General features: G+C 66.9%; 56 protein-coding genes, 1 pseudogene and 1 riboswitch (2 of these 58 only partly in view). Of the genes and pseudogenes, 31 read left to right on the plus strand and 26 right to left on the minus strand.

The genetic code is table 11. The annotated features are described in order from the left end of the window. A protein-coding gene (locus SOM18_RS12980; protein ID WP_320481806.1) for a M23 family metallopeptidase crosses the window boundary here: on the minus strand, positions 1 to 1,077 show its 5' portion. 453 nt of this gene lie to the left of the window's left edge; only the first 1,077 of its 1,530 coding nucleotides appear in the window; its start codon is at positions 1,075 to 1,077; its stop codon lies off the left edge, out of view. Positions 1,078 to 1,319: 242 nt separating this feature from the next. On the opposite strand from SOM18_RS12980, the gene SOM18_RS12985 reads away from it, so the two are divergent. The 6 genes from SOM18_RS12985 to SOM18_RS13010 all read left to right on the plus strand — a co-directional run bounded on the left by SOM18_RS12985 (position 1,320) and on the right by SOM18_RS13010 (position 7,060). After that, positions 1,320 to 3,812, plus strand: a complete 2,493-nt coding sequence (locus SOM18_RS12985; protein ID WP_320481807.1) for a helicase-related protein — start codon at positions 1,320 to 1,322, stop codon at positions 3,810 to 3,812. After that, positions 3,805 to 4,128: an RNA-binding S4 domain-containing protein gene (locus SOM18_RS12990; RefSeq protein WP_042466606.1), complete on the plus strand. Its 324-nt coding sequence runs from the start codon at positions 3,805 to 3,807 to the stop codon at positions 4,126 to 4,128. The genes SOM18_RS12985 and SOM18_RS12990 overlap by 8 nt, the downstream gene beginning before the upstream one ends. Positions 4,129 to 4,342: 214 nt before the next feature. After that, the gene (gene fdxA / locus SOM18_RS12995) at positions 4,343 to 4,684 is read left to right on the plus strand and encodes a ferredoxin FdxA (protein WP_031393648.1); all 342 of its coding nucleotides are present in this window, start codon (positions 4,343 to 4,345) and stop codon (positions 4,682 to 4,684) included. Between the two features lie 218 nt (positions 4,685 to 4,902). After that, entirely contained in the window at positions 4,903 to 5,436 is a 534-nt protein-coding gene (locus SOM18_RS13000) for a CarD family transcriptional regulator (protein WP_031393647.1), read from the plus strand. Positions 5,437 to 5,583: 147 nt separating this feature from the next. Then, positions 5,584 to 6,315 carry a head GIN domain-containing protein gene (locus SOM18_RS13005; RefSeq protein WP_031439684.1) on the plus strand — a complete coding sequence of 244 codons (732 nt, stop codon included), beginning with the start codon at positions 5,584 to 5,586 and terminating at the stop codon, positions 6,313 to 6,315. A 52-nt stretch (positions 6,316 to 6,367) separates the two neighbouring features. Continuing rightward, on the plus strand, positions 6,368 to 7,060 hold the full coding sequence (locus tag SOM18_RS13010; RefSeq protein WP_320481808.1) for a GIN domain-containing protein: 693 nt from the start codon (positions 6,368 to 6,370) through the stop codon (positions 7,058 to 7,060). Between the two features lie 9 nt (positions 7,061 to 7,069). On the opposite strand, the gene SOM18_RS13015 is transcribed toward SOM18_RS13010, so the two are convergent. Continuing rightward, positions 7,070 to 7,486: a DUF1489 family protein gene (locus SOM18_RS13015; protein WP_031440993.1), complete on the minus strand. Its 417-nt coding sequence runs from the start codon at positions 7,484 to 7,486 to the stop codon at positions 7,070 to 7,072. A gap of 43 nt (positions 7,487 to 7,529) precedes the next feature. Beyond that, on the minus strand, positions 7,530 to 8,939 hold the full coding sequence (gene mgtE, locus SOM18_RS13020; protein WP_031440994.1) for a magnesium transporter: 1,410 nt from the start codon (positions 8,937 to 8,939) through the stop codon (positions 7,530 to 7,532). Positions 8,940 to 9,047: 108 nt separating this feature from the next. On the opposite strand from mgtE, the gene SOM18_RS13025 reads away from it, so the two are divergent. Further along, positions 9,048 to 9,503 (plus strand): peptidylprolyl isomerase, encoded by a 456-nt coding sequence (locus SOM18_RS13025; protein WP_031440995.1) that lies wholly within the window; start codon positions 9,048 to 9,050, stop codon positions 9,501 to 9,503. 182 nt (positions 9,504 to 9,685) lie between these two features. Here SOM18_RS13025 and SOM18_RS13030 read toward each other — a convergent pair whose 3' ends face one another. Then, positions 9,686 to 10,570 carry a LysR substrate-binding domain-containing protein gene (locus tag SOM18_RS13030; protein ID WP_320481809.1) on the minus strand — a complete coding sequence of 295 codons (885 nt, stop codon included), beginning with the start codon at positions 10,568 to 10,570 and terminating at the stop codon, positions 9,686 to 9,688. A gap of 277 nt (positions 10,571 to 10,847) precedes the next feature. Here SOM18_RS13030 and SOM18_RS13035 point away from each other — a divergent pair, with 277 nt between their 5' ends. Beyond that, positions 10,848 to 13,121 carry a CDC48 family AAA ATPase gene (locus SOM18_RS13035; RefSeq protein ID WP_320481810.1) on the plus strand — a complete coding sequence of 758 codons (2,274 nt, stop codon included), beginning with the start codon at positions 10,848 to 10,850 and terminating at the stop codon, positions 13,119 to 13,121. Between the two features lie 305 nt (positions 13,122 to 13,426). Then, the gene (locus SOM18_RS13040; protein WP_152555491.1) at positions 13,427 to 13,711 is read left to right on the plus strand and encodes a hypothetical protein; all 285 of its coding nucleotides are present in this window, start codon (positions 13,427 to 13,429) and stop codon (positions 13,709 to 13,711) included. A 26-nt stretch (positions 13,712 to 13,737) separates the two neighbouring features. On the opposite strand, the gene SOM18_RS13045 is transcribed toward SOM18_RS13040, so the two are convergent. Then, positions 13,738 to 15,060, minus strand: coding sequence for an MFS transporter (locus SOM18_RS13045; protein WP_320481811.1), 1,323 nt, complete (start codon positions 15,058 to 15,060; stop codon positions 13,738 to 13,740). Further along, entirely contained in the window at positions 15,057 to 15,380 is a 324-nt protein-coding gene (locus SOM18_RS13050) for an antibiotic biosynthesis monooxygenase (RefSeq protein WP_031441002.1), read from the minus strand. Before SOM18_RS13050 ends, SOM18_RS13045 begins: the two co-directional genes overlap by 4 nt. Before the next feature lie 181 nt (positions 15,381 to 15,561). Here SOM18_RS13050 and SOM18_RS13055 point away from each other — a divergent pair, with 181 nt between their 5' ends. Then, the gene (locus SOM18_RS13055; protein WP_031441003.1) at positions 15,562 to 16,176 is read left to right on the plus strand and encodes a class I SAM-dependent methyltransferase; all 615 of its coding nucleotides are present in this window, start codon (positions 15,562 to 15,564) and stop codon (positions 16,174 to 16,176) included. Here SOM18_RS13055 and SOM18_RS13060 read toward each other — a convergent pair. Beyond that, the gene (locus tag SOM18_RS13060; RefSeq protein WP_414712117.1) at positions 16,155 to 16,742 is read right to left on the minus strand and encodes a septal ring lytic transglycosylase RlpA family protein; all 588 of its coding nucleotides are present in this window, start codon (positions 16,740 to 16,742) and stop codon (positions 16,155 to 16,157) included. The genes SOM18_RS13055 and SOM18_RS13060 overlap by 22 nt on opposite strands. Before the next feature lie 120 nt (positions 16,743 to 16,862). Here SOM18_RS13060 and SOM18_RS13065 point away from each other — a divergent pair, with 120 nt between their 5' ends. Further along, entirely contained in the window at positions 16,863 to 18,872 is a 2,010-nt protein-coding gene (locus SOM18_RS13065) for a putative bifunctional diguanylate cyclase/phosphodiesterase (RefSeq protein WP_042466416.1), read from the plus strand. Between the two features lie 20 nt (positions 18,873 to 18,892). Here SOM18_RS13065 and SOM18_RS13070 read toward each other — a convergent pair whose 3' ends face one another. Continuing rightward, a complete protein-coding gene (locus SOM18_RS13070; RefSeq protein ID WP_042466417.1) occupies positions 18,893 to 19,819 on the minus strand; it encodes a crotonase/enoyl-CoA hydratase family protein in 927 nt (308 codons plus the stop codon). A 211-nt stretch (positions 19,820 to 20,030) separates the two neighbouring features. On the opposite strand from SOM18_RS13070, the gene SOM18_RS13075 reads away from it, so the two are divergent. Next, positions 20,031 to 21,428 (plus strand): hypothetical protein, encoded by a 1,398-nt coding sequence (locus SOM18_RS13075; protein WP_042466419.1) that lies wholly within the window; start codon positions 20,031 to 20,033, stop codon positions 21,426 to 21,428. 15 nt (positions 21,429 to 21,443) lie between these two features. Here the strand turns inward: SOM18_RS13075 and SOM18_RS13080 are convergent, their stop codons facing one another. From SOM18_RS13080 to SOM18_RS13090, 3 genes are all read right to left on the minus strand, one after another. Continuing rightward, complete coding sequence (locus SOM18_RS13080) at positions 21,444 to 22,466, minus strand: lactonase family protein (RefSeq protein ID WP_052380812.1); 1,023 nt, start codon at positions 22,464 to 22,466, stop codon at positions 21,444 to 21,446. Positions 22,467 to 22,539: 73 nt separating this feature from the next. Then, positions 22,540 to 22,812 (minus strand): CsbD family protein, encoded by a 273-nt coding sequence (locus SOM18_RS13085; protein ID WP_031439287.1) that lies wholly within the window; start codon positions 22,810 to 22,812, stop codon positions 22,540 to 22,542. Between the two features lie 119 nt (positions 22,813 to 22,931). After that, entirely contained in the window at positions 22,932 to 25,148 is a 2,217-nt protein-coding gene (locus tag SOM18_RS13090; protein WP_052380813.1) for a TonB-dependent siderophore receptor, read from the minus strand. Between the two features lie 141 nt (positions 25,149 to 25,289). On the opposite strand from SOM18_RS13090, the gene SOM18_RS13095 reads away from it, so the two are divergent. From SOM18_RS13095 to SOM18_RS13110, 4 genes are all read left to right on the plus strand, one after another. Further along, positions 25,290 to 25,847 carry a pyridoxamine 5'-phosphate oxidase family protein gene (locus tag SOM18_RS13095; RefSeq protein ID WP_031439289.1) on the plus strand — a complete coding sequence of 186 codons (558 nt, stop codon included), beginning with the start codon at positions 25,290 to 25,292 and terminating at the stop codon, positions 25,845 to 25,847. Then, positions 25,844 to 26,044, plus strand: coding sequence for a DUF2007 domain-containing protein (locus SOM18_RS13100; protein WP_031439290.1), 201 nt, complete (start codon positions 25,844 to 25,846; stop codon positions 26,042 to 26,044). The genes SOM18_RS13095 and SOM18_RS13100 overlap by 4 nt, the downstream gene beginning before the upstream one ends. A gap of 172 nt (positions 26,045 to 26,216) precedes the next feature. After that, complete coding sequence (locus SOM18_RS13105; RefSeq protein ID WP_031439291.1) at positions 26,217 to 26,555, plus strand: P-II family nitrogen regulator; 339 nt, start codon at positions 26,217 to 26,219, stop codon at positions 26,553 to 26,555. A gap of 27 nt (positions 26,556 to 26,582) precedes the next feature. After that, positions 26,583 to 27,935 carry an ammonium transporter gene (locus SOM18_RS13110; RefSeq protein ID WP_031394700.1) on the plus strand — a complete coding sequence of 451 codons (1,353 nt, stop codon included), beginning with the start codon at positions 26,583 to 26,585 and terminating at the stop codon, positions 27,933 to 27,935. 126 nt (positions 27,936 to 28,061) lie between these two features. Here the strand turns inward: SOM18_RS13110 and SOM18_RS13115 are convergent, their stop codons facing one another. Genes SOM18_RS13115 through recQ form a run of 3 tightly spaced genes read right to left on the minus strand, consistent with a single transcriptional unit; the run spans position 28,062 to position 30,666 of the window. Next, positions 28,062 to 28,475, minus strand: a complete 414-nt coding sequence (locus SOM18_RS13115) for a hypothetical protein (RefSeq protein WP_031439292.1) — start codon at positions 28,473 to 28,475, stop codon at positions 28,062 to 28,064. Continuing rightward, complete coding sequence (locus SOM18_RS13120; protein ID WP_031439293.1) at positions 28,472 to 28,900, minus strand: TIGR01244 family sulfur transferase; 429 nt, start codon at positions 28,898 to 28,900, stop codon at positions 28,472 to 28,474. The genes SOM18_RS13115 and SOM18_RS13120 overlap by 4 nt, the downstream gene beginning before the upstream one ends. Further along, on the minus strand, positions 28,897 to 30,666 hold the full coding sequence (recQ, locus tag SOM18_RS13125; protein WP_031439294.1) for a DNA helicase RecQ: 1,770 nt from the start codon (positions 30,664 to 30,666) through the stop codon (positions 28,897 to 28,899). The genes SOM18_RS13120 and recQ overlap by 4 nt, the downstream gene beginning before the upstream one ends. Positions 30,667 to 30,866: 200 nt before the next feature. Here recQ and SOM18_RS13130 point away from each other — a divergent pair, with 200 nt between their 5' ends. Then, positions 30,867 to 31,940, plus strand: a complete 1,074-nt coding sequence (locus tag SOM18_RS13130) for a type I restriction endonuclease (protein WP_031439295.1) — start codon at positions 30,867 to 30,869, stop codon at positions 31,938 to 31,940. Between the two features lie 216 nt (positions 31,941 to 32,156). Here the strand turns inward: SOM18_RS13130 and SOM18_RS13135 are convergent, their stop codons facing one another. Further along, on the minus strand, positions 32,157 to 33,986 hold the full coding sequence (locus SOM18_RS13135) for an ABCB family ABC transporter ATP-binding protein/permease (protein WP_031439296.1): 1,830 nt from the start codon (positions 33,984 to 33,986) through the stop codon (positions 32,157 to 32,159). Positions 33,987 to 34,029: 43 nt separating this feature from the next. On the opposite strand from SOM18_RS13135, the gene SOM18_RS13140 reads away from it, so the two are divergent. After that, a complete protein-coding gene (locus tag SOM18_RS13140) occupies positions 34,030 to 34,338 on the plus strand; it encodes a hypothetical protein (protein ID WP_235188266.1) in 309 nt (102 codons plus the stop codon). A 145-nt stretch (positions 34,339 to 34,483) separates the two neighbouring features. Here the strand turns inward: SOM18_RS13140 and SOM18_RS13145 are convergent, their stop codons facing one another. From SOM18_RS13145 to crtY, 4 genes are all read right to left on the minus strand, one after another. Then, on the minus strand, positions 34,484 to 35,431 hold the full coding sequence (locus SOM18_RS13145) for a phytoene/squalene synthase family protein (protein WP_031439298.1): 948 nt from the start codon (positions 35,429 to 35,431) through the stop codon (positions 34,484 to 34,486). Positions 35,432 to 35,579: 148 nt separating this feature from the next. Continuing rightward, positions 35,580 to 36,161, minus strand: coding sequence for a TIGR00730 family Rossman fold protein (locus SOM18_RS13150; RefSeq protein ID WP_031394045.1), 582 nt, complete (start codon positions 36,159 to 36,161; stop codon positions 35,580 to 35,582). A 192-nt stretch (positions 36,162 to 36,353) separates the two neighbouring features. Further along, positions 36,354 to 37,832 carry a phytoene desaturase gene (locus SOM18_RS13155; protein ID WP_031394044.1) on the minus strand — a complete coding sequence of 493 codons (1,479 nt, stop codon included), beginning with the start codon at positions 37,830 to 37,832 and terminating at the stop codon, positions 36,354 to 36,356. Further along, the gene (gene crtY, locus SOM18_RS13160) at positions 37,829 to 38,995 is read right to left on the minus strand and encodes a lycopene beta-cyclase CrtY (RefSeq protein ID WP_031439299.1); all 1,167 of its coding nucleotides are present in this window, start codon (positions 38,993 to 38,995) and stop codon (positions 37,829 to 37,831) included. The genes SOM18_RS13155 and crtY overlap by 4 nt, the downstream gene beginning before the upstream one ends. A gap of 235 nt (positions 38,996 to 39,230) precedes the next feature. Between crtY and SOM18_RS13165 the strand changes: the two genes are divergently transcribed. Beyond that, positions 39,231 to 39,824, plus strand: a complete 594-nt coding sequence (locus SOM18_RS13165) for a GNAT family N-acetyltransferase (RefSeq protein WP_081874090.1) — start codon at positions 39,231 to 39,233, stop codon at positions 39,822 to 39,824. Positions 39,825 to 39,996: 172 nt separating this feature from the next. Here SOM18_RS13165 and SOM18_RS13170 read toward each other — a convergent pair whose 3' ends face one another. Further along, positions 39,997 to 40,416, minus strand: coding sequence for a hypothetical protein (locus SOM18_RS13170; protein WP_052380814.1), 420 nt, complete (start codon positions 40,414 to 40,416; stop codon positions 39,997 to 39,999). 418 nt (positions 40,417 to 40,834) lie between these two features. Here SOM18_RS13170 and SOM18_RS13175 point away from each other — a divergent pair. The 4 genes and pseudogenes from SOM18_RS13175 to thiC form a co-directional block, all read left to right on the plus strand. Further along, positions 40,835 to 41,193: pseudogene (locus tag SOM18_RS13175) on the plus strand (sterol desaturase family protein); the annotation flags it as partial. Next, entirely contained in the window at positions 41,099 to 41,548 is a 450-nt protein-coding gene (locus SOM18_RS13180) for a DUF2141 domain-containing protein (protein WP_235188267.1), read from the plus strand. The pseudogene SOM18_RS13175 and the gene SOM18_RS13180, both read left to right, overlap by 95 nt. 69 nt (positions 41,549 to 41,617) lie before the next feature. Continuing rightward, entirely contained in the window at positions 41,618 to 42,481 is an 864-nt protein-coding gene (locus SOM18_RS13185; RefSeq protein WP_042466424.1) for a MipA/OmpV family protein, read from the plus strand. Positions 42,482 to 42,570: 89 nt separating this feature from the next. Further along, positions 42,571 to 42,678, plus strand: a riboswitch (TPP riboswitch). Between the two features lie 39 nt (positions 42,679 to 42,717). After that, positions 42,718 to 44,640 (plus strand): phosphomethylpyrimidine synthase ThiC, encoded by a 1,923-nt coding sequence (gene thiC, locus SOM18_RS13190; protein WP_031439302.1) that lies wholly within the window; start codon positions 42,718 to 42,720, stop codon positions 44,638 to 44,640. Between the two features lie 55 nt (positions 44,641 to 44,695). Here thiC and SOM18_RS13195 read toward each other — a convergent pair whose 3' ends face one another. Further along, positions 44,696 to 45,001 (minus strand): alkylphosphonate utilization protein, encoded by a 306-nt coding sequence (locus SOM18_RS13195; RefSeq protein ID WP_031439303.1) that lies wholly within the window; start codon positions 44,999 to 45,001, stop codon positions 44,696 to 44,698. Positions 45,002 to 45,026: 25 nt separating this feature from the next. Then, a complete protein-coding gene (locus SOM18_RS13200) occupies positions 45,027 to 45,152 on the minus strand; it encodes a hypothetical protein (protein WP_260171387.1) in 126 nt (41 codons plus the stop codon). A gap of 168 nt (positions 45,153 to 45,320) precedes the next feature. Between SOM18_RS13200 and SOM18_RS13205 the strand changes: the two genes are divergently transcribed. Both SOM18_RS13205 and SOM18_RS13210 read left to right on the plus strand, forming a co-directional pair. Beyond that, positions 45,321 to 45,869 (plus strand): hypothetical protein, encoded by a 549-nt coding sequence (locus tag SOM18_RS13205; protein WP_042466426.1) that lies wholly within the window; start codon positions 45,321 to 45,323, stop codon positions 45,867 to 45,869. After that, on the plus strand, positions 45,862 to 46,500 hold the full coding sequence (locus SOM18_RS13210; protein ID WP_031439305.1) for a YbhB/YbcL family Raf kinase inhibitor-like protein: 639 nt from the start codon (positions 45,862 to 45,864) through the stop codon (positions 46,498 to 46,500). Before SOM18_RS13205 ends, SOM18_RS13210 begins: the two co-directional genes overlap by 8 nt. Before the next feature lie 43 nt (positions 46,501 to 46,543). Here SOM18_RS13210 and SOM18_RS13215 read toward each other — a convergent pair whose 3' ends face one another. The 3 genes from SOM18_RS13215 to SOM18_RS13225 form a co-directional block, all read right to left on the minus strand. Further along, the gene (locus SOM18_RS13215) at positions 46,544 to 46,672 is read right to left on the minus strand and encodes a hypothetical protein (protein ID WP_268745752.1); all 129 of its coding nucleotides are present in this window, start codon (positions 46,670 to 46,672) and stop codon (positions 46,544 to 46,546) included. A gap of 335 nt (positions 46,673 to 47,007) precedes the next feature. Further along, positions 47,008 to 48,045 (minus strand): GGDEF domain-containing protein, encoded by a 1,038-nt coding sequence (locus SOM18_RS13220; RefSeq protein ID WP_031439306.1) that lies wholly within the window; start codon positions 48,043 to 48,045, stop codon positions 47,008 to 47,010. Between the two features lie 68 nt (positions 48,046 to 48,113). Next, complete coding sequence (locus SOM18_RS13225; RefSeq protein WP_031439307.1) at positions 48,114 to 48,644, minus strand: peroxiredoxin; 531 nt, start codon at positions 48,642 to 48,644, stop codon at positions 48,114 to 48,116. A 91-nt stretch (positions 48,645 to 48,735) separates the two neighbouring features. Between SOM18_RS13225 and SOM18_RS13230 the strand changes: the two genes are divergently transcribed. Beyond that, a complete protein-coding gene (locus tag SOM18_RS13230; protein WP_031439308.1) occupies positions 48,736 to 49,566 on the plus strand; it encodes an inositol monophosphatase family protein in 831 nt (276 codons plus the stop codon). Positions 49,567 to 49,756: 190 nt separating this feature from the next. Here SOM18_RS13230 and SOM18_RS13235 read toward each other — a convergent pair whose 3' ends face one another. Then, positions 49,757 to 51,880: an AsmA family protein gene (locus SOM18_RS13235; protein WP_031439309.1), complete on the minus strand. Its 2,124-nt coding sequence runs from the start codon at positions 51,878 to 51,880 to the stop codon at positions 49,757 to 49,759. A 199-nt stretch (positions 51,881 to 52,079) separates the two neighbouring features. Between SOM18_RS13235 and rpmI the strand changes: the two genes are divergently transcribed. The 5 genes from rpmI to pheT form a co-directional block, all read left to right on the plus strand. Continuing rightward, entirely contained in the window at positions 52,080 to 52,283 is a 204-nt protein-coding gene (gene rpmI / locus SOM18_RS13240) for a 50S ribosomal protein L35 (protein ID WP_031395289.1), read from the plus strand. Between the two features lie 19 nt (positions 52,284 to 52,302). Then, positions 52,303 to 52,668, plus strand: coding sequence for a 50S ribosomal protein L20 (rplT, locus tag SOM18_RS13245; RefSeq protein ID WP_031395288.1), 366 nt, complete (start codon positions 52,303 to 52,305; stop codon positions 52,666 to 52,668). A gap of 244 nt (positions 52,669 to 52,912) precedes the next feature. Then, positions 52,913 to 53,254 (plus strand): GIY-YIG nuclease family protein, encoded by a 342-nt coding sequence (locus SOM18_RS13250; protein ID WP_031439310.1) that lies wholly within the window; start codon positions 52,913 to 52,915, stop codon positions 53,252 to 53,254. Positions 53,255 to 53,276: 22 nt separating this feature from the next. Then, positions 53,277 to 54,371 (plus strand): phenylalanine--tRNA ligase subunit alpha, encoded by a 1,095-nt coding sequence (gene pheS, locus SOM18_RS13255; protein ID WP_320481919.1) that lies wholly within the window; start codon positions 53,277 to 53,279, stop codon positions 54,369 to 54,371. After that, positions 54,368 to 54,737: the 5' end (the start) of a phenylalanine--tRNA ligase subunit beta gene (pheT, locus tag SOM18_RS13260; RefSeq protein ID WP_192007895.1), read on the plus strand. It continues 2,045 nt past the right edge of the window; 370 of the gene's 2,415 nt are visible here — the first part of the coding sequence; its start codon is at positions 54,368 to 54,370; its stop codon lies beyond the right edge, outside the window. The genes pheS and pheT overlap by 4 nt, the downstream gene beginning before the upstream one ends.

Below are 54,737 nucleotides of genomic sequence, written 5' to 3' on the forward strand. Positions count from 1 at the left end.
CATGCCCGACACAGCGCGGCGTTCGGTCTGGCCATTGGCGTCGAACCAGCCGCCGCGGCCAGCGTCGTCACCCTCTACCGCGTCCGGATCCGCCTGTGGGTCGGTCGTGGTGGTCGGTGCGAAGCGGACGAGTTGCAGCGTGCGCCGTCCCTGGTCGATCCCGGCGAACAGCAGCGCGCCGATCCGCGTTTCCCCGGTCGCGGCGCGTTCGCGGGCGACGATCAGGTCGAAACGGTCCGTGGCGCTGACGTCGCGCCCGATCGACAGCCGTGTCGCGATCGCCTTGATATAGGTCTCGACCGCCTTGGCGGACACGCCGGCGGCGCGCATCGACCGGTACAGGCTCGATCCGGCAAGCCCCTGGATCCGCAGCGGGGTGCGGTCGACCGCGATCGCCATGCGCGTCATCGCCAGACCCGCTGCGGTGCGGTGCAGCGACACGTCCAGGTCGAACCGCGCGCGCACCGCGAGCGAGTCGAGTGGGCGCGCGACCGTGCGATCCGCGCGCCGGCCCAGCGTCAGCGCGATCCGCGTGCCCGCCGGGATCGCGCCGGGATCGACCGTCTGCGCGATCAGCGCCGATGCAGCACTGGCGTCACGCCGGCTGACGCCCGCGCGGATCAGGACCCGGTCGAAGGCATCGCCCTGACCCAGTGTCGCGGCAAGGTCGACGCTCGGCCGTTCGGGTGCCTGCGCGAGCGGTACGACAAGGTCGTTCGCCGCCATCCGCCGCCCCGTATCCGCGCCCTGGCCGAGCGGCGCGATCGCCAGTGCCCGCGCCTGCTCGCGTGCCGAACCGGCCAGCGGTGCCGGGACGCCGCCGGTCAGCGGGCGAAAGCCGGGGGCGAGCATGACGGTCGCAGCGCACAGCGCGGTGCAGGTCGCGAGGCCGCGCCACCACGTCGCACTACCGATCGCGCTGCCCAGATCGGGCACCCAGTCGATCCGTGCTGCGGCGTCGTGCAGCCGCGTGACGCCCCGGGGAATTGCGTCGGAACCGGTGGTGGCGGCGCGCCCGAAACTTCGGGCGTCGATGCCGCCGGCCAGCCCCAGTTCCTGCTCCGTCCCTAGATACACGTCGCGCACCTCGTGGCCCAAATTCCTGGCGCACATTTCCGGCCAGGTTCGCCGTTCCCCCCGGCGCGGGTCGGAGTCCTGTGCAGCAAGGGTCCTAAAGTCAAATTAACCCGCCGCACGCCAGCCACGCACGACGACGAGGCGTGGTGCGGCGGGGGCGGACGGAAGCCCGTGCGCGGAATACGGCGAACTTGTCCTGCCGGTCATTGCGCCGCGCGACCTTACGCCCGATGTTCTGGGCTATGAGTGACGATGTGTCCGGCGGCGTGACCGCGGTCCTGGGGCCGACCAACACAGGCAAGACGCACCTCGCGATCGAGCGGATGTGCGCGCATTCGAGCGGCATGATCGGCTTCCCGCTGCGCCTGCTCGCGCGCGAGGTCTATGACCGGGTGGTCGCGATCAAGGGTGCGAACCGCGTCGCGCTGGTCACCGGCGAGGAAAAGATCATGCCGCCCGATGCGCGCTGGCTGCTCTGCACCGCCGAATCGATGCCCGACCGCGACGTCGCGTTCGTCGGGCTGGACGAGGCTCAGCTGGGCGTCGATCCCGAGCGCGGGCATGTGTTCACCGACCGGCTGCTGCGTGCCCGCGGACGCGAGGAGACGATGATCCTAGGCTCCGAGGCGCTGCGACCGATGATCAAGGCGCTGGTTCCCGGCGCGGAGATCGTCAACCGCCCGCGCTTTTCGACGCTGACCTATGCGGGCGCCAAGAAGATCAGCCGCCTGCCCAAACGGTCCGCGATCGTCGCGTTTAGCGCGGAGGAGGTCTATGCGGTCGCCGAGATGCTCCGCCGGCTGCGCGGTGGCGCCGCGGTGGTGATGGGCGCGCTGTCACCCCGGACCCGCAACGCGCAGGTCGCGATGTTCCAGGCGGGCGAGGTCGATTATCTCGTCGCCACCGACGCGATCGGCATGGGGCTTAACATGGACGTCGCGCATGTCGCCTTCGCCAGCCTCAACAAGTTCGACGGCAAGCGCCAGCGCCGCCTGACCGTCGCCGAGATGGCGCAGATCGCCGGCCGCGCGGGCCGGCACCAGCGCGACGGGACGTTCGGCGCGCTGTCCGATGACGGGCCGGGCGCGTTCCTGCCCGAAGAGGTGCTCGCGATCGAGGAACACCGCTTTCCCCGCCTCGAAAACCTCTACTGGCGCCAGGGCGAACCCGATTTCGCGAGCATCGACGCGCTCGTCGCCAGTCTCGAGGCGCGCCCGCCCGCCGGCGTCCTGCGCGCCGCACCCCAGGCGCTCGACCTCGGCGTGCTCAAGCGGCTCGCCGAGGAGGGCTGGGTGCGCGAACGGACGCGGCACCCGAAGATGGTCGCACGGCTCTGGGCGGCGTGCGGCATCCCCGATTTCCGCAAAGTCGGGCTCGACCCGCATGCGCGCTTTGTCTCGCGCGTGTTCGGGCATCTCAGCGAGGGGCGGGGGCATATCCCGCACCAATGGTTCGCCGACGAGATCGCGCGGCTCGACACCGTCGCGGGCGACGTGCCGGTGATCGCGGGCCGGATCGCGGCGACGCGGATCTGGGCGTATATCGCGCAGCGGGCCGACTGGCTCGCCGAGCCCGCGCACTGGGCCGCGCGCACCGCCGCGCTCGAAGAGCGTTTGTCCGATGCGCTTCATGCCAGCCTGACGCAGCGCTTCGTCGACAAGCGTACGACCGCGCTGATGCGCCAGATCGGTGCGGACGCCGCGTCGCTCCCGGTCGTGCTCGGTCCGGAGGGCGAGGTGATGGTCGAGGATCACCCGATCGGCCGCCTCGACGGCTTCCGCTTCACCGTCGCTGCTGACGCGCGCGCCAGCGACAAGCGCCTGCTGCTCGCCGCCGCCGAAAAGCGGCTGGCGGGCGAACGCACGCGGCGCGGCCAGTCGCTCGTCGATGCGCCGGATGCGGATATCGCGCTCGACGAGTCGGCGCAGCTCGTCTGGGCGGGGCATCCCGTCGCCCGGCTCGGCGCAGGGCCGTCCTTCGCCCGCCCGAAACTGATCCTCGATCGCGCGCTCGACTGTCTCGACAAGGCGGCGCGCGAGCGGATCGAGACGCGCCTGTCGCGCTGGCTCGCGGCGATGCTCAAGCGGCGGCTCGCGGTGCTTGTCGATCTTGCCGTGCTCAGCCGCGACGCGGACGCGACCCCGGCGCTGCGCGCGGTCGCCAGCGCGATCGAGGAAGCGGGCGGGATCCTCCCCCGCCTGCCGATGCGGCTCGCGCTCGAGGCGGTCGATCCCGACGAGCGCAAGCGGTTGCGCAAGATCGGCATCATGATCGGTGCGCTCGACCTGTTCGACGTCCGCCTGCTCAAGCCCGAGCCGGCGCGCTGGCGCCGTATCCTCGCTGGCATCCGCGGGACGGTGATCACCGCGCCGCGCGACGGGGCGACCGTGCTCGCGCGCGGCAGTGATGGCGCGACGCTCGAGGCCGGGTTTCGTCCGCTGGGGCTTCAGGCGGTGCGCGTCGACCTGATCGAGCGTATCGCCCGCGCCGCGCATGATTCACGCACCGGCCGCGCACCGTTCGCGCCCGACCCGGCGCTCGCGACCTCGATCGGGCTCGAACCCGCGTCGATCGAGCGGCTGATGGCCGAGCTCGGCTTCAAGGCGCTGGCGGGCGACACGCCGCGTTGGGTCTGGCGCGGCCGCCCGCCCGCGCGCGCGGTCCCTGCGACGCCGATCGACCCGTCGCGGCAGAACGCGTTTGCCGGGCTTGCCGCACTGGTCCGCCATGGGTGAAGGCGCGATGCGGATCGATCGGTTCCTGTGGTTCGTCCGGCTCGCCAAGACGCGCAGCGCGGCCCAGGCGATTGCCGAGAAGGGGCATCTGCGAATCGACGGCCGCGCGATCGACCGCGCACACTGTCCCGTCCGGATCGGCAACGTCCTCACCTTCGCCGCCAACGACCGCGTCCGCGTGATCCGCATCGAGGCACTGCCGACACGCCGCGGTCCCGCCCCCGAAGCGCAGGCGTGCTATCAAGACCTGATCGCCGGCCAGACCCCCGCCGGCACCGAAGCGGACGACGTCGCACCACCCCGCCCGTCATCCTGACGAAAGTCAGGATCCAGGATACCAAAGGACAGCGTCTCATTGCCTTGGATCCTGACTTTCGTCAGGATGACGGCGTGGTTTGGGCGGAGGCGGTCGGAGGCGGCAAAGCCTGATAACGTCTCGCAGAAGGCTTGCTATGATTGACGCGACGGGCCTGCGCGCATAGTCGCAGGCCGTTCGTCGCCGGGAAGGAATCCGGCCCAGGAGTTCTGCAATGACCTACGTCGTCACCGATGCCTGCATCCGCTGCAAGTACATGGATTGCGTGGAAGTGTGCCCGGTCGATTGCTTCTATGAGGGCGAGAACATGCTGGTGATCAATCCCAGCGAGTGCATCGACTGCGGCGTGTGCGAACCCGAATGCCCCGCCGAGGCGATCCTGCCCGACACCGAGAGCGGGCTGGAGCAGTGGCTCGAACTCAACACGACCTTCTCTGCGCAGTGGCCCAACGTCACTCGCAACGACAACCAGACGCCCCCCGACGCGGACGCGATGAAGGGCGTTGAGGGCAAGTTCGACAAGTATTTCTCGCCCGAGCCCGGCGCCGGCGACTGAAAATCGCACGAAATTCGTGTCTTTATGGCGGATTGGGGCACGAGGGCTGTCACGATCGGCTGGTAATTTTGTTGCAAAGATGGTAATTGGGTCCGTGACGGGCGCGATATGTCAAGTCGTCCGCCTGGAGTATGTTCGAACCCTATTCCTCCACGGTGCAATCCGGCGAACGCGTCGCTGTGGCACCGCGTGGAGGCATTGATCCGGAAAGGCCCCCAATGGCTGCTAAGGCACTGTCCTTCGACGTCGGTGATTTCGTCGTTTACCCAAAGCACGGAGTCGGCCGTGTGATCGAGCTGCAACGCTCGGAAATCGCCGGCATGACGCTCGAACTTTACGTCCTCCGCTTCGAGAAGGAGCGCATGACGCTCCGCGTTCCGACCAACAAGGCCGAAAGCGTCGGCATGCGCAAATTGTCCTCGGACAAGACCATGCGCGAGGCGATGGACACGCTCAAGGGCAAGCCCAAGGTCAAGCGCACCATGTGGTCGCGCCGCGCGCAGGAATATGAAGCGAAGATCAATTCGGGCGACCTCGTGTCGATCGCCGAAGTGGTCCGCGACCTGTTCCGCGCCGACGACCAGCCCGAGCAGAGCTATTCCGAGCGTCAGATCTTCGAAGGTGCGACCAGCCGTCTCGCCCGCGAACTCGCCGCGATGGAAGAGATTGACGAGCCCAAGGCGCAGGAGAAGATCCTCGACATTCTCCGCGCTGCCGCCGCGATCTACAACAAGGACAAGCTGCCCGCCTGACCGCTGGCGCTCCGTTCGATGACGCAAGGGCGGTCCCGCGGGGCCGCCCTTTTGCGTTTCTGGCCCGCCGGCCGATGACCACCACGAATTCCGCTTCCGCCTCTCGCCGATCGGGTGTATTGTTTGGGCAATACACAGGAGGATGCCATGAAGTATCTCGCGCTCGGTCTGATGATGCCGCTTGCTGCCTGCTCGTTCAGCTGGTCGGGAGACGATGACGGGGCGGGGGCATCGCCGAGCGGCACCGGCACGACCCGCACCTACATGCTCAGTGATTTCAGCTCGATCGACCTGCGTGGGGCGAGCGATGTCGATGTGCGCGTGGGAACTGGCTTTTCGGTGCGCGCCCAGGGACCGGTCGAGCTACTCGACCGGCTGAAGATCGAGCGGGAAGGCGACACGCTCGAGATCGGGCGGCGCAAGAATGTGGATCTTGGCTGGGGCCGATCGGGCAAGGTCAAGGTCTTCGTCACGCTGCCGCGGCTGGCGGCGGCGGCGATATCGGGATCGGGTGACATGACCGTCGACCGGGTCGAGGGAACGCGATTCGCAGCCGATGTCGCGGGCTCCGGCAGCCTGGGCGTCGCGGCGGTGAAGGTCGACGATCTCGCGGTCTCGATCGCGGGGTCGGGCAGCGTTTCGGCGGCGGGATCCGCGCGGGCGCTGGCGGTCGAGATCGCGGGCTCGGGTGATGTCGACGCAGCCGGGCTCAAGGCCCGCTCCGCGCGGGTCGAGATTGCCGGTTCGGGCAGCGTCCGCGCGATCGTCGATGGCCCTGCCACCGTCGACATGATGGGGTCGGGCGATGTCGACCTGGGCAGCGTGGCACGGTGCACCGTGTCCAAGATGGGCTCCGGCTCGGTCCGCTGCGCACCGTGACCCGCTGCGCGCGCGGCTTGCGTCGGTGCGTCGAAGCGGCAACGATCTGGCGATGATCCGTTTTCTTGCCCTGCTGCTCCTGTTTGCCTGTCCCGTCGCCGCAGCCGCGGCCGATCGTAGCGTGTCGGTGGGCAGCTTCGAGCGGGTCCGGATCGACGGTCCGTTCGACGTGCGCCTCGTCACGGGATCGCCCGGCGCGAAGGTCTCTGGGGATCCGCACGCGACCGAGGCGGTCGAGATCCGCGTCGACGGCGCGACGCTGTCGGTCCGGCGGAGCACGAGCCGCTGGGGCGAACGCCCCGAGGCGGGGGCGCAGCGTCCGGTCATCGTGATGCTCTCCACCCCGCGACTCGCCTTTGCCAGCGTCGTCGCGGGGGGGCGGCTGACGATCGAACGCATGAAGGGGATGCGGCTCGATCTTGCGGTCAGCGGTGCGGGCAGCCTTGCCGTGAACGATGCGCAGGCGGACCAGCTGAACGCCGCCGTCATCGGCACCGGGCGGATGACGCTGGCAGGGCGCAGTGCGCGCGCACGTCTCACCGTCAGTGGTCCGGGGCTGATCGACGCGACCGCACTTGCCGTCGATGATCTCGTCGTCATGCAGGACGGCGTCGGCGAAACCCGCGCCTCGGCGCGCCGCACCGCGCAGGTGACGAACGGCGGGGCCGGCTCGGTCACGGTCGCGGGCACCGCCGCCTGCACGGTCCGGGCCGCCGCCACCGGCCCGGTGATCTGCGGCCGCTAAGCGCGCTGGCTAGATCAGCGCGAGTTCGGCGAGCTTGGTCATCAGCGCGGGCGGCATGATGTCGAGCCCGGTCGCGTCGCCGCCGAGATCGAGCGGCGCATCGGTGCCCTCCAGATACCGCCACCCCTGATGTGCGCGTTTCGGCCGTGCCTGAACGAGCACCAGTTTGGGATCGATATGGATCGCGACGCGTCCGCCCTCCGCCTCGCCAAAGCCCAGGATCGGCGACCGCGCGATCAGCTGGTGCTTCAGGATCCAGTACATCGAGCCGCCTTCGCCGACCGGCCCCGCAACCTCCTCGTGCCGCTTGGGCAGGTAGCGGGTGGTGAGGAACACGGGGCCCTCTTCGCCGCGCAGCCGCAGGCGCTCCGCCAGATGGTCGACGCTGTCCGCGCCGAACGCGACTTTGGTGAGGTGAAGCGGCATCCGTCTGGAAATGGGCGCTAATCCGCGCCAGTCAACCGGAGCGTCAACCGTGCAGCCCCCACAGGCTGGCAAGGCCGAGGAACGAGAAGAACCCCATCGTGTCGGTCATCGTGGTCACGAACACCGCCGACGAGACCGCGGGATCGATCCGGAACTTGTCGAGCGTGATCGGGACCAGCACGCCGGAAAGCCCTGCGGTGATGTTGTTGGTGAGCATCGCCGCGGCGATGACGATCGACAGGTCGGTGTTGCGGAAGATCACATAGGTACCCAGGCCGATCAGCGTGCCCAGCATGACGCCATTGGCCGTGGCGATCCGGAATTCGCGGACGATCATCCGCTTGGTGTTCGAACTCGTCAGCTGGTTGGTCGCGAGCGCGCGGACCACGACCGCGAGCGTCTGCGTCCCGGCATTGCCGCCCATCCCCGATACGATCGGCATCAGCACCGCAAGCAGAGCGAAGCTCGCGATCGTCCCCTGGAACAGCCCGACGACCGACGATGCGACCATCGCGGTGCCCAGATTGACCACCAGCCAGGTGAAGCGCGTCCGCACCGTCAGCCGGATCGGTTCGTTGATGTCGCCGTCGCCAGCCCCTGCCAGACGCAGCGTATCCTCGCCCGCCTCTTCGGAAATGATGTGGACGATGTCGTCGACGGTGATCATGCCGACCAGCCGGCCGCCATGATCGACCACCGCGGCGGAGATCAGCGCATATTTCTGGAAGCGCAGCGCGACCTCTTCCTGGTCCATGTCGACCGGGATCAGCGTCTGTTCGCGCTTCATCACATCGGCCATTGCGATCCCGCGCGGCGTGCGCAGCATCCACGACAGCTGGCACGTGCCGATCGGCTTGTGCGCGGGGTCGACGACGAAGATTTCCCAGAAATCGGTCGTCAGCTCCTCGTGACCACGCAGATAATCGATCGCGTCGCCGACGGTCCAGTGCTCGGGCACCGCGATCAGCTCGCGCTGCATCAGGCGGCCCGCGGACTCCTCGGGGTAGCTCAGCGCCTCCTCGATCGCGGCGCGATCGTCGGGATCGAGCGCGCGCAGCACCGCGCGCTGCTCGTCCTCGTCCATGTCCTCGATGATCGCGACCGCGTCATCGGTATCGAGTTCGGAGGCAAGGTCGGCGACCTGGTGCGGCTCGAGCGCATCGATCAGATCCTCGCGGACATAATCGTTCATCTCGGCGAACACGTCGCCGTCGAGCAGATCGGTGACCGCGCGCGCCAGCGCCGCGCGATCCTCCTGCGGCGTCAGCTCGAACAGATCGGCGATGTCGGCGGGGTGCAGCGGCTCGACCAGCGCGCGTGCCGCCGCATTGTCGCCGTCCTCGACCGCGTCGAGCACGGCGCGGACGAATTCGGGCCGCAACCGGTCGTCGCGATCGAGCTGGGTTTCGGGCTGGGTCTCGGTTTCGACCTCGGGAAGCTCGAGTTCGCTCATGGCTGCCTCCCTTAAAAGCGTGCGCTTGGGCCCTAACGCGCCGCGCATGCATTTGCCAGTCGCGGGGTGGATCCCTATCTGCCGCGCATCAATTCAGGAGAAGACCCAATGGCCGATACCCCCGAAACGCTGACGCTGACCCTCGACGGCGGTGACGTGACGATCAAGCTGCGCCCCGATCTGGCCCCGAAGCACGTCGAGCGCATCGTCGAGCTGGCCAATGACGGCTTCTATGACGGCGTCGTGTTCCATCGCGTGATCCCGGGCTTCATGGCGCAGGGCGGCGATCCCACCGGCACCGGCATGTCGGGGTCGGACAAGCCGAACCTCAAGGCCGAATTCTCGGCCGAGCCGCATGTCCGCGGCGTGTGTTCGATGGCGCGCACCAACCAGCCCGACACGGCGAACTCGCAGTTCTTCATCGTGTTCGACGACGCGCGCTTCCTCGACAAGCAGTACACCGTCTGGGGTGAAGTCACCAACGGCATGGAGCTGATCGACGCGCTCCCCAAGGGCGAGCCGCCGCGCCAGCCCGGCAAGATCGTGAAGGCACGCGCAGCCTGAGCTGAAGACTGCACCGGCGCAGCGAAGCTGCGTCGGAGACAGTCGAAGCCGGCCGGCGGAGCAAAGCTCCGTCCGACGGCGCGGCTTAGCCGCGACGCGCTTCAAGTCAGAAGCGCGTCGCGGTTGCTACCCTGACCCTCTCTCAACCGTACATCCGGTATCCGAGCGGAGGCTGTGCCTCGCTAAACTTCCGCTAGCGTCTTGATCAGCCAGTCATGGAACAGCTTGACCGGCTTGGCCTGCAACGCGCGCGGGCGGCAGACGAACCAATAGCTGTACGGGCTCTCCACCTCGATTTCGAACAGCCGCACGAGCCGCGGATCGTTCGCATCCTCGAAATGGCTGGCATGCATGAACGCGACGCCCAGCCCCTGCGCCGCCGCTTCGAGCATCAGCGCCCCCGAATCGAAATGATCGATCGCCAGCGGCTCGATATCGTCGAGCCCAGCCGCCGTCCGCCACGCGGTGAACGTATCCGTCATGTCGCGGTGGACCAGCGCGGTCAGCGTTGAGAGCTGTTCGGGTCGGGTGATCGGATCGGCGCGGTCGAGCAGGGTGCGCGCACCGATCACATAGACCGAATTGCGATCGAGCCGCCGCGCATAGAAGGCCGGATCGATCTCGCGCGACAGCGCGATCACCGCGTCCAGCCCGTCACCCAGCCGCGATACCAGATGCGCCGCGGTATCGATGTCGAGATGCAGTTCGGGATGCGACGCACGCAGTTCGCCGAGTCGCGGGAACAGTTTCTGCGATGCATAGAGCGGCAGGATGCCGAGCCGCAGCCGCAGTACCTCGGTCGTGCTCGTCATCGACTCGACCGCATCCGACAGCGAATCGAGCACCGGCGCGATCTGCGCGAGCAGGCGTTCGCCGTCGGCGTTCAGCACCATCGCCTGATGCCGGCGTGCGAACAGCGGCTTGGCGATGAAGCGCTCAAGGCTCTGCACGCGCCGGCTGAGCGCGGGCGCGGACAGCGCCAGCTCCTCCGCGGCGGCCTTGATCGAGCCCAGCCGCGCGACCTGGACGAACGCCTCGATAGCCCCGAGTGGCGGCAGCCTCCGCATGATTCCTCCCCGACTCCCTTATTCGACTCGATGCATGTGATCCGCATCATTGGCCGCATTGAAGCCTACGATTGCAGTTAGCGCAATCGTAGCGGATCCATTCGCACTTGCAACATGAACCGCCTCGACGCAAAAAGACCTCGCCTTTCAGGCATCCTCTCCTAAAAACTTTCATGGGCTGGCCTTCATTGGCCGGCCCTTTTTTTTGTCTTTTCAAGTCCTCGCAAGCCCGGCGGCGGCCCCCCATCTGACACGCTTCGAGTTTGAAGGAGTCGAGATGCCCGATAGCGAAACCCCGACGCGGAAAATCCAGGTGGCGAACGCGCGTCCCGAGGACAGCGGCCGCGGCCTGGCGCATCTGCCGCGCGCGCTGATGGCGACGCTCGGCATCGGCGAGGGCGACGTGATCGAGATCCTCGGCAAGCAGAACACGCCCGCGCGCGCGGTCGGGCCGTATCCGGAGGACGAGGGGCTCGACATCCTGCGCATCGACGGGCTCCAGCGCGCCAATGCGGGCGTCGGCTCGGGCGATTTCGTCGAGGTGCGCAAGGCCGAATCGAAGCCCGCGACGCGCGTCGTCTTCGCACCCGCACAGCAGAATCTGCGGCTTCAGGGCTCGACCAACGCGTTGAAGCGCACGTTCCTCGGCCGGCCGATCTGCCAGGGCGACATCGTCGCGACCGCGGGGCATCAGCGCGTCGGCAACATGCCCGCGGGCGTCCAGCAGTTCATGAACGCGCCCGCTTATGCGCTGCAGGAGATCCGCCTCGCAGTGATCGCCGCCAGCCCCAAAGGCGTCGTCCATATCGACGAGAATACCGAGATCGAGCTGCGCCCCGAATATGAGGAGCCGCAGGACGCGCGCCGCGCCGACGTCACCTATGACGATATCGGCGGCATGGCGCAGACGATCGACCAGTTGCGCGAGATGGTCGAGCTGCCGTTGCGCTATCCCGAACTCTTTCAGCGTCTCGGCGTCGATCCGCCCAAGGGCGTGCTGCTGCACGGCCCCCCCGGTACCGGCAAGACGCGGCTCGCGCGCGCGGTCGCCAACGAATCCGACGCGCAGTTCTTCCTGATCAACGGCCCCGAGATCATGGGGTCGGCCTATGGCGAATCGGAAGGCAAGCTGCGCCAGGTGTTCGAGGAGGCCGCCAAGGCCGCACCGTCGATCGTCTTCATCGACGAGATCGATTCGATCGCGCCCAAGCGCGGGCAGGTGTCGGGCGAGGCGGAAAAGCGTCTCGTCGCGCAGCTGCTGACGCTGATGGACGGGCTGGAAGCGCGCGCGAACCTCGTCGTGATCGCCGCGACCAACCGTCCCGAGGCGATCGACGAGGCGCTCAGGCGTCCCGGCCGGTTCGACCGCGAGATCGTCGTCGGCGTCCCCGACGAGCGCGGCCGCCGCGAAATCCTCGGCATCCATGCGCGCGGCATGCCGCTCGGCGACCGTGTCGATCTCGACGAGCTGGCGCGCACGACCTACGGCTTTGTCGGCGCGGATCTCGCAGCGCTCGCACGCGAGGCGGCGATCGAGGCGGTGCGGCGGATCATGCCCAAGCTCAACCTCGAGGAACGCACAATCCCGCCCGAGGTGCTCGACGACCTGTCGGTCACGCGTGAGGATTTCCTGGGTGCATTGAAGCGCGTCCAGCCATCCGCGATGCGTGAGGTCATGGTCCAGGCGCCGACCGTGCGCTGGGCCGATGTCGGCGGGCTCGACGATGCGCAGATGCGGCTGAAGGAAGGCGTCGAGCTTCCGCTCAAGAATCCCGACGCGTTCCGCCGCTTGGGCATCCGCCCGGCCAAGGGCTTCCTGCTCTACGGCCCGCCAGGGACCGGCAAGACGTTGCTCGCAAAGGCGGTCGCGCGCGAGGCGGAGGCCAATTTCATCGCCACCAAATCGTCCGACCTGCTCAGCAAATGGTATGGCGAGAGCGAGCAGCAGATCACCCGGCTGTTCCAGCGCGCGCGTCAGGTCGCACCCTGCGTCATCTTCATCGACGAACTCGATTCGCTGGTACCCGCCCGCGGCAGCGGGGCGGGCGAGCCGCAGGTGACCGAGCGTGTGGTGAACACGATCCTCGCCGAGATGGACGGTCTGGAAGAACTCCAGTCGGTCGTCGTGATCGGCGCGACCAACCGCCCCAATCTGATCGACCCGGCGCTGCTGCGCCCGGGGCGGTTCGACGAGCTCGTCTATGTCGGCGTACCCGACACGGCGGGGCGCCGGCGGATCCTCGGCATCCAGACGCAGAAGATGCCGCTCGCGTCCGACGTCGATCTTGATCGTCTCGCGGACCGCACCGACCGGTTCTCGGGTGCGGATCTGGAGGACGTCGTCCGCCGCGCAGGCCTTGTCGCGTTGCGTCGCTCGATCGATTCGACCGACGTGACGTTGGCCGATTTCGACAACGCGCTGAAGGAATCGCGCGCCAGCGTCACGCCCGAGACCGAGCGTGAGTATGAGCAGATGGCCGCCCGCCTGAAACAGGACGCGACCGCCATCCAGCCGATCGGCTTCGCCTTCCCCAGTAAAGGCGCGGCGTGATCATCGCCCCTCTCCTTGGCGGGAGAGGGGCTACCGCCAGCATGGTTCCATTCGGCGGTCTATAGTCGACTGGCCGAATGGCCCTGATCTTGTGCCATGTGTTGACATTACCGGGCACGGGTCCAATGTAACTTTCATGTACGCATCCGCGACACATAAGCGTTTCCTCGACCACGCCGGCCAACTCGCCGCACGGGGTTAGCCCGAGCTCGCGGCTATAGGCCGCTGGAGTTCGGGCTTTATTCGATCTGACCTTTGGGAGGTGCGCTGCACGCCCGTGATCTCGAATATACGGAAACCACGCAATGTCAGGCCCAGCCTCTGAATCTGGCGATCACTCGCCAGCGCGCCGCGACGTCGATGAAGACGCCCTGTCCCCGAAAACCTCGTTGCGGATGCGTCCGAGGAGTTTCTTTTCGAAGCAATTCGATATGGAAATCGTCGAAGACTATTCAAAGGAAGAGGCCGATCGGGACTCCGCTGGGCAGCCGAAATGGCTCAACCGACTGATCCAGATGAACTTGTTACTGATGATCCTCTTGATCGGGGTTCCGCTGCTTCTGTACTGCATCGGAATGTCGGCGAAGTAGCGGAATCGCGGCCTGATGAATCTCGGTCAGCCGCCCGACGCGTCCTTCGCCTCATTCAGCGTCGCCCAGGCATAGCCGATCAACACCACGCACGCCGCGCCCGCGACCAGATAGGGCAGCGAGTGCTGCGCCTCGTACAGTCCGACCCCGATCGACGGGCCGAGCACGAAGCTCGCGCCGTTGATGCTGGTCACCTTGCCCGCGACCGACCCTTGCGCATTCGCGCCGACCGCGAGCGAAGCGCCAGCGGTAAAGCCTGGCCGCGTGAAGCCGAAGCCGAGGCTCGCCAGCGCATAGGCGGTCGCGATCGTGTAGAGCGAGGTCGCGATCCCCGTCAGCGCGGTGCCCGCCGCCGCCAGCACCAGCCCGGTCAGGACGAGCTGGCGCGGGGTCAGGTTGAGCCGCGGAATGATTCCCCATTGCGCGAGCAGCGCTGCACCCGCGCCCATCATCAGCACGATCCCCGTGGGCTCGAGCGCGAGTGCGGGGGCAAGGTTGAGCCGGTCGATCACCAGGAACCCGATCGCCTGCCCGGTCATCGCCTGCGCATGCCCCATCACCAGCCCGGCGATCATCCAGGCGCGGATGCGCGGATCGGTATAGCCGACCTGTTCGACATGCGACTGGGTCGCGGCGGTGACCGACGCCCCGCTCGGCGCGCCGCCGATCGATGGATAGGCCGAACTCGCGCCGTGCGTGTCGTCATGCGGCGCGACGATCCGGTCGTCGGGCAGCATCCGCCGCACCGTGATCCACACCGCCACGCCGAACAGCGCGAACAGGAAGGCGGGGCCCGCCAGCCCTACCTCGAGTCCGCCGACCGACCCGAGGATCAGATAGGGCGCGATCGCCGGCCCCAGGATCGTGCCGAGCCCGAAGGCGGAAGCGAGCAGCGTCAGCGCGCGGGTCCGCTCCGCGCGCGTCGTCTCGCCCGCGACCAGCGCCTGCAGCGCGGGCGGCGCGGCGGCACCGAATGCGCCATAGATCAGCCGCCCGGCGATGAAGCAGCCGAACGCCGCGGTCCCGCCGATCCAGTGGTTGATCCCCGCCATCAGGAACAGTCCGCACAATGTCAGCGACACGCTGAACCCGCCGATGCCGAGCAGAATCATCGCGCGGCGCCCATGCCGGTCGGACCGGTTCGCCCAGAACGGCGCGGCGATCACCCACAGCAGCGCGGACACCGAAAACGCGCCTGCCACCGCGCTGTCGGCGACGCCCAGCGACCGGCCGAGCGCGGGCAGCACCGATTGCAGCGCGGTATTGCCCGCGGCGATCGTCAGCATGACAAGGAACATCAGCGCGAAGCGACGATCGATCCGCGCATCCTCGCGACCAGTACCGGTCATGGCCGCGCCCAGTCATAGTCACGCTCGACCCGTGCGACGGTGACGCGGTAGCGGTCATACCAGAGCGCCCGCCCGCGCTCGCGAATCGCGCTATGGTCGGGATCGTCGCGCCACGCGATCGCCGCGGCGTCGTCCGCCCAATAGCTGATCGTGATCCCCAGCCCGGCTTCGTCGCGCACGCTGTCGATCCCGCGATAGCCGGGCTGCGTCGCGGCGAGCGCCTCCATCGCGGCGGCTGCCGCGGCATAGCCGGCGGGGTCGGTGCCGTTACGGTTCGACATGAAAATGACCGCCGTCTGGCCCGTCCGATCGTCGTGCATGCCCAATGCTTAAGCCAAGCCCGGGGGTTGGCAAGCGCGGGTTGCGGCACCGTGCACTGGTCGCGTTCGGTGCGGTTCGTCGCGTGATGCAACCCGCAGGCCTTGAAACACGTTTGGAATCCGTGCGACGGGGGGCTTAAAGCCTCGCGTGCGCGCGGGATCCCTGATCGTAAGGAACACGATGCCCAGTCCGACCACAGCCGCCCGGCGCGCGCGCACCCGCCCCGCCGGCGTGCCCTCCCCGTGGCAGATGTTCTTCACCGAATTCCTGAAACACCCTGTCATGGTCGGCTCGATCGTGCCGTCCTCGGACAAGCTGATCCGCAAGATGCTCGGCCGGGTCGACTGGAACAACACCAAGGTGTTCGTCGAATACGGACCTGGCGTCGGCACTTTCTGCCGCCCGATTCTCGACCGCATGGCGCCCGACGCGACGCTGATCGTGATCGATACCAACCCCGATTTCATCCGCTATCTGCGCCACACGATCACCGATCCGCGGTTCTCGGCGGTGCTCGGATCGGCGGCCGATGTCGAAAAGATCGTCGCCGATCACGGCTTCGAATCGGCCGACTATGTCCTTTCGGGCCTGCCCTTTTCGACGCTGCCCCCCGGCGTCGGTCCGGCGATCGCCGCCGGCACGCATTCGGTGCTGCGCAGCGGCGGCGCGTTCCTGGTCTATCAGTTCAGCCCGAAGGTGAAGGACTTCCTCACCCCGCATTTCGAATCGATCGATCACGACATGGAATGGTGGAACGTGCCCCCGGCACAGCTCTACTGGGCCTGGAAGGACTGATCCGTCAGCCGCGCGCGCGGCGCGGCGAGTTCGTCGGGCGAGGCATCGGGTCTCGCCGATGCGGGCTTGCCGGCCCGCAGCCGCGCGCGGTCCTTGGCGTCGGGCTCGACGCGGCGGACGCGGACCGCGGCCCGGCCGAGGCGCTCGATACCGAGCAGCCGGGCGGCGCCGCGTGACAGGTCGATCAGCCGCGAGGGCGTGAACGGCCCGCGGTCGTTGATCCGCAGCAGGATCGTCCGGCCGGTGTCGAGCGCAGTGACCTCGACATAGCTTGGCAGCGGCAGGACGGTATGCGCGGCAGAAATGCCCTTCACGCGAAACCGTTCGCCGTTCGCGGTCTGGTTGCCCGATTCCCGGCCATACCAGCTCGCCATGCCGACCGCGTCATAGGCCGGCAGATCGGCGGGGCGGTAGGTCGTGCCGCGCACGCTGTAGGGGCGGCCGATCTTGACCGGATAGTCGCTGACCGGGCGATAGCGCGTCGTGCCGCAGCCGGCGAGCATGGCGCACAGCGCAAGGGCGGCCAGCAGGCCAGGCGTATCGGAACGCGGTGCGATTGGGATCATTATCCCTGCTAGCGGACACCCGGTCGAAGCTGAACCCCATTGCGGCGAACCGCCCGCGCGCGGGATCGTAGCGTTTGCTTAACCGCTTTACCCTACGGTTACAGTCTGTTCGAAGGTGCCATGACGCATTTCATTACCCGGTTGAGGCAGCTTCGCCACTCGGATCACGCGGTCGCCGCGGACGTCCGGGCGACTCTGGTCACCTCGCTCTATGCCTCACCCAAGTCGCTGGTGATCGGTGCGCTGACGAGCACGGGTATCGCCACGGTCGTGGCCGTCACCAGTGGCGATCGCTGGCTTGCCGGCTTCGCGGTGCTGATCGGGCTGGTCGCTGCACTCCGGATCATCGGCATCGTCCAGCGCGTGCCCGATCAACAGGCCGCTGACGTATTTGCTGTCGATCGGGGTTCCGCCGAGCGCCCGCGGGCAGGACAATGGGAGTTTTACTACCGCATCGGCGCCTTCGCCTTTTCCGCGCTGCTTGGCATGTTCGGGCTGCTGACGCTGACCCGGACCGCGGACGGCGTGCTTCATCTCCTCTCGGTGACGACGGCGATCGGCTATGCGGCGGGGATTGCCGGACGCAATGCGGGCCGGCCGACGATCGCGCTCGCGCAGCTCTGCCTCGCGTCGCTGCCGCTCGCGGCGGGGCTCTTTCTGTCGGGTGAGCCGCTCAACGCCGTGCTTGCGATCGTCATCATCCTGTTCGTGCTGGCGATGATCGACATCACGCTGCAGACCTATGAGGCCATCCTCGGCGCGACCATCGCGGCGAGCGAAAAGACCGCGCTCGCCGAACATCACGCCGCATTCGCGCGACGCGACGACCTCACCGGGGTCGCCAACCGCACCGCGTTTCGCGAATGGTTCGAGCGGCGGCTGCACCGACTGGAATCGACCGGCGAGCTCCTGTCGATCCACTGGATCGATCTCGACCGGTTCAAGGAGATCAATGATTCGCTCGGTCACCTGGCGGGCAACGTGCTGCTGACCGAGGTTGCGCAGCGGCTCCAGACCGCGTTCGTCACCGATGGGGGCACCATCGGGGTGGCCGGCGACGCGATCGTCGCGCGGCTGGGCGGCGACGAGTTCGCGGTCGTCTGCGCGATCGGCGCGCGCGACGATGCCCGCACGATCGCCGATCACATCCTCGACCTCGTCGCACAGCCGGTGGCCTATGCCGGGCGCCGGCTGACGGTCGGCGCCTCGCTCGGCGTGGCGATCGCACCGATCGACGGGGGCGATGCGGACACGCTGCTCAAACACGCCGATCTCGCGCTCTACCGCGCCAAGGAAAGCGGCCGGGGCGCCTTCTGCTTCTACGAACCGGTGATGGACGAGAAGATCGAACGGACGCGCGCGCTGACCAGCGACCTGCACGGCGCGATCGCGCGCGGCGAGCTGTGGCTCGCCTTCCAGCCGATCTTCGATCTGGCGACGCATCGCATCCTGTCGTGCGAGACGCTGCTGCGCTGGGACAGCCCGTGCCACGGCAGCGTGTCGCCCGCCGAATTCATCCCGATCGCCGAACAGAGCGGGCTGATCGTCGAAATCGGCGCCTGGGTGCTGCGCGAGGCCTGCCGTTACGCGCGCGACTGGCCGGACACGGTGCGCGTCGCGGTCAACCTGTCGCCGATCCAGCTCCTGTCGCCCGGGCTCGCCAAGGTGCTGAAGGACGCGCTCGACGCCAGCGGGCTCGCGCCGGGACGGCTCGATCTCGAAGTGACCGAATCGGTGTTGCTCGACGATATCGACGCATCGCTGGCGGCGCTGTCGGCGATCAACCGGATGGCGGTCGGCACCACGCTCGACGATTTTGGCACCGGCTATTCGTCGCTCGGCTATCTTACCAAATTCCCGTTCCAGACGCTCAAGATCGACCGGTCGTTCATCACCGCGCTCGACGACAATCCCGCGTCGATGGCGATCATCCAGACGGTGGTCGATCTTGCCGCGACGCTCGGCATGCAGACGGTCGCCGAGGGTATCGAGACGCCGACCCAGCTCGCGCAGCTGCGCCGCACCCGCTGCACCGCAGTGCAGGGTTTCCTGCTCGCGCGCCCGATGTCGGCAAGTCAGGTGGCGAACCTGCTTGCCGACGAAACCCCCAGGATGCGTGCGCTGTCCTGAGGGCCGGGGGGCGATGTCCGTCAGCCTTTCGGCTTGTCGAGCAGACGGGTCTGCGCCGCGACGAGCCGCCGCATCAGCTTGAGATCCCCCTCGCTGAGGCGCAACGCGGCGTCCGCCCACAGGTCGACCACCGCCTCGAGCTCATCGAGCGTCAGCGGATTGACCGCGCGCGACGCCTCGTAGATCGCGCAATGCCCGCTGTGGCGACGCCGGTTCTGGCGGATATAGTCCTCGACCACCCGGCGGCCCTGGCCGGGGTCGGCGAGTGCGTGGACGATACCCAGATCATAGAGCTCCTCCGCGCTGTAGTTGCGCCCGCTGAGGATCATCTGCTCGGCCCGCGCCGCGCCGAGACGCCGCGACAGGAAGCAGTGCGCCCCCATGCCGGGGAACAGCCCGAACACGGTCTCGGGAAGCCCGAAACTCGCGCCGCGTTCGGCGACGACGACGTTGAACGACAGCAGCGCCTCAAACCCGCCGCCCAGCGCATCGCCCTCAACCAGACCGATCGTCACGATCGGCAGATCGAGGCCGCGCAGGTTGCGGTGCAGGATCTGCACGCAGGCGCGGCCATATTGGACCAGCGCCTCGCGGTGACCGGCACGGATATGCTGTGCGAACAGGTCGAGATCACCGCCGAGCGAGAAGACGCCGGGGAATCGCGAGCCGAGCACAAGATAGCGAATCGGCATCGCCCCGGAGGTGTGGGCGCTGTGGATATCGGCCTGCCACTGACCAAAGTCCGCGAGCAGCGCAGGGTTGAAGCTCGGCCGCGTCCTTGGCCGCATATAGGTCCACAGCGTGTCGGCCTGCGGGTCGAACGTCACCTCGAGCTGGTCGAGCGCGAACAGCGGCGGGGTAGGGGCGGGGGCCGCGATCCCGGCTGTGGTCGCGGTTGCGGGCCGCGGGGCCGGCGAGAAATGTCGGGCGGGTAAAGCAAGAGTCACTGTGGCATTCCTTTGTAATCGCAGCGCAGTGCTGCACCGCCGAACCTAGGGCACAATGGCGGCGATCCCGCGGGGGCGTGCGCGCGACGCGCGTTAAATTCCGTCTCGCGCGACACCGCGCCGGTGCGCTAGGCGGGGTCGGGGTCAGGGGCGGTCATGGCGCACGGTCCGCGACCCGGTGCTGGCCCCCGAAACTGGACGTTTGCCGATCATGACAGCGAAATGGATAGAGGCTGGGCTGGCCGGAGCGCTGGTTGCGGGATTGTGGCTCCCGGCACCATCCGGCGCGGCGCAGACCGGTGTCGCGCCGCCCGTCCCATTGCCGATCGCCCCGTCACCGATCGCGCCGGTCGACGCCCCCCAGCTCCAGCTCCCCGTCGATGCGGCGATGCAGGACGCGGCGGAATATGCGCGGCGGTTCGGCGTGCCGCTCGATGTCGCGCTCCACCGGATGCGGGCGCAGGCGGCGACGATACCCGTCACCGATGCGCTGCGCCGCGAATTCGCCGATCGCCTTGCCGGCATCGCGGTCGAGCATGACCCGGCCTACCGGATTGTCGTACTGCTGACCGGCACCGATCCGGTCGCGGATCGCGTCGTCGAGGCGGGGGGGATGAGCGTCCCGCTGGTGTTCCGCACCGGCGCGGCGGCGACGCTCGACCGGATCCTCGGCCAGATCCGCACCTTCCAGGCGGCGATCCGCGCTGCGCTTCCGCATCCCCCCGGCATCGGTGCGGATCAGCGGACGGGTACGCTCGTCGTGATGGTCGCGACCGCGGACCTTGCGCTCGACCGGGATGGCGCACTTACCGCGAAGTTCGCCGATATGACCGGCGTTCCCGTGCGGATCGAAGCCAGTGACCGCCCGATGCTGCCGATGGCGCTTCAGACGAGCGTAACGGCCACGCCGGGCGCCACGGTGCCCGGGATCCCCGTGGCGACGATCCCGCCTGCCGACGCAGTGACCGTGATGCCGGATGTCGCGGGCGGGGGGCGGGTGGTCGGGACGGTCGACGGCCGGCGCTATATCTGCACGACGGGATTCGTCGTCACCGATGGCGTCGCGGATGCGATCGCCACCGCCGCGCATTGTCCCGACACGCTCGATTATGTCGGACGGCCGCCGGCGGGCACGGAGCGGCGGGCGATCGCGCTGCCCTATGTCGGCCAATGGGGCTGGGGGTATCAGGACGTCCAGATCAACCGCGCGCCCGCGCTGCCGGCGACTGCGCCACGGCTGCCCGCCTTCTTTGCCGATACCGCCAAGACCCGGCTCAGGACCGTCGCGACATGGCGCAACCGGACCAGCACGCGCGCGGGCGACTTCGTCTGTCACCGCGGCGAGCGCACCGGCTATAGCTGCGCGCCGGTCGCGATGGTCGATTTCGCCCCCGCGGGCGATCTGTGCGGCGGCGCGTGCCTGCCGACCTGGGTCGCGGTCGAAGGGCCGACATGCAAGTCGGGTGACAGCGGCGCGCCGGTTTTCGAAGGGCAGGTCGCACTCGGCCTCGTCAAGGGCGGCACCTACCGCGCCGATGGCAGCTGCCTCTTCTATTATTACATGTCGACCGATTACCTGCCGCCCGGCTGGACGCTCGCCTATCGCTGAGCGCCGACATGCAGCTTAGAGCGGGAGGACGAACGCCGCGCCGGGAACTGCGACCCGGGCGACCTGCGGCCCGAGCAGCCCGTCCGCGTCGATCGGCAGCAGCGTCACGCATTCGTCCTTCTCGTTCGCGACGACCATCAGGCCCTCGTCCTCGATCAGCACGAAATGTCGTGGATAGGCCGCCCCGGCCGGTGCATGCTGGACCAGCCGCGGGTCGCCTTTCGCGTCGAGCGCGAAGACCGCGATGCTGTCATGCCCGCGGTTGGAGACATAGAGCCGGTCCCCCGCCGCGTTGATCGCCAGATGCGCGACGATGCTCGGACCCTCATACTTCTCGGGCAGCGTCGACACGGTCCTCGCCGCCGAGAACCGACCCTCGCCGCCGACCAGCACGGTCAGCGTGTTCGCAAGTTCGTTGGCAAGATATGCCATGCGCTGGACATGCGGATGCAGCAGCAGATGGCGTGGCCCCGATCCCGCTGGTGCGTGAAAGGCTGTTCCGGCCGCCCGGACACGGTTGCCGCCCGGCGCCGGCGCCACCGCGAAGGCGCGGATCTCGTCCGTCCCCAGATCGGTTGCATAAAGCCAGCGATCCTCGGCGTCGAACCCGACCCAGTGTGCATGCGGGCTCGTCTGACGCTCGCGGTTCGGACCCGATCCTTTATGGGCAAAGACATGCGTTGGCGCGATCGGCAGGCCGTGCGAATCGAGGTTCACGACCGACACGCTCCCGCTCGCATAATTAGCGACGGCGAGCAGGCTCTGGTCGTGACTCAGCGCGAGATGACAAGGCGCGTTCCCATCGACCGCCACGCGGGCGATCTGTCGCCAGCCGTCGGCGGTCGCGCGATACACGCCGATCGCGCCGTCATCGCGCTCGTCGACGAGATAATGGAGGTCATGGCGCGGCGAATGGACGCCGAAGGACACGTTTATCGCGTCAGGATAGGGCGTGCCGGTCGACCAGCCAACGCCGTGTCGCAGCGGATGGAGCCCGCCGCGATTGGTGCCGATCCAGAGGCCGGCGGGTCGGGTCACAGGGCGTTCGCTCCGCGCCGACACCGCCGGGATCCTCCGACCAGCGGGGCCGCGCGGACGCGGCCCCGGTTGATCACTTGCCGCGCAGCGTGTTGAGCAGCGCGATGCCGACGACGCCGACCAGCGCCGCGGTGGCGAACGGACGATCCTTGGCAAACGCACGCGCCTTGCCGGCGAGCGGCGCGACGGTGTCGGTCGCGGTGCCGATCGCCTTGTTTGCAGTGCCTGCGATCTGGTCGGCCACGCCGCCGGCCTGGAGCGAGCTGTCGCCCGTTGCATTGCCTGCTGCCTGCTTCACCGAACCGAGCAGATCCTGGCCTTCACCCTTCAAGGTCGTCGTGTTCATACTAAACTCCTATGCTGGACGGCATCCGGAACGAATGCGCTCGGACCGCTGAACGGCCGACACGCCAAGATGTGCCATCGACCTGCGCATAAACCGCCCGCGCAGGGTCGAGCGGCCCGTTACCAGCGATACCCGATCGTTGCCTGCACCGTGCGGCGGTTGCCGTACCAGCACCAGGCATAGTTGGCGAAGCAGCTCGTCAGATACTTCTTGTCGAACAGGTTGGTCGCGTTGACGCCGAGATCGACATTGGCGAGCCGTGGGCTGAGCTTGCCCAGATCGTAACGCAGCAGCGCGTCGAACACCGTATAGGCGGGTGAATAGCGCGCGACGCGGTCCGAATAGAAATCGGCATAGGTCTTGTCGACGTGCCGCACCGCGCCGCCGATCGCAAAGCCCGATGCCGGCCCCTCGGTCGGCGCCCATTCGAGGTTCGCCGAGATTCCGCCGCGCCCGACCGTCGCGAGCGGCAGGCCGATATTGGCGGCAACGACGTCCTCGACCTTCTTCACGCGCTGGCGGCTATAGGCGAGCTTGGCGTTGAAGCCGTAGGGCAGCGGCGCGCTCGCCTCGACCTCGACACCCTGCGACCGGACCTTGCCGATCTGCTCCGCCGTGAAATCGGGATAGGACACGACGACATTGGTCTGCTCGATCCGGAACCAGGCTGCGGTGACCAGGATCGCGGTACCGGTCGGCTGGAATTTCGCCCCCGCCTCGATCTGCTTGCCGAGAGACGGCTTCGGGGGGCTGCCATCGCGCAGTTCCGCATTCTCCGGCTGGAACGAGGTCGAGTAGCTTGCATAGGGCGCCAGCCCGAACGGCAGCAGGTACAGCGCACCCGCGCGCCAGGTGAACTTCTCGTCTTTCTGCGCCTTGCCGTTGCGTTCCTGGCGGGCCCAGTCCTGGCGGCCGCTCAGCGTCACGCGCAGCCCGCCGACCGCGATCTGGTCCTGCGCATAAATCCCCTGCTGACGCTGGCGGACATTGGCGGAACCGATGCCGAAGGACGCCTGGACATCGGCTGGCGTCTGCGGCGTGGGCATCGTCCCATAGACCGGGTTGAAAACGTCGATCGGCGTCCCGCCGCCAAAGGCCGAGAGCCCCGCCGAATGCGCGACCTGACGGTCGACCCCGAACAACAGGTTGTGCGTGACGGGGCCAGTGACGACCTTGCCCGTCAGCTGATTGTCGAACGTCCAGTTGTTAAGCTGCTCCCGCGTCGAATAGGAGGACCGGGCATACAGCGTCGGCGCTACCGCGAGCGGATCGACCGCGGGTCCGCTGGTATAGACCAGCCCCATCCGGCTCTTTACATATTGATAGCGCCCCGACGAGCGCAGCGCCCAGCCGCTACCGAAATCGTGATTGAAAATATAGGTCAGCGCGGCCTGTTCGCGACGGAAGAAGTCCCCGGGCTCGCCACCATAGAATTTGGTCGAGATCTTGCCTGCCGGGTTGTCGATCAGCGTCCCGAGCGTCGGGAACACCCCGTAATTGCCATTGAACGGATCGTGCGAATAGGCGCCGAGCAGCGTGAAGCTGGTGCTGCTGCCCGCGCCGGCGGTCACCGCGGCGGAGATCGTCTGGCGCTCGCGCTTGCCCTGGCCCTGCGTCTGCTGATCGTCGGCGCCATTCGCGCTGCCATAGATGCGCCACAGCACGCCGTCCCCTGCGCGCCCGCCGATATCGGCGTCGACGCGGTACAGGTCGTAGGTGCCATAGGTGCCGCTGACCGCACCATAGGTTGCGCGATCAAGCGGCAGCTTGCTGACCTCCGCGACCAGACCGCCCGGGCTCGACTGGCCATAGAGCACCGACGCCGGGCCCTTGATAATCTCGACCCGATCGAGCCGCGACACGTCGACCTGCGGCACCGCATAGCCGGTCGCGCTGCCGAACTGGCGCAGGCCGTCGAGATAGACCGGTGCGTCGAACCCGCGCAGCTTGAACTGGTCGTACACCTCGGCGGATGCACCGCGCGTCTCGGGTGTCACACCCGCGACGAAGCGCAGCGCCTGATTGAGGTTCTGCAGCCCCAGCCCAGCAATGTCGGCGGCGTTGATCACGCTGATCGACTGCGGCGTCTCGACGATCGGCGTTGCGCTCTTCGTCCCCGACGACGCGATCGTCGTCGCCTTCTCGCCAGTCACGACGATCACGCCGTGATCCTGCGGCTCGGACGTGTCGGATTCGTCGGGGCGTGTTGCCGCTGCCACGGATGCGTTGGGGGTCGTGTCCTCCGGGGCGAACCCGGCCCAGGCCGGTGTTGCGGGCAGCGCGGCCGTGAGAATGGTGCCGGCAAGCAGCAGGCGGGCGAAGCGACGATCGGACATGAAAAACCCCTTTCCGGCTCGCTACTGTTGTCGCGACTGATTTGCAATAGCGTTGCGATCGATTCGCAAACCGCGTTTTCAGTGGCTTGGAGAAGCGGTTCACCGTTCGCGTCGGGGCGATGGTCCTGATAGGGTGGCGACATGGACTTCTTCCCTGCCCTTACCGACGCGCACCGCGCGTTCGTCGAACGCCAGCCCGTGTTCTTCGTCGCGACCGCGGCCGAGGGTGCGCGGATCAACCTCAGCCCCAAGGGGATGGACAGCTTCCGCGTGCTCGACGCCGGCACCGTCGCCTATCTCGACGTCGGCGGCTCGGGGAACGAGACCAATGCGCATCTCGCCGCCGACGGACGCATCACGATCATGTTCTGCGCGTTCGACCGCCCCGCGCTCATCTTCCGTATCTATGGGCACGGCACCGCGGTACTGCCACAGGACGATCGCTGGGACGCGCTCTATGCGCAGTTCACGCCCTTGCCGGGCACCCGGCAGATCTTCGAGATTGCGGTCGATCAGGTGCAGACGAGCTGCGGATGGGGCGTGCCCGTGATGACGCTCGATCGCGAACGCCAGACTCTGTCCAAATATCATGCCGGACAGAGCGATGCCGAACGGCTCGCCGAATGGGCCGAGCATCCGCGCAGCATCGATGGTCTGCCGACGCGGGTGCCGACGGTCGCGCCCGGTGCGGCCCGATGAGTCTCGCCGAGCTTGGCCGCTACAGCCGCAACGAGGCGCTGATCATCGCCGGTCGGCTCGAAAGCGAGGGTATTGCCGCGATCGTGTTCGACGGCGACATGGCGATCGGCGACGGCAGCGATCTGCTGATCCCGGTCCGCGTGATGGTCGATGCCGACGATTTCGCCGAAGCACGCGCGATCATTCCCGACCGCTGAGCGAATAAGCGTCCGGCGGCGCGCTGCCCGTTTTTGAGGCAATCGTCGCGCGCTGCACAGTTTCTAGCGGCCCGGCGCATCTGACACCCCGTATTCCACCCCATCCCACACCCTGTCAGAAAACTGGCACGGTCGTTGCGTTGTGTTCGACGTAACAAGGGGAAGGGGCACGATGAAACTCGTCATTGCCATCATCAAGCCGTTCAAGCTCGACGAGGTGCGCGAAGCGCTCACCACGCTCGGCGTGGCGGGCATGACGGTCACCGAGGTCAAGGGGTTCGGCCGGCAAAAGGGTCAGACCGAGATTTATCGCGGTGCCGAATACACGACCAACATGGTGCCCAAGATCAAGGTCGAGGTCGTGTGCGCGACGAGCCTGGTGGACCGCGTGGTCGAAGCGATCCAGGCATCCGCCAACACCGGCGCGATCGGCGATGGCAAGATCTTTGTGGTCGACGTCAGCCAGGCGGTGCGCATCCGCACCGGCGAAACCGACGACTCGGCGCTCTGAGGGGAGGGGGACACGATGAAGCATGACATGAAGACAGCCGCCGCGGCGGTTCTGGGGTTCGGTGCCGCGCTGGTCGCTGCCGCGCCCGCCTTTGCGCAGACGGTCGTCGCACCCGCGGCCGCGCCCGTCGTCGCCACCGTCAACAAGGGCGATACCGCCTGGATGATGACCTCGACGATCCTCGTCCTGATGATGATCCTGCCGGGTCTCGCGCTGTTCTACGGCGGTCTCACCCGGTCGAAGAACATGCTCTCGACGATGACGCAGATCGGCGCGGTCGCAGCGCTCGCGATGCTCATCTGGGTGATGTGGGGCTATACGCTGGCCTTCGGTCCCGACGTGACCAATCCGCTGCTCAGCAATTTCATCGGCAGCCTCGACAAGGCGTTCCTCAAGGGGATCACCCCGGCCTCGCAGGCGGCGACCTTCACCGCGGGCGTCGAAATTCCCGAATATGTCTTCGTCTGTTTCCAGATGACCTTCGCCGCAATCACGATCGCGCTGGTGCTGGGCTCGGTCGTCGAGCGGATGAAATTCTCCGCCGTGATGGTGTTCGGCCTGGTCTGGCTGACGATCGTCTATTTCCCGATCGCGCACATGGTCTGGGCCGCGTCGGGCTATTTCTTCAAGGCCGGCGCGCTCGATTTCGCGGGCGGTACCGTCGTCCACATCAACGCGGGCGTCTCCGCGCTGGTCGCCGCGCTGATGCTCGGCAAGCGGATCGGCTATCCCAAGGAGCCGATGGCGCCGCATTCGCTGGTGATGACCGGGATCGGCACCGGGCTGCTCTGGGTGGGCTGGTTCGGCTTCAACGCGGGCTCCGCGCTCGAGGCGAACGGGTCGGCCGCGCTGGCGATGATCAACACCTTCGTCGCGACCGCGTCGGCCGCGTTGTTCTGGATGCTCGCCGAGCGGCTGTCGGGTCACAAGGGTTCGGCACTCGGCTTCTGCTCGGGCATCGTCGCGGGGCTGGTCGCGGTGACGCCGGCGGCGGGCAATTCCGGCCCGTTCGGCGCGATCGTGCTGGGCGCGATCGCCTCGCTGATCTGCTTCATGGCGGTGTCGAAGATCAAGCCGCTGCTCGGCTATGACGACTCGCTCGACGCGTTCGGCATCCACGGCATCGGCGGCATGGTCGGCGCGATCGGCACTGCGGTGGTCTATGCGCCGTCGCTCGGTGGCCCGGGTGCCGCCGACTATGCGATCGGTGCCAAGCTGCTGGTGCAGATCCAGGCGGTTCTCGTCACGATCATCTGGGCCTCGGTCGGCACCGTGATCGCGATCCTGATCGCCAAGGCGGTCACCGGCCTGCGCGTCTCGCCCGAAGTCGAGGTCGAGGGTCTCGACATCGGCGAGCATGGCGAGCGTGCCTATAATTGATCCTGTTCGGTAGCGGGCCGCCCGAGCCCGCACCCACGATGTTCCTCCTGCGGACAACCTGGCCCGGTGCGCACAACGCACCGGGTCTTTTTTTGCGTGTCGATCGTGGTGCCGGCAGGGCGCCCGCTAGACGCCGATGTTCCTGGGAGCCAGCCGCCGGATATCGAGCACGTCGACCCGCGAGAGCATCACCGCGCCAAGCGTCCGGTCGCCGGTCTCGACGAGAATCCCCTCCTGCGTCGCGCGCACCGTCCGCCAGGTGACCTCGCGCACTGCGATCCGCTTGCCGACACGCTTGACCGCGGCGACACGGCCATCCTCCGCCACCGCAAGCGCGCCGCGCCCATCGGCGCCGACCACCGCGCCCGACACGGCAAAGCCCGGCAGTTGCGCGTGTGCCGCCTCGGCGGCCTCCTCGGCGGTCTCGATCCGTATCACACGCCGCTTCCGGACCGCCGCCCAGCCGATACCACCGACCGACGCCACCAATGCCGCGACCGCAGCCCCGATCACCGCGGGGCCGAGCGCGATCGGGATCATCGCGGCCCTGCGAGCGCGTCCAGCATCGGGCGGATACCGCGCAGGTCATAGCCCGCGTCCTCGGCCTGCGCGAGCAGCAGGTTGGGATTGCGCCCCGCCTTTGCCGCGGCCAGCGCCCACAGATTGCAGCTTCGCGTGCCCGACCGGCAATAGGCGAGGACGGGGCCTTTGGCCTCGGTCAGCGCCTGGGTCATCGCGTCGATCTGCGGATGCGAAAAGCCCGCATGCGTCACCGGGATCGCGACATAGTTCAGGCCGGCCGCTTTCGCCGCCGCACGGATCGCGTCGCCCGAAGGCTGGCCCGCATCCTCGTCGTCGGGGCGGTTGTTGACGATCGTCTTGAAGCCCGCCGCGGCAATGTCCGCGACGTGCTCGACCGCGATCTGCGGCGCGACCGAAATGCTTTCGTTGATGTGCCGGATCATGCGGACTCGCGGATAACTGCCAGAAAGGCATCCCCATAGGCGTCGAGCTTGCGCGCGCCAATGCCCGATAGCACCGCGAGCGCCGCCCGCGACGCGGGTCGCTGCGCCGCCATGTCACGCAGCACCGAATCGTGGAAGATCACATAGGGTGGAACGCCCGCGTCCTTCGCCAGATCGCGGCGGCATACGCGCAGCGCCTCGAACAGCGGATCGTCGACCGGGTTCGGCACGGCCCCCGGTGCAGCCTTGCGCCGTCGCTCGCGCTTGGGCGGCACGATCACCGACAGCGCCGCCTCGCCTTTGAGGATCGCCTTGGCCGCCGGTCCGAATTCGAGGCCGCCGTGCGGGTTCGTCCGCAGCGCATCCTTCAGCATCAGCGCGCGCGATACCGGCTTCAACAGCGCCACCTCGTCGCCCTCGACGATCCCGTACACCGACAACGCCTCATGCCCGTTCATCAGGCTGCGCTCCGACGACACGCCCGTCAGGATACCCTCGATATAGCCGACGCCGAACATCTGCCCCGTCCGGAACACCGCCGACAGGAATTTCCGCGCGGTCTCGGTCGCGTCGACCGCATCGACATTGCCAAGGCAATTGTCGCAATTGCCGCAATCCTCGAGTCGCTCCTCGCCGAAATGCTTGAGCAGGATCCGTCGCCGACACCCCGCGGTCTCGACCAGCCCGCCCATCGCGGTCAGCCGCTGGCGTTCGCCCGCCTGCCGCTCGGGCTCGACCTCGCCGATCCGCTGGCGCGCGCGCGCGAAATCCTCCGCGCCCCAGAACAGATGCGCGATCGCCGGGTCGCCGTCGCGTCCCGCGCGCCCCGTCTCCTGATAATAGGCTTCGATCGATTTCGGCAGCCCGGCATGCGCGACGAACCGCACGTCGGGCTTGTCGATCCCCATCCCGAACGCGACCGTCGCGCAGATCACCATATCCTCGCTCGCGACGAAATCCGCCTGGTTCTTCGCGCGCACCTGCGGATCGAGCCCGGCATGATAGGCGCGCGTCGGCCGCCCGCTGCGCCCCAGCGCCTCGGCCAGCTTCTCGGTCGCCGCGCGCGTCTGCGCATAGACGATCCCCGGCCCGGGAATCTTCTCGAGGATGTCAGCGATCTGCCGGTTGACGTTGTCGCGCGCCGAGATCGCATAGCGGATGTTCGGCCGGTCGAACCCCGACACGATCAAGCCGTCCTGCGAGATCCCCAGCTGTTCGAGGATATCCGCGCGCGTATGCGCGTCGGCGGTGGCGGTCAGCGCGAGCCGCGGCACGTCGGGAAAACTGTCGAGCAAAGGTCGCAGCAACCGATAGTCGGGCCGGAAGTCATGCCCCCACTCGCTGACGCAGTGCGCCTCGTCGATCGCGAACAGCGAGAGCTTCGCCTGCGACAGCAGATTGCGGAAACTCTCGTTCGAGGCCCGCTCCGGCGCGACGTACAGCAAATCGAGATCGCCCGCGCGGAACCGCGCGATCGTCTCCTCGCGATTGGTATCCACGCTCGTCAGCGTCGCCGCCTTGATCCCGACCGCGGTCGCGGCGCGCAACTGGTCGTGCATCAGCGCGATCAGCGGCGACACGACCACGCACGTCCCCTCGAGCATCGTCGCTGGCAACTGGTAACACAGCGACTTGCCAGCCCCGGTCGGCATGACCGCCAGCGTCCGCTGCCCCGCAAGCACGCGGTCGACGACATCGCGCTGCACGCCACGAAAATCAGGAAAGCCGAAGATGCGCTGGAGATCGGGAAGGGGGTCGAGTGCCATCGCCGTGTAGGTAGCGATCCCCGCTGCGATGTCGAGGCGCGGGCGGCTTTCCCTTATGTCCCCTCCCGCCAGCCCTTTGCGTCCTCGACCGGCGGCGCTCGCACCGCGCAAATAGATCGAGATCCAACCAAGTTACAGACGTCGCGGCATAGACCCTTGAAATATCCCGGCGCACGTTCGTGAATTAACGGGAGGCGCGCGTGGAACTGAGTATCAGACTTAGCGAGTTGCAAAAGCGGACGATCGAACACCGCGAGGTTCTACTGACCGAAGAGGCGGCGAAGACCGCGCTGGTCATGCCCTTCCTTCAGTCACTCGGTTACGACGTGTTCAATCCATCCGAAGTCGTCCCGGAATTCAGCGCCGACGTGGGTACCAAGAAGGGTGAGAAAGTTGACTATGCGATCTGCGCTGGCGGCAAGGTGTCGATCCTGATCGAGTGCAAGCCGTCCTCGGTACAGCTCAACGTTAATCATGCGGGGCAGCTGTTCCGCTATTTCAGCGTCACCGATGCGCGGCTCGCGGTGCTTACCAACGGTGTTGTCTACCAGTTCTATTCGGATATCGAACGCCCGAACAAGATGGACGACAAGCCGTTTTTCACGTTCACGATGGACGCGATCAAGCCAGGCGACATCCGTACGCTTGAGAAGTTTACCAAGGCGGCGTTCGACATCGACAAGATCGTCCTGGAGGCCAGCAGTCTCAAAACGCAGTCCCTGATCCGCCTTGAGCTCGAAAAGGAATTTGCCGAGCCGTCCGACGAGTTTGTGAAGATGATGGCGCAGCGAGTCCATGGTGGCCGGCTGACGCCTGCGATCAAGGACGGTTTCGCCAAACTGCTCGCACCCGCGATTGCCGGGCTGATCCGCGATTTTGTCAACGAGCGGCTGTCGTCAGCTTTGAAGGCGTCGAGCCCGGTCGAGGACTTTTCCGAGTCGGTCGATGACGATCCGTCGGATGGCGACGGCATCATCACCACGCAGGAGGAAATTTCCGGCTTCCACATCGTTCAGGCGATCGCTTCGCGGCTGGTCGATCCGAAGCGTGTCATCGTCCGCGATGCGAAATCCTATTGCGCAGTCCTGCTTGACGACAATAACCGCAAGACGATCGCGCGAATGCATTTCAACGGCATTACGACCAAGTATCTCGGTATGTTTGCCGGTAAGGATGAGACGCGGCACCTGTTGCCGGACCTGACGCATATTTACCAGTATTCGGCTGCGATCGAGGCCCGGCTCCGTGAACTGGACCCGTCGATTCCGGCATAAGCGCGGCCAGCGCGTCTTCTTATCTGTCTCAAAAGGACGAGCGGGAGGCGCGCGGCGTGTCTGGTTGGAAGTAGAAGCGCATACGCATCGCCCAACCACCCCGGCGAAGGCCGGGGTCCAGTTGGAGAGGGTGCAGTAACGGAGCGACGTCCTTCGTTATCGACGTCTGCCAACTGGGCCCCGGCCTTCGCCGGGGTGGAAGACGGAGCGGCGACGCTATTCTGCCGCGAGCGCCCCCGCGTCATCGCCAGCACGCTCCTGCGCCTGGCGGTTCCACATTTCCGCATACACGCCCTCGCGCCGCAGCAACTCCGCATGCGTGCCCTTCTCGACGACCCGCCCCGCCTCCAGCACGACGATTTGGTCGGCATGCACCACGGTCGACAGCCGGTGCGCGATCACGATCGTCGTGCGGCCGCGCTCGATCGCCTCGAGCGTGTCGAGGATTTCCGCCTCGGTGCGGCTGTCGAGCGCCGACGTCGCCTCGTCGAGGATCAGGATCGGCGGGTTCTTGAGCAGCGTGCGTGCGATCGCCACGCGCTGTTTCTCGCCGCCCGACAGCTTCAGACCACGCTCGCCGACGCGCGTCGCATAGCCCAGCGGCTGGCGTTCGATGAACCCCGCGATCGCCGCGCCCTTCGCCGCGGTCTCGACCTCGGGCATCTCCGCGCCCTCGCGGCCATAGGCGATATTGTAGCCGATCGTGTCGTTGAACAGCACAGTGTCCTGCGGGACGATTCCGATCGCCGCGCGCAGCGATGCCTGGCGAACCTGCGCAATGTCCTGCCCGTCGACGGTGATCCGCCCGCCCGTCAGGTCGTAGAAGCGGTAGAGCAGCCGGGCGAGCGTCGACTTGCCCGCGCCCGACGGCCCGACCACCGCGAGCGTCGACCCTGCGGGCACGTCGAGCTCGAGATCGCGCAGGATCGGCCGGCCTGCATCATAACCGAACGAGACATTCTCGAACCGGACATGACCCGCGCTCACCGCCAATACGGGCGCGTCGACCACGTCGACGACGGAAGCGGGCGTGTCGATCAGGTCGAACATCGCCGCCATGTCGAGCGCGCCCTGGCGGATCGTGCGATACACCATGCCGAGCAGGTCGAGCGGCCGGAATAGCTGCGCCAGCAGCGTCGAAACGAAGACCACGTCGCCCGCCGACGCCTCGCCCCGGCTCCACCGCCACACGACGAAGCCCATGCCGCCCGCGAGCATCAGATTGGTGATCAGCGCCTGGCCGAGGTTCAGCCATGCGAGCGAGTTCTCGCTCTTCACCGCGGCTTCGGAATAGGCGGTGATCGCGCTGTCATAGCGTTTCGCCTCGCGCTCCTCCGCGCCGAAATACTTGACCGTCTCGAAGTTCAGCAGCGAATCGACCGCATGCGCGACCGCACCGGTATCAAGGTCATTCATGCGTGCGCGCAGCGCGTTGCGCCAGTCGGTGACCATCCGCGTGAACGCGATATAGCCGACCACCATTACGATCGTCGCGACGACCAGCGGCCAGCCGAACTTGGTCCAGAACAGGCCCAGCACCAGCACGAGTTCGAACAGCGTCGGCGCAATGTTGAACAGCAGGAAATAGAGCATCGTATCAATGCTCTTCGTCCCGCGCTCGACCACCTTGGTCACTGCGCCCGTTCGGCGCGACAGATGGAAATCGAGGCTCAGCGCATGGAGGTGGCGAAACACCTGCGCCGCCAGCCGCCGCGACGCGTCCTGTCCGACCCGCTCGAACACCGCGTTGCGCAGATTGTCGAACAGCGTCGTTCCGAACCGCGACGCCGCATAGCCGACCACCAGCAGCGCGACGAGCGTCAGCGCGCCGCGGTCGTTCCCCGCCATCCGGTCGACCGCATATTTCAGCGTGAAGGCCGCGCCGAACACCTGCACCAGCTTCGACGCGATCACGAGCAGCATCGCGACGACGATCCGGACCTTCAGCTTCGGCTGCCCCGCCGGCCACAGGAATGGCAGAAAGCGGCGGAGCGTCGGCAGCAACGGCTGGTCCGCGCGGGTGGAGGTGTAGGTATCAGGGGGCATTGCTGGTGGTGATGTAGGCGCGGTCAAGCCCCGGCGAAAGCGGTTGACGGAACAATCCTGCCACTTCGTCGCTTTTCATATCGTGTCCAACGCCGGGCACGGCGATCCACTGGAGAATGAAATGGAACCGCTGTTCTACGTCATGGCCATCATGGGTTGCAGTGACGGCAATATGAACTGCACCGAGGCACGGGTCGTGCCGGCGCGGTACGAAACGATGGCGCAGTGCCGCGCGGCGTTGCCGGATCAGCTCGCGCAGAACACCGACGTTCCCTATCCGATGATCGGTGCCAACTGCCGCACCGCGGGCGCGCAGATCGCCGTAACAGGCAAGGCCAAAGCACGGGGCTGATCCGCTCGTGTGGGGGTCACCGCCCGTCCCCCCCTCCGTTCGTGCTGAGCGAAGTCGAAGCACAGGCCCCGAACGGATGCGCTTCGACTTCGCTCAGGGCGAACGGAAGGGGCAGGGACAGACGTTGAATGTGCTAGGGCCGGATCTACCGCGGTCGTGTCCACAGCTTCGGATCCCGCGGCGTACGCGGATACAGCCGCTCCCGCGCTGCCGCCTCCCGCGCGGCCCTGGCGATAAACCCCAGCTTCTGCGCCCCCGACGTCGTAACGCGGTGATCCCACGCATGCTCGCCGCGCGCCGCGACGGCCCGCCCGATCGCGCCATAGATGCCGGCCGCTGACAGCACGGCCCAGGCCGATCGGAACGACAGCGCGGGCGTGCCCTCCCGTGCGCTCGCCTCGAACGCCGCCGCGCGGTCCGCCATCCGCTTCGTGAGCACCGCGAGGCGCGCGCGGAATGGCGGCTTCATGTGCTGGCCGGGCGGAAAGTCCATCTCGACCAGCCAGTCCTCGGGCAGGTAGCAGCGCCCGACCCGGTCATCCTCCTCGACATCGCGCATGATGTTGGCGAGCTGGAATGCCATTCCCAGATCACAGGCGCGGTCGAGCGTGTCCTCGTCGTCGGGATCGACGCCCATCGCGATCGCCATCATGCAACCGACGACACCTGCGACATGGTAGCAATATTTGTACAGGTCGTTTTCGGAGCGCGGTCGCCACTCGCGCGCATCGAGCGCGAAGCCCTCGACCAGGTCGCGCGCGAACCGCTTGGGCATCCGCGTCTCGGCCGCGACGATCCGCAGCGCGTCGAATGCGGGCTCGCCGACGACCTCGCCCGCCAGCGCCTGCTCGGTCATCGCCGACAGCGTGACGAGCCGCGCCGGGGCATCGTCGACCACGGTCATGCCGTGCCCGTGATCCTGCCCGTCGGCGATATCGTCACACCGCCGGCACCAGGCGTAGAGCAGCCACGCCCGTTCGCGCGTCGGCTTGTCGAACAACAGGCTGGCGGCCGCGAAACTCTTCGATCCGCGCGCGATCGATTCCTTCGCTGTCGCGACGATCGCTTCGCGGGTGGGGGAGGGGAATGTCATGCCGCCACCTTTACGACCACCCCGGCGAAGGCCGGGGCCCAGGTGGGAAAGCGAGTGTAACAACGCGTAGCGCGAGCCAATCCGCGTCCCCCAACTGGGCCCCGGCCTTCGCCGGGGTGGTGCAGGATAGTGTGCGGCCTCAAGACGCTCACAGATCCGACGCGTTCATCCGGACGATCGGCTGTGTCGGCACATGCTCCGCCATCCGGTCGAGCAGCAGGTCGAGCGTATCCGCGACGATCAGCAGGTCACGGTGCTGCGGTCGCAGGAAGCCGACCTCGCCCATCTTGTCCCAGAACGCGATCAGATGGTCGTAATAGCCCGCGGTGTTGAGCAGCCCGACGGGATCCGCATGATAGCCGAGCTGCGCCCAGCTCAGTGCCTCCCACAGCTCGTCCATCGTGCCCGTACCGCCGGGGATCGTCACGAATCCGTCCGACAGGTCGGTGAACATCTGCTTGCGCTGGTGCATGCCCTGCACGACGTGGAGCTCGGTCAGCCCCCGGTGCGCAACCTCCGCATCGACCAGCGCCTGCGGAATCACGCCGATCACCTCGCCGCCACCCTCGAGCGCACCATCGGCGATCGCGCCCATCAGGCCGGTGCGGCCACCACCATAGACGAGGCCGATTCCGCGCTCGGCAAAGGTGCGTCCCAGCGCGCGTGCGCCTTCGATATACAGGGGATCAGCCGGCGTCGCCGACCCGCAATACACAGCAAGTCTTTTCATCGTGCCTCGCTAGGGGAAGCGCGCGTGGTGCCGCAAGAAAAGAATGGGTTCGCGCGGAGACGCGGAGGCGCGGAGTTTCAGCAAGGGTCGCGGAGCGACCTTATACCATGATGACGTACAGCCGAGAGGTCTTCCGACCGATAGGCTGGACGCACCATCTCCGCGCCTCCGCGTCTCCGCGTGAACAAACCCTTACTGCTCGCCCTCAAGCATCAACCGCGCCGTCGCCTTAGCGCTCCCGACGACGCCCGGGATCCCCGCCCCCGGATGCGTCCCCGCGCCGACGAAGTACAGGTTCGGGATATGATCGTCGCGGTTGTGCACGCGGAAATAGGCGCTCTGCGTCAGCACCGGCTCGAGCGAGAAGGCCGAGCCCAGATGCGCGTTCAGATCCTGTGCGAAATCCTTCGGCGCATAGCTGAACTTGGTCACGATCCGGTCGTGGATGTCCGGGATCAACCGCCGGCCGATCTCGTCAAGGATCCGCTTCTCCAGGATCGGGCCGATCTCGTCCCAGTCGACCGGGAACTTGCCGAGATGCGGCACCGGCGCGAGCGCGTAGAAGGTCGAATGCCCCTCCGGCGCCAGGCTGGGGTCGGTGACAGTCGGGTGGTGGAGATAAAGCGAGAAATCTTCCGCCAGCACGCCGTGATCGTAAATGTCCGACAGCAGCCCCTTATAGCGCGGCCCGAACAGGATCATGTGGTGCGGAATGCCGGGCCACGTGCCCTTGATCCCGAAATGCACGACGAACAGCGACGGGCTGTACTTCTTGCGCTCGAGCGACGCCTTGGTCCGCTGTCCGCTGCGCGACGTCGCCAGCAGGTCGCGATAGGTGTGCATGATGTCGCTGTTCGCCGCCACCGCATCCGCCTGGCCCGACCAGCCGCTCGCCGTCGTGACCCCGGTCGCGCGGTCGCCCAGCGTCTCGATCGACGTCACCGGGTCGTCGAGCCGCAGCACGCCGCCCAGCCGTTCGAACTGGGTCACCAGCGCCGCGACCAGCCGGTTGGTGCCGCCCCGCGCGAACCATACGCCGCCATCGCGCTCGAGCTTGTGGATCAGCGCATAGATCGCGCTCGTCGTCATCGGATTGCCGCCGACGAGGAGCGTGTGGAACGAGAGCGCCTCGCGCAGCTTCTCGGACTTCACGAAGCTCGACACGATCGAATAGACCGAGCGCCAGGCCTGGTATTTCGCCAGTGCCGGCGCCGCCTTAATCATCGACCCGAAGTCGAGAAACGCGACATGGCCGAGCTTCTCATAGCCTTCGTGAAAAACGCCGGCGGAATAGGCGAGGAACTTCTCATAGCCCGCCCAGTCGCCCGGATGCAGCTTCTCGATCTCCGCCCGCATCTGCGTATCGTCGTTGGTATAATCGAAATTCGTCCCGTCCGCCCAGTTCAGCCGGTAGAAGGGCAGCACCGGGTCGAGCGTCACGTCCGCGCTCATGTCGTGCCCGCTCAGCGCCCATAGTTCGCGCAGGCAGTCGGGATCGGTGATGACGGTCGGGCCCGCATCGAAGGTGAAGCCGTCGCGCTCCCAGTAATAACCACGCCCGCCCGGCTTGTCGCGGCTCTCGACGATGGTCGTCTGGACGCCTGCGGATTGCAGCCGGATCGCGAGCGCCAGCCCGCCAAACCCTGCGCCGATGACGATAGCTGTCTTCATGATCTCATACTGCCTGCGATGGCGCGGACGGCGCGCACGATGGGGACGGGGGGCTTGCCGGTCAGGATCCGCGCCTTGTCGGTCATGGTCGAACGTCCGGCATAGAAACGGCCTATCAGCGAAGGGGAGAGGCGATAGAAGCGCTCGAGGATCCGGTAGCGTTCCTCGGGCTCCGCCGCGCGGAACAGCATCGTGTCGAGCATCCGGTAGAAACCGCGGCTCTTCCACGTCGCCTGCGCCATCGCATAGGTCGCATCGTGCAGCCGTGCGCCCGAGAAATCCCCCAGCGCCGCGATCATCGACGCGGTCCGTACCGCATCGGGCAGCGAATAGCCGGTGGTCGGGTGGAACATCCCCGCGCGCATCCCCGCCTTGGCGACGCGCGCGCCGGTCGAGCGCCAATAGGCCTCGAAATCGCCGCCCATCGCCACCGGCAGGACGCCCGATTCCTCTCGTTCGATCCGCTTCACCGACCAGCCGCGCTCGTCGACATAGGCGTCGATCCGGTCGCGCAGCACGGGCAGATCGAGATCGGGCGTGTCGCTGTAATAGGTGTCCTCGACGAACATCCGCCGCGCCTTGAAGGGCAGGCAATAGACGAAACGATAGCCGTCGAGCTGTTCGACGCCCGCATCCATCACCATCGGCCGCGGCGCCTTGTGCATCGCGTCGAGCAGCAGTTCGCGTCCGAGGAATTTCTGCCACGCCAGATCGAGCAGCGTGAGGTCGCCCGGCCCGCGCGCGTCGATCACCCCGGTCGCTTCGATCCGGTCGCCGTCGCTCAGCACCACCGCGGTCGCGCTCGCGCCGCTCACCTTGCGGTCGAGCATCAGCGCGTGCGGCGGCAGGACGCGGCGTACCTCGCGGTCGAGTTGGACGCTCTCGATCGAATTGTAACGCGCGTCGATCGTCCGCGCATGCCCCGGAAAGCGCACGTCATAGCCCTGCCAGCCATGCACCACGAGCGGCGCGACGATCCATCGGTCCGCCGCCGCCACGTCGCTGTCGAAGAACGACCAGAGGTGGTTGCCGCCGACCGTCGGGGCGGCATCGACCAGCCGCACGTCGAGCGCCGGATGCTTCGCTTTGAGCGCCAGCGCGATCATCCCGCCGGCCAGGCCCGCGCCAACGATCGCGACGTCGCAGGAGATCGTCGATGCCATGGCTCCGACTAGCGCAAACCGGCGCCTGCGAAAACAGCCTTTCCCGCCCAATCGCGCGCGAAGACAACCTGCATTGCCGGCCCGGCGGCCTCTTCCGCCACCGAGACGATCCCCCGCACGTCATCGCCTTCCGCTGCCACCACGTGACGGACGCGAAGGGACGGGGGACGTCAGGTCGGGCATGGCGCGCCGCCGCCATCTCCGCCACTATGTCCATGCCAGATCCGGAGCCGCCATGCCCCCCTCACACCCGACCGACGCTTCGCCAGCACCGCACGCCAGCGATCCCGGTCCCCGCCACCCCCAGGCCCCGACGCTGGCCACGGCGCGCCTGACGCTGACCGGCCATGTCCTTGCCGATCTCGACGACTGCGCCGCGATGTGGGCCGACGCCCGCGTCTATGCGATGATCGGCGGCACGCCACGCAGTCGCGAGGAGGTGTGGATCCGGTTGCTCCGATCGATCGGGCAGTGGACCGCGTTCGGCTATGGCAGCTGGATCGTGCGCGAGACTGTGACCGGCCGACTGATCGGCGAGATGGGGTTGATCGAAGCGCGGCGCGCGATCCTGCCGCCGATCGACGGTCCCGGTGCGATCGGCCCCGAAATGGGCTGGACGCTGACCGGCGACGCGCAGGGGCAGGGCTATGCATCGGAGGCGATGGCGGCGGTCCTGGCCTGGGCCGACCCGCGCATCGCCGCCACGACCTGCATCATCGACCCAAGCAACGCGCCCTCGCTCCGCCTCGCCGAGCGCCTCGGCTACCGCCTGCGCATCGAGGGTCGTTATCGTGACGCGCCGATCCTGATCCTCGACCGACGCGCCTGACTTGGGTTCCGGACGCTCAGCGGACAGGTCAAGCGATGCTGGCCGAGGAACTGCGCGGGCTTTTGCGGTACCGGGCAGCCGCAAGTCGTCGCTGCTGCCCGGCACCATGTGCGGCGCGCGCTCTTTTCCGGATCAGCCGGGAGCGCACATGCCCATGTTTACGCGCTGGCGATCAGTTCGCCGGGACCTTGATGAACGGGTCATAGCTGTAAGTCTTGCCCGACATCGAGAAGACGACGCTGTACTGGTAGGACCCCGTTGCTGTGCCGTTGTTGATCACACAGGTCCAATAGATAACGCCCGCGGGCGTCGTCTGTTTTTCAAGCTTCTGGAATACACTATTCGGCGGGTTCTGCGTGCATTGACCGGTAAACCCGGTGATTGCGATATTATCGGCGGGATTGATGGGATAGACGGTCCACACCAAGACGTCACCGGCATTGCACGGCGTCGTCAACTCGTTGCCACCCTCGGACGTGCCTTCATAGCCCGTCGTGTCGATCATATACAGACCTTGGGTGATGGTCTGGCCACTGGCCGTCGACTGAGCTGTTTCCACATCCACAGCAATCATGATGTTGATGGTTGCCATATCCTCATCTCCTAAATTTATAGTATCGAGATGGCCTGTCTCTGACATGGCGTCGGACTTTAAAACGGGTGATATCGTCGTAATGGAGCAATGTTCTGCTATCAGGGTCTCAAATCTGTTGACCTGAAAAAAAATATCACATTGGGAGGCGTCAAATAAAGTTCGATAGATGAATTCGTGGCGCTGAATTCTGTAAAATCGATAAAGATATGATGAGGATCCGGTGTTCCGACATAGAATGGGGCGGCGTTTGGTTTGCAGGCGCACAGGCCGTCGTGCTTTGCAGCCGCGTACCCGGATGCCGCCGGTTTCGATCATTTTGCGGGGGCGATAGACTAGAGTCAGTGCAAACAGGTGGAGCACCGGCCGGGCGTGGTCGACCGAGGGTCTGAATGGCAACGGCGTTCGATCCGGTCCCGGCGCTGTGATAATTCCGCTACGGGTCATTGCGATTCCGACCCTGGCGGTGCGCTCGGTTTGGCTCTGACGGTCATGACCGTTATGGAGGGGGCCAATCCGATGGGCCGGGAGGTTTTTCCCCGGTTCATGTGGAGGGGAGCATTGGGGACATGGCTGATCACGGCCAGCCACCATCAGCCACATCATGAACGATACAGGTGCAATTATGAGCTCATTTTCCGGTTCTGGGATCGGCTCTGCGGCACCGACCGGGAGCTCGGCGATGTCCGCAGATCGCATGCCAAGGCTGCCGCGCGTGCTGGCCGCGGCGGCGCTCTGGGCCGTTCTGGCGGCGGCGAGCCCGGTCACGCGGCTTGACGTCGAGGTCGACAATCTTCGCTCGGCCAAGGGCTTGATCCGTATCTGTCTGACCGCCGACCCCGATAATTTCCCCGCCTGTGTCGACGATGCCAAGGCGCTGACCCGGACCCTGCCCGCCGCGGTCCGGACGACGAGCTTTCCGGGCCTGCCGCAGCGCGGCTATGCGCTGGCGATCATCCATGACGAGAACAGCAATTCCAAGCTCGACACGATCGCGGGCATCCCGCGCGAGGGCTATGGCTTCTCGAACAACGCGGCGGTACGCTTCGGACCGCCTCGCTTTTCCGCGGCACGGTTCATGCTCGTCGGTGATGCTGAAATGCAACAGGTCAGGATGCGTTACATCTTCTGACGGATTGCAACGGACCGAATGGGGTTGCCCCGCGTTGCGCGGTGGAACCTTTTTGTCCGGAGCCCGTCCTTGCGCGCATTCTCACTCGTTCTGACTGCCGCAACCGCGGCAGTCGCCCTCGCCACGCCGGCACTTGCGCAGACGGATCCCAATCCGACCCCGCCAATCACCGATCCCGCCGACAACAACCGCATCACGCTGGGGCTCGGCGTCGCGTCGCTTCCCGATTACGAAGGTGCGGACAGCAACAGCTTCACCCCCGGCGCGGTCGCGATCGGTACGGTCCGCGGGCATGACTTCTTTACGCGCGGTACGCAGCTCTATGTGAACCTGATCCCCAATACGGGGTCGGTCGGGATCAACTACGAAGTCGGCGTTATCGCCGCCGTCCGCACCGATCGCACGGGCCGGGTCGACAACCGGCAGGTCCGCGCGCTCGGCAAGATCGACACGGCCTATGAAGTCGGCGGCTTTGTCGGCATCGGCAAGACCGGCGTCATCACCAGCGAATACGACACGCTGACCGCGCGTGTCGCCTATATCCACGACGTGTCGGGCACGCACGACAGCTATGTCATCACCCCGCAGGTCAACTACACGACGCCGCTGTCGGTCCGCACCCTGGTCGCCTTCGGCCTGTCGGCGGATTATGCAGGCAAGGGCTTTGGCCGGACCTATGCCGCGGTCACGCCGATCGGCACGATCAACAGCGGTCTGCGCACCTATGACATCAACGACAGCGGCTTCCGCCGGGTCAACGTCTCCGCGTTTGCTTTGCAGAGCCTGTCGGGCGATCTGCGCCGCGGCTTCGGCGTCGGCGCAGGGGTGCTCTACGGCCGCATGCTCGGCAAGTACAAGGACAGCCCGATCGTCGCGGACGTCGGCGATGCCGACCAGTGGCTCGGCGCGGTGGGCCTGACCTACACCTTCTGATCGCAACCCGCCGATCGATCCGAAACCCCGTGCGGCCCGGCCGTGCGGGGTTTTTCCGTTTGCGCCCCCGTCCGTTGCGCCTATGCTCGCCCTACCCCGGGGGAGCGCCGATCCGCGCTTGAGAGGAAGGCAGGAGCCTTCGACCCGCTGAACCTGATCCGGTTGATACCGGCGGAGGGAGGGAGCGGTCGCCACAGAACCGCATGCCTTGCTCCGAGACCTTTAGGAGCAAGCGCATGGCCGATTACGATCCCCGCATCCCGACCGCCGACATCGGCGTCACCACCGGCCCGATCCGCGGCTCGCGGAAGATCCATGTCGCGGTGCCCTCCAGCCCCGACGTCCGCGTCGCGATGCGCGAGATCGTGCTCGACCCCAGCTGCTCCGAGCCGCCCTTGCGCGTCTACGACACCAGCGGTCCGTACACCGACCCCAGGGCGACGATCGACATCAACGCCGGCCTGCCGCAACTCCGCCGCCAGTGGATCGAGGCGCGCGGCGACGTCGAGAGTTACGACGCGCGCGCGGTCCGGCCCGAGGATAATGGCCAGCTCGGCCCCGACCGCTCGGGCGGCGTCCCGCAATTTCCCGGCAGCATCAAGCGCCCGTTGCGCGCCAGGGCTGGCGCCAATGTCAGCCAGATGCATTACGCACGCCGTGGCATCATCACGCCCGAGATGGAATATGTCGCGACGCGGGAGAATCTCGGCCGCGCGATGCTGAAAGAGTATAAGCGCGACGGCGAGAGCTTCGGTGCGTCGATCCCCGACTTCGTCACCCCCGAGTTCGTCCGCGACGAGGTCGCGCGCGGCCGCGCGATCATCCCCAACAACGTCAACCACCCCGAATCCGAGCCGATGGCGATCGGCCGCAACTTCCTGGTCAAGATCAACGCCAATATCGGCAATTCGGCGGTCGCGTCGAACGTCGCCGCCGAGGTCGACAAGCTCGTCTGGTCGATCCGCTGGGGCGCGGACACGGTGATGGACCTGAGCACCGGCCGCAACATCCACGACACGCGCGAATGGATCCTGCGCAACAGCCCCGTGCCGATCGGCACCGTGCCGATCTATCAGGCACTCGAGAAGGTCGGCGGCGTCGCCGAGGATCTGACTTGGGAGATCTTCCGCGACACGCTGATCGAACAGGCGGAGCAGGGCGTGGATTACTTCACGATCCACGCCGGCGTGCGCCTCGCCTATATCCCGATGACCGCCAAGCGGGTCACCGGCATCGTCTCGCGCGGCGGCTCGATCATGGCGAAATGGTGCCTCAGCCACCACAAGGAGAGCTTCCTCTACGAGCGCTTCGACGAGATCACCGAGATCATGAAGGCGTATGACATCGCCTATTCGCTCGGCGACGGGCTGCGCCCCGGCAGCATCGCCGACGCGAACGACGAGGCGCAGTTCAGCGAGCTCTACACGCTCGGTGAACTCACGCACCGCGCATGGAAGAGCGACGTCCAGGTTATGATCGAGGGCCCCGGCCATGTGCCGATGCACAAGATCAAGGAGAATATGGAAAAGCAGCTCGAGGTCTGCGGCGAGGCGCCCTTCTATACCTTGGGGCCGCTCACCACCGACATCGCGCCGGGTTATGACCATATCACCAGCGGCATCGGCGCGGCGCAGATCGGCTGGTACGGCACCGCGATGCTTTGCTACGTCACGCCCAAGGAGCATCTGGGCTTGCCCGACCGCGACGACGTGAAGGTCGGCGTCGTCACCTACAAGCTCGCCGCACACGCCGCCGACCTCGCCAAGGGTCACCCTGCCGCGCAGATGCGCGACGACGCGCTGAGCCGCGCGCGCTTCGAGTTCCGCTGGCGCGACCAGTTCAACCTGAGCCTCGACCCCGATACGGCCGAGCAATATCACGACCAGACGCTCCCCGCAGAAGGCGCCAAGACCGCGCATTTCTGCTCGATGTGCGGTCCGAAATTCTGCTCGATGAAGATCACGCAGGAGGTGCGTGACTTCGCCGCCAAACAGAACGGCCCCGCCGACACGTTCCTAGCGGCCGATATCGATCAGACCGACGCCAACCGCGCGATCTTCGCCAAGGGTGCGCATGCCGACGCAGAAAAGGGCATGGCTGAAATGAGCGAGAGGTTCCGCGAGAAGGGCAGCGAGATCTACCTCCCCGCGGACGTCTGATCCGCCACATCCCGAACTCCTCCCCCGGCAGGGGGAATATCAGGGGGTGCGTCCGTTACCGCTTGCGCACGAACTCCGCGCGCAGCACCAGACCCTTGATCCCCTCATAGCGACAGTCGATCTCCTGCGCGTCACCGGTCAGGCGGATCGCCTTGATCAGCGTGCCGCGCTTGAGCGTCTGGCCCGCGCCCTTGACGGTCAGGTCCTTGATCAGCGTCACCTGGTCGCCGTCCGCCAGCACGTTGCCGACCGAGTCGCGGACCACGACCGTGTCGTCGTCCGCCGCGCGGGTCGTGGATGCGGCGTCGGCGGCGACCCATTCGCCGCTGGCCTCGTCATAGACGTAATCGTCGTCCGCCATCGTCATCGTCCTGTTTCGTGCCGGATCACTTGAGCGTCGTCATCTCGACGGGCTTGCCCTTGGTCGTCGGGTTCGACGCGTTCGCCTTGGGCTCCTTCTCGGCCTTGGGCTTGCGGACTTCCTTGTTCGATTTCTTCTGGCTCTTGGCCATGATGCTGCCCTTCCGGCGGGGCGGAGCGCCCCGGGACGGCGACGATACACGCTTGCACTCGCGCATACCCGTAGATTCGGATCGTCGAGTCGCCCCGGCAGCGCCGGCATCGCGGGCAACCTCAGCCCGGTCGGCGCGTTGGGATGTAAAGACCATGAGGGGGCTGCGATGCATATCGGATCCGGGGCTGCGCCGATCACCCTGTCGCTGCGTGCGGGGATGGCAATGCTTGCCATGGCCGTGTCAGGCTGCAGTGCGGGCGACGATCCCCAGCAGACCGCTGCGGTCGCCAACTTCACGCCGCCTGCCACGCGGACGCCGACCCCCGTGGCGGGGCAGGCGCAGACCACGCCGCTCACCGCCTATGTCGGCAAATACCCGCATGACGCGGTCGATGGCGTCGATTTCTTTGATCGCACCGAGGTGGCCGGCGGGTTGCTCGCGGTGGTCGACGATGCCCGGCTGCGGTCGCTGATCCGCGGACGCTCGGGACCGCAGACGCCGATCTTCCAACGGGGCCGGCGCATCGCCTCCTGGGGGTGCGAGGCACATAACTGCGGCGATCACAACTGGATGGTCGCGATCGATCCGGCGGGTGGGACAGCGCAGGCCTGTTATCACGATGCCGGCACGATGCGCGATCAGAGCCGCTGGTATGCCGATGGCGCACCGGTCCTGCGCCCTGGCGCCTGTCCTTCGGAGGGTAACGATGCTTGAACACATGCCTGCCTGGCTCGGCCACGCACTTAAAGGATTGCGCGCTGGTGCCGACGCGTTGGTGATCGCCCGGTCCGGTCTCGGGTCGGGCGCGCAGGCCGGCACGGGGTTCGCGACGCTCGACCTGACCAGCCCCGCCTTTGCGCATGAGGGGCGGTTGCCGCCGCGGTTCACCGCCGATGGTGACGGGGTGTCGCCGCCGCTGGTCTGGAGCGTGCCACCTGCGGGCACCGCCGCGCTCGCGCTGATCGTCGAGGATGCGGATGCGCCGACGCCGCAACCGCTGGTTCACGCGATCGTCTGGCATATCGCTGCCGATGGGCTGCGACTGGCCGAAGGTGCGATCGCGGCCGACGGCGCAGGGACGCCCGACGGCGATGTCGGGCGCAATTCATATCTGCGCGAAGGCTGGCTGCCGCCCGATCCGCCGACCGGGCATGGCGAACATCGCTACGCCTTCCAGCTGTTCGCGCTCGATGCGGCGCTGGGCGATCCAGGCGTGTCACCGGGCCGCACCGCGCTGGTCGAGGCGATGTCGGGACATGTGCTCGCGGCGGGGTTGCTGATCGGGACCTATTCGCGCGAGGAGGCCGCGCCCGTCGGCCCCGCTTCTTCGGCCATGCTGGCCTGACCGCGACCCGCGCCTGGCGGGCAGGGATCCCCCGCGCTGCCGATCAGGCGAACGCTGCGGCGTGAGTCGCGATCAGCAGGACGGTGGTCGAGAAGGCGACGATGCCGACGAGCAGGCCGCTGTCCCGCAGGCGGTCGGGCCGGTATTGGCCGCGATGGAGGTGATGAAGCATGATGCAGTTTCCGCAGTCAGGCCGGATCACGCGATCGGGATGATCGGCGTCGCTGCGCTGATCGCGATGCCGGCGAAGACCAGCGCCCCGGCGAACGAGAGGAGGATGCGCTTGGCGGATTCGAAATGGATCGAGGACATGGTGGCTTCCCTTCGGTGATGGCGGCGTCCGGACCATCCGGCTGCCGATATCCCCTGCTTTGCACACCCCGTGCCAGTTCCGTATCCGGCTGAATCAGCGCGGTTTTTCGCAGCAGCCACGCAGCAGTTGGGATTTTGCGCCACACTTATCCGGTGAACGGCGCCAAGGATCGGTGCCGCGGACCGCCGCGCGGATCAGGCGGCGCAGATCCGGTCGCGCCCGTCGCCCTTGGCAGTGTAGAGGAGCCGGTCCGCACGGGCGAACGCGCTCTCGGCGGCTTCGTCCGCATGGATCGCGGTGACGCCTGCCGAAAAGGTGATCTGGCCGAGCGGGGAATCGGTCTCGCGATTGCGGAAGCGTTTGGCGGCAACGATCGCGCGGACCGAATCGAGCAGGCGCGCGGCGTCGCTCAGGCTGACGCCGCACAACAGCACCGCAAACTCCTCGCCGCCGTGCCGCACGACGAGATGCCCTTCGCACCCCGCCGCGATCATCTGGCCGATCGCGGTCAGCACCCGGTCGCCGACGCCGTGGCCGAACGCGTCATTGACGCGCTTGAACCGGTCGACGTCGCATACCGCGAGGCAATAGGGGCCTTTGTCCGCGTCGCGTGCGCCGAACGCCTCGTCGAACGCGCGCCGGTTCGGCAGGCCGGTCAGCGTGTCGCGTCGTGCGCTGTCGCGGGCCTCGATGAGCTTGGCCCGCAGGACGTCGGTCTCGTGCTTCGCCTTGGCCAGCCGCACCTCCGACTCGCGGATCCTGCCGATCATCGCGGTCGTGATCCGCGTGATCTCGTCGATCTCGGCCAGTCCCGGCGACGTCGTGATCGCCGCCGCGCTTTCGGCCAGGTCATGGCCGAAGCCGCGGGTCTCGGCGTGGATGCTGTGCATGATCGTCGCGAATCCGTCGACATGCTCCTGCGTCTCGGCGACCAGCCGGTCCGCCTCCCCCTCGCGCAGCGCGGGATCGCATTGGTCGTCGGGGTCGACGGTCGCGGGCGTATCGGTAACCTGTCCGCCAAGCGCCTCGATATCCCTGCGCAGCAGCCGGACGCCGCCCTCGGTCAATCGCGCAACCTGCGCCGCGAGCGGGCCGTCGGGTGCCGACAGCACGGCATGCGCGAACGCATAATGCGACGGATCCGGACGCAACCGGTGCTTACGGAGGAATCGGCCGATCTGGTCGAACAGGTCCTCCGTGCTCACCTGTTGTGCGCCCTGCGCGTCCCGCATGTCATTTGCCCCCGTTTCGCCCCCGGAATAGAACGATAAAGGTTAGCAACGCGTGACGATTTGCGGATCTATCGGCGGTTAAGCGTCTCAACTGCGGCCAGCGTCGAACTGACATGCTCGGCCGGGTTCATGTCGTCGTGAACAAAGGCGACCCGGCCGTCGCGGCCGATCACGTAACTGGTGCGCTTCGTGACGTCGCGTCCCATCACTTGCTTGCCGAGCGCGACGTCATAGCCGGCGACGACCTTCGGCCCTGCACTGGCGACCGCGAACTTGCCCGCGCATTTCTCTGCCGAGAATTTGCTCAGCGTCTCGACGTTGTCCGCCGACATGCCGATCACCGTCGCGCCGGCCTTCTTGAACGCGGGGACCGCCTCGGCAAAGGCATGCGCCTCGGCATTGCAGCCGCCGGTATAGGCCGCGGGGAAGAAGTAGAGCACGACGGGGCCCTTCTTCAGCTGTTCGGCGAGGTGGACCGTGAACACCTTGCCGGCGATCGCGCCGCGCGTGGTGAAGTCGGGCGCCTTCGCACCGGGCGCGAGCGCCGCGACTGCGGGGGTGGCGACGAGGAGGGCGGCAAGGGTCGGGACGAGGCGCATGGGGCTATACTCCGGTATGATCGCAGTGACGTACGCCCGCTCGCGGCATCCGTCCATTGCTCGCGCCGTACCGTATCGATAGGCAGGGCGCATGCCAGTGACCCAAGCCGATATCGACCTCGCGCACCGCCTCGCGGATGCCGCGGGCCACGTCATCCGACCCTATTTCCGCCACGAGCACGGCGTCGAGATCAAGGACGACCAGTCCCCCGTCACCCGCGCCGACCGCGAGGCCGAATCGGCGATGCGCCGGCTGCTCGACGCCGAACGCTCGGGCGACGGCATCGTCGGCGAGGAATTTGGCGAGAAGACCGGTGTCACCAACCGCAAATGGGTGCTCGACCCGATCGACGGCACGCGCAGCTTCACCGTCGGCCGCGCGATCTTCGGCACGCTGATCGCGCTGGTCGAGGATGGCTGGCCGGTGCTCGGGATCATCGACCAGCCGGTCCAGCGCGAACGCTGGGTCGGCGTCGCGGGGCGTCCGACGACGCTGAACGGCGTGCCGGTGCGCACCCGGGTCTGCCGCGAACTGGCGGGATCGACGATCGCGACGACCAGCCCGCATTTGTTCGGCGAGGCTGACGTCCCGCATTATCTCGCGCTCGTCGCGGCGATCTCGGGCGGCAACCCGCGCCAGGGGCCGGTCTATGGCGGCGACTGCTATAATTACGGGCTGCTCGCGAGCGGGCATCTCGACGTCGTCTGCGAATCGGGTCTCCAGCTCTACGACTTCGCCGCGCTGGTCCCGGTCGTCGAAGGCGCCGGCGGGATGATGTGCGACTGGAACGGCGACCCGCTGACCGCGGCGAGCGAAGGCCATGTGCTCGCGATCGGCGATCCGGCGCGGCTGGACGACGTGCTCGAGGCGATGCACCGGATCACGGGTGATGCGCATGACCATGGCGGTCACGACCACTGAGGCCGTCATGGCGGGAAGGCTGGCGTTACGCCTCGCACCCCGCCTGATATCCGTCATCCCGGTGAAAGCCGGGACCCACGGACACGGAACGGTCGCTAACCGCGCTGGCCGAAACCATGGGCCCCGGCTTTCGCCGGGGTGACGGGGGCCAGTGAGGTGAGCGGCACGGGTGAGACCAAAGCCGCCGCCCTTAGAAGATCCCCAGAAACTTCTTCTTCTGCCCCTTCTTCTCCGCCTCGGACGCCTTGCCATCCTCGCCCTTGGCGGTCGTCCCGCGGCCGACATCGTCGCGCGTCTCGCCCTTGGTCGTCCGCTGCGCCTTGGCGGTCGCGCCGGCCAGCACCGGGCCGCACGCGGTGGCCTTCGCATCGCCGACATCGACGAACGCGAGCACACCCGCGACCGGCGTCGCCACCAGCGCGAGACCCAGCCCGGTGCCGACGCGGGCGAGCAGGTCCTTCGACACCACGCTCATTTTCGGTGCCGCGAACACCCCGCCAAACCCAACCGGCGACTGGCCCGCAAACAGGCTGAACTTCTTCGAATCGGCGCGGAAGGCGAGGTCGACCGCTTCGTTGCGGAAGCTGAACCCGCCGCGGCCGACGATCACGTTCTTCTTCGTGTCGATCAGGATCGGGTCCGCTGCCGCCACACCGCCGCGCACGGTGAAGCCGATCAGGCCGCAATTGACCTGGACCGGCTCGTCGAGCTTGCCCTGGAACATGCGCTGCGCGAACGTGCCGATGTCGAGCTCGGCGAGCTGGACGTTGCGCACCGACAGTGCGCCCGACGGCATCACGAACGCGATCCGGCCGCGTGACGACGCCAGCGAATCATGGATCGAATCGCCGCGCCCGTCGAGCTTGATCCGCCCCTTGATCGTCCCGGTCGTCCCCGCCTCGGCAAGCCCATAGCCCTTGAGCAACCGCCCCATCGGCGTCGGCGCGAGGCGAATGTCGTAGGACACCGCGCTCGGCCGCGACCGCGTGTCGAAGACCGCGTCGGAGGCGACGTTGCCGCGCGCCATCGCAAACGTCAGTGGCGACAGCGCCAGCCGCCCGCGCTCGAGGTCGAGCGTCAGATCGACGTTCGAGATCGGGATGTTCTTCGATCGCACTACGCCGATCGTCCATTTCAGGTCGGCATCGAAGATCTGCATCGTCTCGACCGGGAAATTCCCATCGGGCAACAGGCGTTGCGCGCCCGCGCCGGTCGCGGCGGCGGCCGCCACCGCGCCGCGGCTCTCGACGATGTCGGGATTGTAGCCGATGAACGGCGCGGCATCGACGATGTCGAGGCTCTTGGTCGCCAGCACCGAATCGAGATGGATGCGTTCGCCATTGGTGATCGTCAGCTTGCCCGCCAGATCGGTCTTCCCCGCCACGCCGGTGATCCGCGTGAAATGATATTCCTCGCCCTGTTTCACGAGCTGCCCGCGCAGCCGATAGGTGCGTGTGTTCGGGATCGCGACGTCGATCACGCCGAGCAGGGTCGACAGGTTGGCGCCGCGCGCGGTCACCGCGAGCGGCACGTTCTCGACGTCCGCTATGCTCGGCAGCGTGCCGGCGACGTCGATCACGTTGCCCGCCGCGCGCATCCGCGCGACCAGCTTGTTCTGTCCCCGATTGGCGGTCGCGTCGGGCGACAGCAGCTGCGCGGTCACCGTGAACGGCGTCTCGCGCAGCTGGCCGGTGCCCTTGAGGCCGACCGCGCGGCCGATCGTCGCATCGACCGAGCGGATGTCGGCGACGTCGAGATTGGCGAGCACGCGCATCCGCGGGTCGAGATAGCGCACGCTCGTCCCCGTCACCGTCGCCACGTCGATCCGCGGGAATTCGAGCGGCTCGCCGCCCTTCTTGTCGCTGAACGTCCAGCTGTTGGCGGTATGCGCGGCATTCCATTCAAGATCGACCGCGCCGTTGACCAGATCGAGCCAGTAGAGCCGCCGCTTGCCGAAGATCAGCGACAGCGGCGCGATCCGCGTGTCGAGCTTGTCCGCCTGGAACAGGTTGGGCCGGCTCGCCCAGTCGGGGTTGGAGAGCGTGAAGCGCTCGGCATAGAATTTGATTCGGAACGGCGCGAAATAGAGCTGGAAATCGCCGCCGACGGTCACCGTGCGGTGGGTCATCGACCCGACGATCCGCTCGAACGGATGCTTCAAGAAGCGACCCTTGGTGATGTAGAGCACCAGCCAGATGGCGGCGATCACCGCGAGGATCCCGATCAGAATGTTGCGCAGGATCCGCCGTTTGCGCCTCTTCTGCGCCGCGGCGGGCGGGGGGGCGTCGATCGGCTGCGTCGGGCTGGCGTCCATGATAAGCCTATCGCATGGCGGGCGTAGCGGTTCCACTATGGTCGGATGCCGCATTAATCCGGGAATGCGACTTGAGATTTCGGACCGATGCGGGTATCGGCCCCGCTTCCTCGAAGGGATGCGCGTTCGACGAATCGCCCGGCCAGTGTGGGCTGCCGCGGCGATTTCAGCGTTTCCCTTCGTAACCGAAAGGATAAAAATGCCCAAGCTGAAGACCAAGAGCGGCGTCAAGAAGCGCTTCAAGCTCACCGCCACCGGCCTGCTCAAGCACGGCGTCGCCGGCAAACGTCACCGTCTGGCGCATCACAACGGCAAGTACATCCGTCAGAACCGCGGCACCAAGCTGCTGTCCAAGGCCGATACCGCAGCAGTGAAGGCCTGGGCGCCTTACGGCCTGCGTTGAGCTGAGAAGGAATTAGACAATGGCACGCGTAAAACGGGGTGTTACCACCCGCGCCAAGCACAAGCGTATTTTGGTTCAGGCGAAGGGCTATTATGGCCGTCGCAAGAACACCATCCGTATCGCCCGTCAGGCCGTCGAAAAGGCCGGACAGTACGCATATCGTGACCGCAAGGTTAAGAAGCGCACCTTCCGTGGCCTGTGGATCCAGCGCATCAACGCCGGCGTCCGCGCCGAGGGTCTGACCTATTCGCAGTTCATGCACGGCGTGAAGCTGGCGGGTATCGAACTCGACCGGAAGGTCCTGGCCGACATCGCGATGCACGAGGGCGCAGCCTTCAGCGCGATCGTCGCACAGGCGAAGGCAGCACTTCCCCAGGCCGCGTAATTCGCGACTGAGGTTGGGTTTGAAAAGGGCGCCGGTGGGAAACCACCGGCGCCCTTTTTCGCGTTTGGGGTTCGCCAGCCCGTCATCCCCCCTTCCGTCATCCCGGCGAACGCCGGGACCCACGGTTACGGCGGACCCGGCGAAAGCGTGCTACCATAATCCGGCCCGCAACCATGGGTTCCGGCTTCCGCCGGAATGACGGATGTAAGAAATCTGGGGAAGGGCGATCAAGGGGGAGCAAGAAATGCGCGAAACCTTCCAGCCCTGCGTCTACATCCTCGCCTCCCGCCGCCACGGCACGCTCTACATCGGCGTCACCTCAAACTTGCTCGCGCGGCTGGTTCAGCACCGCGAGGGGTTGATCCCCGGCTTCACTCACCGGTACGGCATCAGGCGTCTCGCCTATTACGAGATGTTCGACACGATGGAGGCCGCGATCGTTCGCGAGAAGCGGCTGAAGGAGTGGCGAAGAGCGTGGAAGATCGAACTGATCGAAGCGCGCAACGAAAATTGGGACGATCTGGGTATCGGTCTGGGGCTGCCCCGCCTACCCGATCTGCCGACCGAACCCGCCCTGGGAGTATGACGTGACGCAAGACCTGAACCAGATGCGCGAACACATGTTGGCGGCGATCGCCGCGGCATCCGGCCTCGACGCGCTGGAGGCGTGCCGGGTCGAGGCGCTCGGCAAGCAGGGCACGATCACCGCGCTGCTGAAGACGCTCGGCAAGATGACCCCCGACGAGCGGCTCGTGCAGGGCCCGATGATCCAGGGTCTTCGCGAAGCCGTCGCCAATGGCATCGCAGAGCGCAAAGCGACGCTCGAACGCGCCGCGCTCGACGCGCGGCTCGCCAGCGAAACGCTCGACATGACGCTGCCCGCCGACGCGCCCATGCCCGGCACGATCCACCCGGTCAGCCAGGTCATGGACGAACTCGCCGAGATCTTCGCCGACCTGGGCTTCGCGGTCGCGACCGGGCCCGAGATCGAGACCGACTGGCATAATTTCTCCGCGCTCAACATCCCCGAGACGCATCCGGCGCGCGCGATGCACGACACCTTCTATCTCCAGCAGGGGATCGACGCGAAGGCCGCGGGCACCGCCGACGAGAAGACGACCTTCTCGCTGCTCCGCACGCACACCTCGCCCGTCCAGATCCGCACGATGCTGAGCCAGAAGCCGCCGATCCGCATCATCGCGCCGGGCCGCACCTACCGCTCGGACTCGGACGCGACGCACACGCCGATGTTCCACCAGGTCGAGGGCCTCGTGATCGACAAGGGCATCACGCTCGGCCATCTGAAGTGGACGCTCGAGACGTTCGTGAAGGCGTTCTTCGAGCGTGACGACATCGTCCTGCGGATGCGCCCGAGCTATTTCCCGTTCACCGAACCCTCGGTCGAGATCGACGTCGGCTACACGCTGGTCAAGGGCAAGCGTGTCGTCGGCGGCGCGGAGCCAGACGGCTGGCTCGAGATCCTGGGCAGCGGCATGGTCCATCGGAAAGTGATCGAGGCGTGCGGGCTCGATCTGGACGAGTGGCAGGGCTTTGCGTTCGGCTGCGGGATCGATCGGCTCGCGATGCTCAAATACGGCATGGACGACCTCCGTCCGTTCTTCGACGGCGATATCCGCTGGCTGAAACATTATGGTTTCTCGAGCCTCGACGTCCCCACTTTGTCGGCAGGAGTCGGCGCATGAAGTTCACGCTCAGCTGGCTCAAGCAGCACCTCGACACCACCGCCACGCTCGACCAGATCGTTGACGCGCTCACGCGTATCGGCCTCGAAGTCGAAGGCGTCGAGAATCCGGGCGAGAAGCTCGCCGCGTTCCGCATCGCCAAGGTGCTCAGCGCCGAACGCCACCCGCAGGCCGACAAGCTGCAGATCCTATCGGTCGACGCCGGTGATGGCCCGCTGCAGGTCGTCTGCGGCGCGCCCAACGCGCGCGCCGGGCTGGTCGGCGTGTTCGGGGCGCCCGGCGCGTACGTCCCCGGGCTCGACGTGACGCTCAAGCTCGCGAGCATCCGCGGCGTCGAATCGAACGGCATGATGTGCTCGACGCGCG

The sequence above is a fragment of the Sphingomonas sp. CFBP9019 genome, assembly GCF_034045155.1.
Taxonomy (GTDB): domain Bacteria; phylum Pseudomonadota; class Alphaproteobacteria; order Sphingomonadales; family Sphingomonadaceae; genus Sphingomonas; species Sphingomonas aerolata.

What these genes read in the sequence shown, in the direction of transcription:
- SOM18_RS13155 (WP_031394044.1), bottom strand. Translation starts at nt 37,832, where the DNA reads ATGAAGACAGCTATCGTCATCGGCGCAGGGTTTGGCGGGCTGGCGCTC.
- SOM18_RS13215 (WP_268745752.1), bottom strand. Translation starts at nt 46,672, where the DNA reads ATGCTTCATCACCTCCATCGCGGCCAATACCGGCCCGACCGCCTGCGG.
- SOM18_RS13250 (WP_031439310.1), top strand. Translation starts at nt 52,913, where the DNA reads ATGCGCGAAACCTTCCAGCCCTGCGTCTACATCCTCGCCTCCCGCCGC.
- SOM18_RS13195 (WP_031439303.1), bottom strand. Translation starts at nt 45,001, where the DNA reads ATGGCGGACGACGATTACGTCTATGACGAGGCCAGCGGCGAATGGGTC.
- SOM18_RS13045 (WP_320481811.1), bottom strand. Translation starts at nt 15,060, where the DNA reads ATGACCGGTACTGGTCGCGAGGATGCGCGGATCGATCGTCGCTTCGCG.
- SOM18_RS12990 (WP_042466606.1), top strand. Translation starts at nt 3,805, where the DNA reads ATGGGTGAAGGCGCGATGCGGATCGATCGGTTCCTGTGGTTCGTCCGG.
- SOM18_RS13205 (WP_042466426.1), top strand. Translation starts at nt 45,321, where the DNA reads ATGCATATCGGATCCGGGGCTGCGCCGATCACCCTGTCGCTGCGTGCG.
- SOM18_RS13105 (WP_031439291.1), top strand. Translation starts at nt 26,217, where the DNA reads ATGAAACTCGTCATTGCCATCATCAAGCCGTTCAAGCTCGACGAGGTG.
- crtY (WP_031439299.1), bottom strand. Translation starts at nt 38,995, where the DNA reads ATGGCATCGACGATCTCCTGCGACGTCGCGATCGTTGGCGCGGGCCTG.
- SOM18_RS13090 (WP_052380813.1), bottom strand. Translation starts at nt 25,148, where the DNA reads ATGTCCGATCGTCGCTTCGCCCGCCTGCTGCTTGCCGGCACCATTCTC.
- SOM18_RS13210 (WP_031439305.1), top strand. Translation starts at nt 45,862, where the DNA reads ATGCTTGAACACATGCCTGCCTGGCTCGGCCACGCACTTAAAGGATTG.
- SOM18_RS13120 (WP_031439293.1), bottom strand. Translation starts at nt 28,900, where the DNA reads ATGATCCGGCACATCAACGAAAGCATTTCGGTCGCGCCGCAGATCGCG.
- SOM18_RS13065 (WP_042466416.1), top strand. Translation starts at nt 16,863, where the DNA reads ATGACGCATTTCATTACCCGGTTGAGGCAGCTTCGCCACTCGGATCAC.
- mgtE (WP_031440994.1), bottom strand. Translation starts at nt 8,939, where the DNA reads ATGAGCGAACTCGAGCTTCCCGAGGTCGAAACCGAGACCCAGCCCGAA.
- SOM18_RS13015 (WP_031440993.1), bottom strand. Translation starts at nt 7,486, where the DNA reads ATGCCGCTTCACCTCACCAAAGTCGCGTTCGGCGCGGACAGCGTCGAC.
- SOM18_RS13040 (WP_152555491.1), top strand. Translation starts at nt 13,427, where the DNA reads ATGTCAGGCCCAGCCTCTGAATCTGGCGATCACTCGCCAGCGCGCCGC.
- SOM18_RS13095 (WP_031439289.1), top strand. Translation starts at nt 25,290, where the DNA reads ATGGACTTCTTCCCTGCCCTTACCGACGCGCACCGCGCGTTCGTCGAA.
- fdxA (WP_031393648.1), top strand. Translation starts at nt 4,343, where the DNA reads ATGACCTACGTCGTCACCGATGCCTGCATCCGCTGCAAGTACATGGAT.
- SOM18_RS13100 (WP_031439290.1), top strand. Translation starts at nt 25,844, where the DNA reads ATGAGTCTCGCCGAGCTTGGCCGCTACAGCCGCAACGAGGCGCTGATC.
- rpmI (WP_031395289.1), top strand. Translation starts at nt 52,080, where the DNA reads ATGCCCAAGCTGAAGACCAAGAGCGGCGTCAAGAAGCGCTTCAAGCTC.
- SOM18_RS13055 (WP_031441003.1), top strand. Translation starts at nt 15,562, where the DNA reads ATGCCCAGTCCGACCACAGCCGCCCGGCGCGCGCGCACCCGCCCCGCC.
- SOM18_RS13005 (WP_031439684.1), top strand. Translation starts at nt 5,584, where the DNA reads ATGAAGTATCTCGCGCTCGGTCTGATGATGCCGCTTGCTGCCTGCTCG.
- thiC (WP_031439302.1), top strand. Translation starts at nt 42,718, where the DNA reads ATGGCCGATTACGATCCCCGCATCCCGACCGCCGACATCGGCGTCACC.
- SOM18_RS13135 (WP_031439296.1), bottom strand. Translation starts at nt 33,986, where the DNA reads ATGCCCCCTGATACCTACACCTCCACCCGCGCGGACCAGCCGTTGCTG.
- SOM18_RS13150 (WP_031394045.1), bottom strand. Translation starts at nt 36,161, where the DNA reads ATGAAAAGACTTGCTGTGTATTGCGGGTCGGCGACGCCGGCTGATCCC.
- rplT (WP_031395288.1), top strand. Translation starts at nt 52,303, where the DNA reads ATGGCACGCGTAAAACGGGGTGTTACCACCCGCGCCAAGCACAAGCGT.
- SOM18_RS13010 (WP_320481808.1), top strand. Translation starts at nt 6,368, where the DNA reads ATGATCCGTTTTCTTGCCCTGCTGCTCCTGTTTGCCTGTCCCGTCGCC.
- SOM18_RS13025 (WP_031440995.1), top strand. Translation starts at nt 9,048, where the DNA reads ATGGCCGATACCCCCGAAACGCTGACGCTGACCCTCGACGGCGGTGAC.
- SOM18_RS13230 (WP_031439308.1), top strand. Translation starts at nt 48,736, where the DNA reads ATGCCAGTGACCCAAGCCGATATCGACCTCGCGCACCGCCTCGCGGAT.
- SOM18_RS13235 (WP_031439309.1), bottom strand. Translation starts at nt 51,880, where the DNA reads ATGGACGCCAGCCCGACGCAGCCGATCGACGCCCCCCCGCCCGCCGCG.
- pheS (WP_320481919.1), top strand. Translation starts at nt 53,277, where the DNA reads ATGCGCGAACACATGTTGGCGGCGATCGCCGCGGCATCCGGCCTCGAC.
- SOM18_RS13060 (WP_414712117.1), bottom strand. Translation starts at nt 16,742, where the DNA reads ATGATCCCAATCGCACCGCGTTCCGATACGCCTGGCCTGCTGGCCGCC.
- SOM18_RS13180 (WP_235188267.1), top strand. Translation starts at nt 41,099, where the DNA reads ATGTCCGCAGATCGCATGCCAAGGCTGCCGCGCGTGCTGGCCGCGGCG.
- SOM18_RS13170 (WP_052380814.1), bottom strand. Translation starts at nt 40,416, where the DNA reads ATGGCAACCATCAACATCATGATTGCTGTGGATGTGGAAACAGCTCAG.
- SOM18_RS13165 (WP_081874090.1), top strand. Translation starts at nt 39,231, where the DNA reads ATGCCCCCCTCACACCCGACCGACGCTTCGCCAGCACCGCACGCCAGC.
- SOM18_RS12985 (WP_320481807.1), top strand. Translation starts at nt 1,320, where the DNA reads ATGAGTGACGATGTGTCCGGCGGCGTGACCGCGGTCCTGGGGCCGACC.
- SOM18_RS13220 (WP_031439306.1), bottom strand. Translation starts at nt 48,045, where the DNA reads ATGCGGGACGCGCAGGGCGCACAACAGGTGAGCACGGAGGACCTGTTC.
- SOM18_RS13000 (WP_031393647.1), top strand. Translation starts at nt 4,903, where the DNA reads ATGGCTGCTAAGGCACTGTCCTTCGACGTCGGTGATTTCGTCGTTTAC.
- SOM18_RS13085 (WP_031439287.1), bottom strand. Translation starts at nt 22,812, where the DNA reads ATGAACACGACGACCTTGAAGGGTGAAGGCCAGGATCTGCTCGGTTCG.
- recQ (WP_031439294.1), bottom strand. Translation starts at nt 30,666, where the DNA reads ATGGCACTCGACCCCCTTCCCGATCTCCAGCGCATCTTCGGCTTTCCT.
- SOM18_RS13200 (WP_260171387.1), bottom strand. Translation starts at nt 45,152, where the DNA reads ATGGCCAAGAGCCAGAAGAAATCGAACAAGGAAGTCCGCAAGCCCAAG.
- SOM18_RS13145 (WP_031439298.1), bottom strand. Translation starts at nt 35,431, where the DNA reads ATGACATTCCCCTCCCCCACCCGCGAAGCGATCGTCGCGACAGCGAAG.
- SOM18_RS13030 (WP_320481809.1), bottom strand. Translation starts at nt 10,570, where the DNA reads ATGCGGAGGCTGCCGCCACTCGGGGCTATCGAGGCGTTCGTCCAGGTC.
- SOM18_RS13075 (WP_042466419.1), top strand. Translation starts at nt 20,031, where the DNA reads ATGACAGCGAAATGGATAGAGGCTGGGCTGGCCGGAGCGCTGGTTGCG.
- SOM18_RS13110 (WP_031394700.1), top strand. Translation starts at nt 26,583, where the DNA reads ATGAAGACAGCCGCCGCGGCGGTTCTGGGGTTCGGTGCCGCGCTGGTC.
- SOM18_RS13035 (WP_320481810.1), top strand. Translation starts at nt 10,848, where the DNA reads ATGCCCGATAGCGAAACCCCGACGCGGAAAATCCAGGTGGCGAACGCG.
- SOM18_RS13050 (WP_031441002.1), bottom strand. Translation starts at nt 15,380, where the DNA reads ATGCACGACGATCGGACGGGCCAGACGGCGGTCATTTTCATGTCGAAC.
- SOM18_RS13115 (WP_031439292.1), bottom strand. Translation starts at nt 28,475, where the DNA reads ATGATCCCGATCGCGCTCGGCCCCGCGGTGATCGGGGCTGCGGTCGCG.
- SOM18_RS13225 (WP_031439307.1), bottom strand. Translation starts at nt 48,644, where the DNA reads ATGCGCCTCGTCCCGACCCTTGCCGCCCTCCTCGTCGCCACCCCCGCA.